Origin of the sequence: Mycolicibacter algericus DSM 45454, assembly GCF_002086455.1 — a bacterium.
Lineage (GTDB): Bacteria > Actinomycetota > Actinomycetes > Mycobacteriales > Mycobacteriaceae > Mycobacterium > Mycobacterium algericum.
In genome coordinates this window covers 1-56,030 of sequence record NZ_MVHC01000009.1, presented here as the reverse complement: position 1 = coordinate 56,030, position 56,030 = coordinate 1, and the positions used below count along the sequence as shown (strand labels likewise).

Annotated in this window: 57 protein-coding genes and 1 pseudogene (1 of these 58 running past the window's edge); 16 read left to right on the top strand and 42 right to left on the bottom strand. The window is 67.2% G+C overall.

The window, feature by feature from the left end; genetic code table 11:
• Positions 1–1,283 carry the 5' portion of an aldehyde dehydrogenase family protein gene (locus tag BST10_RS11165; protein WP_083037831.1) on the bottom strand. 271 nt of this gene lie to the left of the window's left edge, so only the first 1,283 of its 1,554 coding nucleotides appear in the window; its start codon is at positions 1,281–1,283; the stop codon falls past the left edge of the window.
• Between the two features lie 58 nt (positions 1,284–1,341).
• On the opposite strand from BST10_RS11165, the gene BST10_RS11160 reads away from it, so the two are divergent.
• The gene (locus tag BST10_RS11160) at positions 1,342–2,556 is read left to right on the top strand and encodes a CaiB/BaiF CoA transferase family protein (protein ID WP_041320171.1); all 1,215 of its coding nucleotides are present in this window, start codon (positions 1,342–1,344) and stop codon (positions 2,554–2,556) included.
• Here the strand turns inward: BST10_RS11160 and BST10_RS11155 are convergent.
• Both BST10_RS11155 and BST10_RS11150 read right to left on the bottom strand, forming a co-directional pair.
• Positions 2,553–3,350 (bottom strand): thioesterase family protein, encoded by a 798-nt coding sequence (locus BST10_RS11155; RefSeq protein ID WP_083037830.1) that lies wholly within the window; start codon positions 3,348–3,350, stop codon positions 2,553–2,555. The genes BST10_RS11160 and BST10_RS11155 overlap by 4 nt on opposite strands.
• Positions 3,347–4,363, bottom strand: a complete 1,017-nt coding sequence (locus tag BST10_RS11150; RefSeq protein WP_083037829.1) for an NAD-dependent epimerase/dehydratase family protein — start codon at positions 4,361–4,363, stop codon at positions 3,347–3,349. Before BST10_RS11150 ends, BST10_RS11155 begins: the two co-directional genes overlap by 4 nt.
• Before the next feature lie 83 nt (positions 4,364–4,446).
• Here BST10_RS11150 and BST10_RS11145 point away from each other — a divergent pair, with 83 nt between their 5' ends.
• The 3 genes from BST10_RS11145 (at position 4,447) to BST10_RS11135 (ending at position 7,328) form a co-directional block, all read left to right on the top strand.
• The gene (locus BST10_RS11145; RefSeq protein ID WP_083037828.1) at positions 4,447–4,872 is read left to right on the top strand and encodes a Zn-ribbon domain-containing OB-fold protein; all 426 of its coding nucleotides are present in this window, start codon (positions 4,447–4,449) and stop codon (positions 4,870–4,872) included.
• The gene (locus tag BST10_RS11140) at positions 4,869–6,014 is read left to right on the top strand and encodes a thiolase family protein (RefSeq protein WP_083037827.1); all 1,146 of its coding nucleotides are present in this window, start codon (positions 4,869–4,871) and stop codon (positions 6,012–6,014) included. Before BST10_RS11145 ends, BST10_RS11140 begins: the two co-directional genes overlap by 4 nt.
• 84 nt (positions 6,015–6,098) lie before the next feature.
• Positions 6,099–7,328 (top strand): amidohydrolase family protein, encoded by a 1,230-nt coding sequence (locus tag BST10_RS11135; protein WP_083037878.1) that lies wholly within the window; start codon positions 6,099–6,101, stop codon positions 7,326–7,328.
• A gap of 73 nt (positions 7,329–7,401) precedes the next feature.
• Here BST10_RS11135 and BST10_RS11130 read toward each other — a convergent pair whose 3' ends face one another.
• The 14 genes from BST10_RS11130 to BST10_RS11065 form a co-directional block, all read right to left on the bottom strand.
• On the bottom strand, positions 7,402–8,175 hold the full coding sequence (locus BST10_RS11130) for an SDR family NAD(P)-dependent oxidoreductase (protein ID WP_083037826.1): 774 nt from the start codon (positions 8,173–8,175) through the stop codon (positions 7,402–7,404).
• 88 nt (positions 8,176–8,263) lie between these two features.
• Entirely contained in the window at positions 8,264–8,752 is a 489-nt protein-coding gene (locus BST10_RS11125) for a nuclear transport factor 2 family protein (protein WP_083037825.1), read from the bottom strand.
• The gene (locus tag BST10_RS11120; protein ID WP_083037824.1) at positions 8,745–9,167 is read right to left on the bottom strand and encodes a Zn-ribbon domain-containing OB-fold protein; all 423 of its coding nucleotides are present in this window, start codon (positions 9,165–9,167) and stop codon (positions 8,745–8,747) included. The genes BST10_RS11125 and BST10_RS11120 overlap by 8 nt, the downstream gene beginning before the upstream one ends.
• 6 nt (positions 9,168–9,173) lie before the next feature.
• Positions 9,174–10,382: a thiolase family protein gene (locus BST10_RS11115; RefSeq protein ID WP_083037823.1), complete on the bottom strand. Its 1,209-nt coding sequence runs from the start codon at positions 10,380–10,382 to the stop codon at positions 9,174–9,176.
• 24 nt (positions 10,383–10,406) lie between these two features.
• Positions 10,407–12,632 (bottom strand): acyl-CoA dehydrogenase family protein, encoded by a 2,226-nt coding sequence (locus BST10_RS11110; RefSeq protein ID WP_083037822.1) that lies wholly within the window; start codon positions 12,630–12,632, stop codon positions 10,407–10,409.
• On the bottom strand, positions 12,629–13,639 hold the full coding sequence (locus BST10_RS11105; protein WP_083037821.1) for an NAD-dependent epimerase/dehydratase family protein: 1,011 nt from the start codon (positions 13,637–13,639) through the stop codon (positions 12,629–12,631). Before BST10_RS11105 ends, BST10_RS11110 begins: the two co-directional genes overlap by 4 nt.
• A gap of 7 nt (positions 13,640–13,646) precedes the next feature.
• The gene (locus BST10_RS11100) at positions 13,647–14,687 is read right to left on the bottom strand and encodes a zinc-binding dehydrogenase (protein ID WP_205277421.1); all 1,041 of its coding nucleotides are present in this window, start codon (positions 14,685–14,687) and stop codon (positions 13,647–13,649) included.
• 22 nt (positions 14,688–14,709) lie between these two features.
• Complete coding sequence (locus BST10_RS11095; RefSeq protein WP_083037820.1) at positions 14,710–15,150, bottom strand: nuclear transport factor 2 family protein; 441 nt, start codon at positions 15,148–15,150, stop codon at positions 14,710–14,712.
• Positions 15,147–16,043: an IclR family transcriptional regulator gene (locus BST10_RS11090; protein WP_083037819.1), complete on the bottom strand. Its 897-nt coding sequence runs from the start codon at positions 16,041–16,043 to the stop codon at positions 15,147–15,149. Before BST10_RS11090 ends, BST10_RS11095 begins: the two co-directional genes overlap by 4 nt.
• A 1-nt stretch (position 16,044) precedes the next feature.
• Positions 16,045–16,878 (bottom strand): SDR family oxidoreductase, encoded by an 834-nt coding sequence (locus BST10_RS11085; protein WP_083037818.1) that lies wholly within the window; start codon positions 16,876–16,878, stop codon positions 16,045–16,047.
• Between the two features lie 7 nt (positions 16,879–16,885).
• Positions 16,886–17,695 carry an SDR family NAD(P)-dependent oxidoreductase gene (locus BST10_RS11080; protein ID WP_083037876.1) on the bottom strand — a complete coding sequence of 270 codons (810 nt, stop codon included), beginning with the start codon at positions 17,693–17,695 and terminating at the stop codon, positions 16,886–16,888.
• 45 nt (positions 17,696–17,740) lie between these two features.
• The gene (locus BST10_RS11075; RefSeq protein WP_163762367.1) at positions 17,741–18,064 is read right to left on the bottom strand and encodes a type II toxin-antitoxin system PemK/MazF family toxin; all 324 of its coding nucleotides are present in this window, start codon (positions 18,062–18,064) and stop codon (positions 17,741–17,743) included.
• Positions 18,061–18,279 (bottom strand): type II toxin-antitoxin system CcdA family antitoxin, encoded by a 219-nt coding sequence (locus BST10_RS11070; RefSeq protein ID WP_133054429.1) that lies wholly within the window; start codon positions 18,277–18,279, stop codon positions 18,061–18,063. The genes BST10_RS11075 and BST10_RS11070 overlap by 4 nt, the downstream gene beginning before the upstream one ends.
• Before the next feature lie 56 nt (positions 18,280–18,335).
• Entirely contained in the window at positions 18,336–19,598 is a 1,263-nt protein-coding gene (locus tag BST10_RS11065) for an amidohydrolase family protein (protein ID WP_083037815.1), read from the bottom strand.
• A 25-nt stretch (positions 19,599–19,623) separates the two neighbouring features.
• Here BST10_RS11065 and BST10_RS11060 point away from each other — a divergent pair, with 25 nt between their 5' ends.
• Both BST10_RS11060 and BST10_RS11055 read left to right on the top strand, forming a co-directional pair.
• Positions 19,624–20,442, top strand: a complete 819-nt coding sequence (locus tag BST10_RS11060; protein ID WP_083037814.1) for an AraC family transcriptional regulator — start codon at positions 19,624–19,626, stop codon at positions 20,440–20,442.
• 209 nt (positions 20,443–20,651) lie between these two features.
• On the top strand, positions 20,652–21,047 hold the full coding sequence (locus tag BST10_RS11055; protein ID WP_165757193.1) for a carboxymuconolactone decarboxylase family protein: 396 nt from the start codon (positions 20,652–20,654) through the stop codon (positions 21,045–21,047).
• Here BST10_RS11055 and BST10_RS11050 read toward each other — a convergent pair.
• The 8 genes and pseudogenes from BST10_RS11050 to BST10_RS11015 all read right to left on the bottom strand — a co-directional run bounded on the left by BST10_RS11050 (position 21,040) and on the right by BST10_RS11015 (position 29,575).
• The gene (locus BST10_RS11050; protein ID WP_083037813.1) at positions 21,040–22,212 is read right to left on the bottom strand and encodes an acyl-CoA dehydrogenase family protein; all 1,173 of its coding nucleotides are present in this window, start codon (positions 22,210–22,212) and stop codon (positions 21,040–21,042) included. The genes BST10_RS11055 and BST10_RS11050 overlap by 8 nt on opposite strands.
• A gap of 13 nt (positions 22,213–22,225) precedes the next feature.
• Positions 22,226–23,296, bottom strand: coding sequence for an acyl-CoA dehydrogenase family protein (locus BST10_RS11045; RefSeq protein WP_083037812.1), 1,071 nt, complete (start codon positions 23,294–23,296; stop codon positions 22,226–22,228).
• A 1-nt stretch (position 23,297) separates the two neighbouring features.
• Positions 23,298–24,137, bottom strand: a complete 840-nt coding sequence (locus BST10_RS11040) for an amidohydrolase family protein (RefSeq protein WP_083037811.1) — start codon at positions 24,135–24,137, stop codon at positions 23,298–23,300.
• Positions 24,138–24,147: 10 nt separating this feature from the next.
• Positions 24,148–25,764: an acyl-CoA synthetase gene (locus BST10_RS11035; protein WP_083037810.1), complete on the bottom strand. Its 1,617-nt coding sequence runs from the start codon at positions 25,762–25,764 to the stop codon at positions 24,148–24,150.
• Between the two features lie 2 nt (positions 25,765–25,766).
• Entirely contained in the window at positions 25,767–27,017 is a 1,251-nt protein-coding gene (locus tag BST10_RS11030) for an amidohydrolase family protein (protein ID WP_083037809.1), read from the bottom strand.
• 4 nt (positions 27,018–27,021) lie between these two features.
• Positions 27,022–27,861, bottom strand: a complete 840-nt coding sequence (locus tag BST10_RS11025; RefSeq protein WP_083037808.1) for an enoyl-CoA hydratase — start codon at positions 27,859–27,861, stop codon at positions 27,022–27,024.
• 139 nt (positions 27,862–28,000) lie between these two features.
• Positions 28,001–28,798, bottom strand: a pseudogene (locus BST10_RS11020) (SDR family NAD(P)-dependent oxidoreductase).
• A 15-nt stretch (positions 28,799–28,813) separates the two neighbouring features.
• On the bottom strand, positions 28,814–29,575 hold the full coding sequence (locus tag BST10_RS11015) for a crotonase/enoyl-CoA hydratase family protein (RefSeq protein ID WP_041318687.1): 762 nt from the start codon (positions 29,573–29,575) through the stop codon (positions 28,814–28,816).
• 167 nt (positions 29,576–29,742) lie between these two features.
• Here BST10_RS11015 and BST10_RS11010 point away from each other — a divergent pair, with 167 nt between their 5' ends.
• Complete coding sequence (locus BST10_RS11010) at positions 29,743–30,495, top strand: TetR/AcrR family transcriptional regulator (protein WP_013830320.1); 753 nt, start codon at positions 29,743–29,745, stop codon at positions 30,493–30,495.
• Positions 30,496–30,501: 6 nt separating this feature from the next.
• Here the strand turns inward: BST10_RS11010 and BST10_RS11005 are convergent, their stop codons facing one another.
• The 3 genes from BST10_RS11005 to BST10_RS10995 form a co-directional block, all read right to left on the bottom strand.
• Complete coding sequence (locus tag BST10_RS11005; RefSeq protein WP_083037807.1) at positions 30,502–31,677, bottom strand: thiolase family protein; 1,176 nt, start codon at positions 31,675–31,677, stop codon at positions 30,502–30,504.
• 74 nt (positions 31,678–31,751) lie between these two features.
• On the bottom strand, positions 31,752–32,627 hold the full coding sequence (locus tag BST10_RS11000; RefSeq protein ID WP_013830322.1) for an enoyl-CoA hydratase/isomerase family protein: 876 nt from the start codon (positions 32,625–32,627) through the stop codon (positions 31,752–31,754).
• On the bottom strand, positions 32,624–33,310 hold the full coding sequence (locus BST10_RS10995) for a hotdog family protein (RefSeq protein WP_083037806.1): 687 nt from the start codon (positions 33,308–33,310) through the stop codon (positions 32,624–32,626). Before BST10_RS10995 ends, BST10_RS11000 begins: the two co-directional genes overlap by 4 nt.
• A gap of 92 nt (positions 33,311–33,402) precedes the next feature.
• Between BST10_RS10995 and BST10_RS10990 the strand changes: the two genes are divergently transcribed.
• From BST10_RS10990 to BST10_RS10965, 6 genes are read left to right on the top strand one after another with little or no spacing between them, the layout of a single operon-like run.
• Entirely contained in the window at positions 33,403–34,239 is an 837-nt protein-coding gene (locus BST10_RS10990) for an enoyl-CoA hydratase/isomerase family protein (RefSeq protein ID WP_165757192.1), read from the top strand.
• 16 nt (positions 34,240–34,255) lie between these two features.
• Positions 34,256–35,062 (top strand): enoyl-CoA hydratase/isomerase family protein, encoded by an 807-nt coding sequence (locus BST10_RS10985; RefSeq protein ID WP_013830325.1) that lies wholly within the window; start codon positions 34,256–34,258, stop codon positions 35,060–35,062.
• On the top strand, positions 35,059–35,850 hold the full coding sequence (locus tag BST10_RS10980) for an enoyl-CoA hydratase/isomerase family protein (RefSeq protein ID WP_083037804.1): 792 nt from the start codon (positions 35,059–35,061) through the stop codon (positions 35,848–35,850). Before BST10_RS10985 ends, BST10_RS10980 begins: the two co-directional genes overlap by 4 nt.
• Entirely contained in the window at positions 35,850–37,316 is a 1,467-nt protein-coding gene (locus BST10_RS10975; RefSeq protein ID WP_083037803.1) for an AMP-binding protein, read from the top strand. The genes BST10_RS10980 and BST10_RS10975 overlap by 1 nt, the downstream gene beginning before the upstream one ends.
• Positions 37,306–38,808: a class I adenylate-forming enzyme family protein gene (locus tag BST10_RS10970; protein ID WP_083037802.1), complete on the top strand. Its 1,503-nt coding sequence runs from the start codon at positions 37,306–37,308 to the stop codon at positions 38,806–38,808. Before BST10_RS10975 ends, BST10_RS10970 begins: the two co-directional genes overlap by 11 nt.
• Positions 38,801–40,333: a class I adenylate-forming enzyme family protein gene (locus BST10_RS10965; RefSeq protein ID WP_083037801.1), complete on the top strand. Its 1,533-nt coding sequence runs from the start codon at positions 38,801–38,803 to the stop codon at positions 40,331–40,333. The genes BST10_RS10970 and BST10_RS10965 overlap by 8 nt, the downstream gene beginning before the upstream one ends.
• A gap of 18 nt (positions 40,334–40,351) precedes the next feature.
• Here BST10_RS10965 and BST10_RS10960 read toward each other — a convergent pair whose 3' ends face one another.
• From BST10_RS10960 to fabG, 4 genes are read right to left on the bottom strand one after another with little or no spacing between them, the layout of a single operon-like run.
• Positions 40,352–41,059, bottom strand: coding sequence for a GntR family transcriptional regulator (locus BST10_RS10960; protein ID WP_083037800.1), 708 nt, complete (start codon positions 41,057–41,059; stop codon positions 40,352–40,354).
• A gap of 3 nt (positions 41,060–41,062) precedes the next feature.
• Positions 41,063–42,256, bottom strand: coding sequence for an acyl-CoA dehydrogenase family protein (locus tag BST10_RS10955; protein ID WP_083037799.1), 1,194 nt, complete (start codon positions 42,254–42,256; stop codon positions 41,063–41,065).
• Entirely contained in the window at positions 42,253–43,491 is a 1,239-nt protein-coding gene (locus BST10_RS10950) for an acetyl-CoA C-acetyltransferase (protein ID WP_083037798.1), read from the bottom strand. Before BST10_RS10950 ends, BST10_RS10955 begins: the two co-directional genes overlap by 4 nt.
• Positions 43,492–43,532: 41 nt before the next feature.
• Entirely contained in the window at positions 43,533–44,273 is a 741-nt protein-coding gene (gene fabG, locus BST10_RS10945) for a 3-oxoacyl-ACP reductase FabG (RefSeq protein ID WP_235673640.1), read from the bottom strand.
• A gap of 105 nt (positions 44,274–44,378) precedes the next feature.
• Here fabG and BST10_RS10940 point away from each other — a divergent pair, with 105 nt between their 5' ends.
• The 3 genes from BST10_RS10940 to BST10_RS10930 are packed head-to-tail and all read left to right on the top strand — an operon-like array spanning position 44,379 to position 47,872.
• Positions 44,379–45,542 carry an acyl-CoA dehydrogenase family protein gene (locus BST10_RS10940; protein WP_083037796.1) on the top strand — a complete coding sequence of 388 codons (1,164 nt, stop codon included), beginning with the start codon at positions 44,379–44,381 and terminating at the stop codon, positions 45,540–45,542.
• Between the two features lie 22 nt (positions 45,543–45,564).
• Entirely contained in the window at positions 45,565–46,386 is an 822-nt protein-coding gene (locus BST10_RS10935; protein ID WP_083037795.1) for a mycofactocin-coupled SDR family oxidoreductase, read from the top strand.
• Between the two features lie 7 nt (positions 46,387–46,393).
• Positions 46,394–47,872: a class I adenylate-forming enzyme family protein gene (locus BST10_RS10930; protein ID WP_083037794.1), complete on the top strand. Its 1,479-nt coding sequence runs from the start codon at positions 46,394–46,396 to the stop codon at positions 47,870–47,872.
• On the opposite strand, the gene BST10_RS10925 is transcribed toward BST10_RS10930, so the two are convergent.
• The 10 genes from BST10_RS10925 to BST10_RS10885 all read right to left on the bottom strand — a co-directional run bounded on the left by BST10_RS10925 (position 47,867) and on the right by BST10_RS10885 (position 56,017).
• Positions 47,867–49,045: a cytochrome P450 gene (locus BST10_RS10925; RefSeq protein ID WP_083037793.1), complete on the bottom strand. Its 1,179-nt coding sequence runs from the start codon at positions 49,043–49,045 to the stop codon at positions 47,867–47,869. The two genes, BST10_RS10930 and BST10_RS10925, sit on opposite strands and share 6 nt — an antisense overlap.
• Positions 49,046–49,051: 6 nt before the next feature.
• Positions 49,052–49,456 carry a hypothetical protein gene (locus tag BST10_RS10920; RefSeq protein ID WP_083037792.1) on the bottom strand — a complete coding sequence of 135 codons (405 nt, stop codon included), beginning with the start codon at positions 49,454–49,456 and terminating at the stop codon, positions 49,052–49,054.
• A 13-nt stretch (positions 49,457–49,469) separates the two neighbouring features.
• Positions 49,470–50,156 carry a hypothetical protein gene (locus tag BST10_RS10915; protein WP_083037791.1) on the bottom strand — a complete coding sequence of 229 codons (687 nt, stop codon included), beginning with the start codon at positions 50,154–50,156 and terminating at the stop codon, positions 49,470–49,472.
• Entirely contained in the window at positions 50,153–50,284 is a 132-nt protein-coding gene (locus BST10_RS24165; protein ID WP_264079500.1) for a hypothetical protein, read from the bottom strand. The genes BST10_RS10915 and BST10_RS24165 overlap by 4 nt, the downstream gene beginning before the upstream one ends.
• A gap of 14 nt (positions 50,285–50,298) precedes the next feature.
• The gene (locus BST10_RS10910) at positions 50,299–51,090 is read right to left on the bottom strand and encodes a CbbQ/NirQ/NorQ/GpvN family protein (protein ID WP_083037790.1); all 792 of its coding nucleotides are present in this window, start codon (positions 51,088–51,090) and stop codon (positions 50,299–50,301) included.
• Positions 51,091–51,103: 13 nt separating this feature from the next.
• Positions 51,104–52,636, bottom strand: a complete 1,533-nt coding sequence (locus BST10_RS10905) for a nitric oxide reductase activation protein NorD (RefSeq protein ID WP_083037789.1) — start codon at positions 52,634–52,636, stop codon at positions 51,104–51,106.
• Between the two features lie 349 nt (positions 52,637–52,985).
• Positions 52,986–53,663 carry a hypothetical protein gene (locus BST10_RS10900; RefSeq protein ID WP_083037788.1) on the bottom strand — a complete coding sequence of 226 codons (678 nt, stop codon included), beginning with the start codon at positions 53,661–53,663 and terminating at the stop codon, positions 52,986–52,988.
• 45 nt (positions 53,664–53,708) lie between these two features.
• Positions 53,709–54,320, bottom strand: coding sequence for a TetR/AcrR family transcriptional regulator (locus BST10_RS10895; protein ID WP_083037787.1), 612 nt, complete (start codon positions 54,318–54,320; stop codon positions 53,709–53,711).
• 83 nt (positions 54,321–54,403) lie between these two features.
• Entirely contained in the window at positions 54,404–54,586 is a 183-nt protein-coding gene (locus BST10_RS10890; RefSeq protein WP_013830348.1) for a (2Fe-2S)-binding protein, read from the bottom strand.
• Positions 54,587–54,592: 6 nt separating this feature from the next.
• Entirely contained in the window at positions 54,593–56,017 is a 1,425-nt protein-coding gene (locus tag BST10_RS10885) for a FadD3 family acyl-CoA ligase (protein ID WP_083037786.1), read from the bottom strand.
• Positions 56,018–56,030 lie beyond the last annotated feature (13 nt).

Sequence of the window (56,030 nt, the reverse complement as noted above, 5' to 3'; positions counted from 1 at the left end):
AACGGCAGGATCACCAGCACCGGACCGAACACCTCCTGTTGGGCGATGGCCGCGCTGTTGTCGACGCCGACGATCACCGTCGGCTGCACGTAGTACCCACCCCCCAGTTCACCCGGCAGATCCGCGACGTCCCCACCGGTGGCGATCTCGGCGCCGTCGCGGCGGGCTTGTGCAATCGCATCGAGCACCCGCTGCTGCTGCGCGGCGCTGATCAGCGGTCCCACCAGGGTCTGCGGCAGCGCCGGGTCACCGACCGTCACCGCCGCGAACGCCGCGGTGACCGCGGCGACCACCTCGTCGTAGAGCGAGGTGTGCACCAGCATCCGGGTGGTTGCCGCGCAGGCCTGTCCGGCGTGCACGCACACTCCGACCGCACCCGGGATCACCTTGGCCGGGTCGGCGTCGTCGAGCACGATCAGCGCCGACTTCCCGCCCAGTTCAAGGAAAGTGCGCTTCATGGTGTCGGCGCTCTGGCGTACCAGCAGCTTGCCCACGGCAGTGGATCCGGTGAACGAGATCATGTCGACGCGGGGATCGGTTCCGAGCAAACCGGCCACCTCGTTGGATCCGGTGGGCACCACGTTGAGCACACCTGCGGGAGTCTCGGTGTGCTCGGCGACCAACCGCCCCAGCCGGGTGGCGTTCCACGGCGTGTTCGGGTCGGGCTTGAGCACGACGGTGTTGCCGGCCGCCAGTGCCGGCCCCAGCTTGTTGAGGATCACCTCGATCGGGAAGTTGGACGGGGTGATGGCCGCCACCACTCCGACCGGCTCCTTGACCACGGTGCGCATATTGCGCTCGCCGAACAGCCCGCCACCCTGCAGCGGCCGCTCCCACTCGAACTCATCGATCAGCCGCGCGGGATAGCGCAATGCGTCGGCCAGCGGCCAATCCAACTGTGCCAGTTGGGTCGTCATCACCGGACAGCCCACTTCGGCGATCAGCTCGGTGCGCAACTCCTCCTGTTCCGACTCCAGTGCGGACTGCAGCTGCTGCAGGCATCGCTTGCGCAGTTCCCTGTTGGTCGACCAGTCGGTGTCGTCGAACGCTCGGCGGGCCGCGCCGACGGCCCTGTCCATGTCGGCGGCATCGGCGGCCGCGGTGGTGCCCAGCACCCGCCCGGTGGCGGGGCTGATGTTGTCGAACTCCGCGCCTGAGGCCGCCCCGACCAGCTCACCGTCAATGAGCATCCGCGACTCGGCGGCTGTCGCGGCGCGTTTGCCGATCTCGACACTCGTGGCCCGGACCACGCCGGCGTCTTTCGGATGCCCAACCGTAACCATTACAGTAGAATACTCCAATTGGTTCGGATGTCAGGAGCGTGCCGAGTTGATCAAGGTCATGGACGGCTTCCGGGTACTGGAGGTCGCGCAGTTCACGTTCGTCCCGGCAGCCGGGGCGATCCTGGCCGACTGGGGCGCCGACGTCATCAAGGTCGAGCACCCGGTGCGCGGCGACACTCAGCGCGGATTCATCCGGATGGGCGGTTTCGAACTCGACCCCGACCGGCATCCGCTGATCGAGCATCCCAACCGCGGCAAGCGCAGCGTCGGCATCGATGTCTCGACCCCCGACGGGCAGCAGGTGCTCTACGAACTGGCCGCGACCGCAGACGTCTTCCTGACCAACTACCTTCCCCGGGCGCGGCAGAAGAACCGGTTCGACGTCGAGCACATTCGTGCCGCGAACCCGAACATCATCTACGCGCGCGGCAGCGCGTACGGCGACAAGGGCCCGGAGCGTGACATCGGCGGCTTCGACGGCACCGCATTCTGGACCCGCAGCGGAGTGGGCCACGCGCTGAGCCCAGAAGAACTGGGGGCACCGCTGTCCCAGGGGATTCCCGCGTTCGGCGACTCGGTCGGCGGCATGAACATCGCCGGCGGTATCGCCGCCGCGCTGCTGCATCGGGAACGCACCGGGGAAGCTCTCGAGGTCGACGTCTCGCTGCTGTCCACCGCGTGGTGGGCGGCCGGCGCCAGCGTGACCCAGGGAATGGAGACGGGCGAAGCCATGCGTTCGCTGATGCCGCAATCCGGTGGCTCCCCGGCGAATCCGTTCCTGGGCAACTACACCACCTCCGACGGCGGCACCATCAACCTGTGCATCGTCAGCCCGACCGGATACATTCGGGACACCTTCGAGCACCTCGGCATTCCCGAAGCCGCCGACGACCCCCGTTTCTCCGACGTGCTGCCGTTGATGGAGAACGCCGATGCGGCCAGTGAGTTGATCGTTGCCGCGATCGGCGCGAAGCCTTTCGAATACTGGCGTCAGCACCTCAAGACCATGAAGGGCCAGTGGGCGCCATTCCAGAGCCTGGTGGACCTGGGCTCCGACGAGCAGGCGATCGCCAACGACATGATCGTCGAGGTCGACGCGGGCGATGGCGGGCCGGCGTTCAAAGTCGTCCGTGGCCCGGTGCAGTTCAACCACGAGCCGCTGGAGACCACTCGCGCCCCGCAGGCATCCGAGCACACCGAGACGGTGCTGATGGAACTCGGGATCGACTGGGACCGCATCGAAAAGCTGAAGGAGTCCGGCGCTATCGCCTAGCCTGCCGCGGGGCTCTCCCGGCTCGGATCGAAGTTGAAGTTCGCGACGGCGGTCGATACACCGTTGCCGATCGGGCCGCAGCTGTCCAACAGGGCGGCGCTTCCGGTCGCCACGCCCGCATCGCTGTAGTGGGTCAGCGCCGCCAGCCCGATGTAGGGGCCGACCGGCAACCTGCTCAGGCTCAGGGTGTAGTCGGCGTTGATGAACGCCAACCCCGTGGTGCTGAAGTTCGTCAGCGACGCGGTGACGTCAACGGCCATCGCCGCCCGCACGAACGGGGTCAGTTCTTCGCCGTCGACGAGATCTCGGATCTCGCGTATCCAGGCGTACCGCGGTCCCGAATGCTGCCAAGGGAAGCGGCCGCCGTCGTTGTTGCCGTATGTCTGGATGAACATCGGCACGGATTCGTCGAAGCGCGCCGGCTCCTCGGGCACCGAGGGCATCGTGACCTCGGTGGTGTAGAACTCGCCGCCGGGCTGGGTGCCGCGCCGCAGATACAGAGCCGATGCGCGGGCGACCAGCTCGCCGTCCTGCGTCATGGCGGCGTCTACCGCGCGCATCCGCGACCCGGCGCGGACCACCGACGCGGTGACCCGCAGTGGTTCGCATGCCACCCGGCGCAGGATCTCGACGGTCAGCCGCGCCGGCTGCAGGTCGTCGTCGGAGACGTGTTGCTCCACAGCGCGGGCCAGCAGCCCGCCGACCACCTGACCGCCCAGCGTCGGCCCCCACCCGCCGTGCGCGATGGCGTTGGGCACGAAACCGTCGTCACGCCGGACCACGAACGGGATCATGTCTTGCTCCGCTCCACGTAGAACCGTGCGGCACTGCGAATCGCACGCTCGGTCGGCTCGGGGTGCCAGCCCAGTTCGCGGGTGGCCTTGCTGTGATCGGCGGGCGACGTCAACGCCATGAGCCGGGCACCCGTTGCGGTGAACGCGAAGTCGCGGCGCAACAGCGCGCCCAGTGCCCCGACGACGTGCCCCGCGATATGCAACACCGCCATCGGTATGCCGAAGCGGGGCGGCGTTGCCCCGACCTCGTGAGCGGCGATGGTGAGCATCTCGCGCTGACTCATGTACCGCTCGGAGATGATGTAGCGCTGGCCGATCCGCCCCCGTTCCGCGGCCAGGATCAGGCCTCTGGCGGCATCGTCGATGCCGACCACCTCCGATCCCACCCCCCGCGCGTAGGCCGGCATCTTGCCCAGCGCCGCGAGCTGGACGAGCATGCCCTGGCGCGGCTGCCAGTCGGGCGGGCCGTAGGGGTTGGACACGTTCGTGACGACGGCCGGCAGACCGCGGTCGGCGGCGTAGGACAGCACCAGCCGCTCGGCCTCGCGGCGGGAGGCGATGTAGGCGCCGCCGTGGTCGGCCCAGTTGAACGGTGTCTCCTCGTCGACCGTTTCGCCGTTGCGCCCCACCGCGATGGTGCCGATGGTGCTCAGGAAGACGAACTTGTCGAGGTCGGCATTCGCAGCCACCTCCAGCACGTTGCGCAGCCCCTCGACGTTGGTGCGAAACAGCGGTGCCGGGTCACGGAGTTCCGCGCGGGTGTCGACAACGCAGTAATACACCACCTCGCGGTCTGCCATGGCGGCGGCGACGGCCTCAGTGTCGAAGATGTCACCGTAATGTCGCTGCACGTCGAGCCCGTCGATGCCCTTGGTGGAACTCGAACGACGCAGCAGCACCCGCACATCGTCGCCACGGGCGACCAGGTGCCGGGTGACGCAGGCGCCGACATTGCCGCTGGCACCCATGACGAGAACGCGACGCCGCTTCGCCGATTCGTTGTTCGCCGTCATCGCCTCAAACCCCGCTGTTCAACTCGCGCTAGCGTACATTACTGTAAGCGTTACAGTTAATAAACCCGTTGCGCGGAGGTTCCATGCAGAAGGCGCTAGCTCCCGATATCTCGACCTGGCCGGACGCGAGCCCGCAGCTGATCGGCAGCCGCTGCGCGGACTGCGAGGCCACGGTGTTTCCGGCGCAGCCGCGCTGCCCGAGCTGCAGCGGTGACCAGATGACACAGCAGCTGCTCCCCCGAAACGGAACCCTGGTGGCCTGGACCACCCAGGGCTTCCCGCCCGGCCCACCGTATCTAGGCCCGACGGGGAAGGACTTCGTCCCGTTCGGAGTCGGCCTGGTGCAGCTCGGGGATGCCGTGCGGGTGGAAGGCCGGCTCACCGAGAACGACCCCGAGAAGCTGGAGTTCGACATGCCGGTGGAGCTGACCATGGTGCCGTTCGCCACCGACGCCGACGGCGACGAGATCATCACGTTCGCCTTCCGGCCGATGGAGCAGGGCGCATGAACGACGTCGCGATCATCGGGGTGGGGCTGCACCCGTTCGGCCGCTTCGAAGGCAAGTCCGCGATGCAGATGGGGGTGGATGCCATCTTCGCCGCGGTCGCCGACGCGGGCGTGGCATGGTCGGACATCGGCGCCGCGACCGGCGGCAGCTGGACGGTGGCCAACCCGGATGCGATCGTCGGCATGGTCGGGCTGTCGGGCATCCCGTTCACCAACGTGTTCAACGCCTGCGCCACGGCGGCCAGCGCCGCCAAGGTCTGCGCGGACGGTATCCGGCTGGGCGACTACGACATCGGTATCGCCGTCGGCCTGGACAAGCATCCCCGCGGGGCGTTCACCGAGGACCCAGCGCTGGTCGGGATGCCACGCTGGTACGCCGAGAACGGCCAGTACCTGACCACCCAGTTCTTCGGCATGAAAGCCAACCGGTATCTGCATGATCACGGTATCTCCCAACAGACATTGGCCAAGGTCGCCGCCAAGAACTTCCGCAACGGGGCGCTGAACCCGAATGCGTTCCGCCGCAAGCCGATCTCTGAGGAGGAGATCCTGGGCTCGACGATGCTGAACTACCCACTGACGCAGTACATGTTCTGCGCACCGGATGAGGGTGCGGCGGCGGTGGTGATGTGCCGCGCGGACATCGCGCACCGCTACACCGACAAGCCGGTCTACCTACGCGCGGTGGAGGTGCGCACCCGCCGCTACGGCGCCTACGAGGTCAACACCACCTTCGCCCCGGTCATCGAGGATGTGGCGCCCACGGTGTACGCCGCTCGCGCCGCGTTCGAGAAGGCCGGGGTGTCGCCCCAGGACGTCGACGTCATCCAGTTGCAGGACACCGACGCCGGCGCCGAGGTCATCCACATGGCCGAATGCGGTTTCTGCGCCGACGGCGACCAGGAGAAGCTACTCGCCGACGGTGCCACCGAGATCGGCGGCTCGCTGCCGGTCAACACCGACGGCGGGCTGATCGCCAACGGCGAGCCGATCGGCGCCTCCGGGCTGCGCCAGCTCCACGAGCTGGTGCGCCAACTGCGTGGCGAGGCCGGTGACCGCCAGGTGCCGGGCGAGCCCAAGGTGGGGTTCGCCCAGCTCTACGGAGCGCCGGGCACCGCCGCGGCCACCATCCTGACGACGTAATTACCGCGAGCAGACATGAAAGCCCCCAAAACACGCTGATTTTAGGGGCTTTCGCGACTGCTCGCGGTGGGAAAGGAGCCCGTCATGACCCAATTCCGCGACGCACCGATCTTCGATGCCGACCAGCACATGTACGAAACCCCCGAGGCACTGACCAAGTACCTGCCGGAGAAATACTCCCGCGCAGTTCAATTCGCACAGATCGGCCGCCAGACCCGGATCATCATCAACAACCGCGTCAGCGACTTCATCCCCAATCCGACGTTCGAACGGGTCGCCGCCCCCGGCGCCCACGAGAAGTTCTTCGCCGGCGAGAACACCGAGGGACTGACCCTGCGCGAGATGCAGGGAGCCGCCATCGAGGCGCCGGCGGCCACCCGCAACCCCGCCGACCGGGTCGCCGAACTCGACCGCCAGGGTGTGGTGGAGGCGCTCAACTATCCGACGCTGGCCAGCCTGGTGGAGCACTCCAGTGCTGATGACCCGCAGCTCACGCTGGCCATCATTCACGCGCTGAATCAGTGGATGGCCGAGCACTGGACCTACAACTACGACGGCCGGGTCTTCTCCACGCCGATCATCAACCTCTCCGAGGTCGACGGCGCCCAGCGCGAACTGGAGTACATCCTCGATCACGGCGCCGCGGTGGCGCTCATCAAACCCGGTCCGGTCAACGGCGTCCACGGCTGGCGATCGCCGGCACTGCCGGAGTTCAACCCCTTCTGGCGTGATGTGGAGGCAGCCGGCCTGCCCATCGTGCTGCACGCCAGCTTCCCGCCGCTTGACGATTACGTCGGCAAGTGGGAGCCGCCCTATACCCAGAATTTCATGGCGCAAAGCGCATTCCGCTGGATGGTGCTGGGCCATCGGGAGATCGCCGACATGATCACCGCGCTGATCTGTCACGGCACCCTGACCCGCTTCCCCAAGCTGCGTATCGCCAGCGTCGAGAACGGCAGCTCGTGGATCGCCCCGTTGTTCCACGACTTCGCCGACCTGTACAAGAAGATGCCGCAGAACTTCCCCGAGCATCCGCACGAGGTGTTCCGGCGCAACATCTGGGTGAGCCCGTTCTGGGAGGGCGCCGTCTCCGACGTGGTGGACACGGTTGGCTGGGACAAGGTGCTGTTCGGGTCGGACTATCCCCACCCCGAAGGCCTGGCCGAGCCGAAAGGCTTCTGGAAATACGCCGAGGGCATGGATGTGCGGCGCACCTATGACTTCATGGGCGACAACGCCCGGCGATTCATGGGCCTGCCGATCGCCAACCCGGACCCGGCGGCCGCCAAGCCGCCAGCGCTGGCCGGTGCCTGACCGGCCTGGACTTTGCAGTCAGGGCTGCGGCACAACGTGATTCAGCAACCCTGACCGCAAAATCAACGCAACGTCACTTCGGCGCGAAGCGCTGGCCGCCGTCCAGCCGGATGCACTGGCCGTTGAGCATCGGGTTCTCCACGATCGCCGCTGCCAGCTTGGCGTACTCCTCCGGGCGGCCCAGCCGTTTGGGGAACGCCGCATCCTTGGTCAGCACCGCGGCGAACTCATCCGGGATCCCCTGGGTCAGGCCCGTGGCGAACAGGCTCGGAGCGATCGCCAGCACCCGGATGCCCACGCCACCGAGATCGCGGGCCATCGTCAGGCACATCCCCGCGATGGCGGCCTTGGATGCGGTGTAGGCGATCTGGCCAATCTGGCCCTCGAACGCCGCGATCGAGGACGTATTGATGATCACGCCGCGTTCGTCGTCCTCCGGCTCATTGGTGCTCATGTGCCAGGCGGCGAGTCGACTCACGTTGAACGTGCCGACGACGTTGAGATCTTGGGTGCTGCGGAACGTCTCCAGATCGTGCGGCCCGTCGCGTTTGATCGTGCGTTCACCGATACCGCCGCCCGCGGTGGTCCCGCCGGCGGTGGTGACGACGATGTGCACGCCGCCCAGGGTCTTGACCGCCTCGTTCAGCACCTGCTCGATCCCGGCGAAATCTGTGACGTCGGCGTCGAAGAAGTGGCCGTCGATCGAGTCGGCGACCTCCTTGCCCTTGGACTGCGGCCGGTCCAGAATCGCCACCTTGGCCCCGCGCTTGGCCAGCAGCTCTGCTGTCGCCTTGCCGAAGCCCGATGCTCCGCCGACGATGATCGCGCCTTTGCCTTCGATCTCCACGAACGTTCCCCTTTTCGGATACGACAACCCGGGACCCGGCCCGGCGCATATACTATAGGCCTTCCCGTAATGCATTCGGGACACCGGGTCAGCGCATCACACGCCCGGCGAGTGCGCCCAGCACCGCGCGCATGCGCGGCGAGAGGTAGACAGCGAACAACCCGTTGAATATGTCCTCGCGCAGTCGGGTCAGCGTCGAGGTCTTGATCCGCCACTGGCCGTCGGCCTTCTCGTAGGTCTCGGTGTAGTGGCCGTAACCGCGCAAGTTGACTCCCGGACCGAGCCGGACCACGTCTTCCAGCGCCCATACCCCGCCGGCGGTGGTCGGCGAGATCAACTCGATGTCGGGTGCATGAACCTGGTGGACAGTGGGTTGATCGCGCAGACTTTTGCGGGTGAAGGCGACGAATTCGTCGGCGCCGCTGATGAGTTTGCCGCCGGCGCGGGAGGTGTCGCTGACGAAGTCGTCGGTGAACAGGGCACGCCAGGCCGCCCAGTCCTTGGTGTCCAGGTAACGACAGTAGCGCGACTTCAGGCGTTTGATCGCCTCGATCTCGGTGGCCGCGTCGTCAGTCATGGTTCGCCGCCGGTTCGTAGCGCAGCATCGTGACGTCATGCTCCGGGTAGTCGCAGAACACCGGCCGCACCCGCATACCGACGACCAGGTCCGCGGGGTCGACGTTGACCAGCTCGGTGGAGAACCGTGGCCCTTCATCCCATTCGACGATCGCGAGCAATTGCGGCACGGCGTCAGCGAAGTGGATGCCGACCGGCCGGCGGGCAACCGTAAAGGAGTACAGCGTGCCCATCCCGGAGATCTCGCGCCATTCCAGGTCGTCGGCCAGGGTGCGCGGCGCCCGGACCCGCGGGTAGAACACATAGCTGTCGGTCGACGGCGAATACTGGATGACGATGCGGTGCTGCGCCAGCGCGTCCCAGAACGGTGCGCTGGTGGGCGTCTTCACCGGCATCGGGCGTTCGAAGGTGGTCATCGGTGCTCATTCCCCTTCCAGGATGAGAGCGGTCTGTTCGCTCAGAATGCCGCCGTTGCCCGAGACGAAGGCCCGGTTGCAGTCGGCCACCTGGGCGGCACCGGCCCGGCCCATGATCTGGCGCGTGGCGTCACAGACGTGGTGCATGCCACCGGCCAGGCCGGCCTGCCCGAATCCGAGTTGGCCGCCGGCGGTGTTGAGCGGGAAATCGCCGCGGAAGGTCAGGTCGTGGTCGGTGATGAACTGCATGCCTTTGCCCTTCTCACAGAAGCCGGCGTCCTCCAGCGACAGCAGCACGGTGATCGTGTAGCAGTCGTAGATGGAGACCATGTCCATGTCCGCGCGGGTCAGGTCGGTCATCGCAAAGGCGGTGTCGGCGGCCTCGGCGATCGGAGTGGCCAGCAGGTCCGCTGCGTAGGTCGGGGTCTTGAACGGCACGTGCTCACCGAACCCCTTGACCCACACCGGACGGTTGCGGCCTCGCCGGGCGACCTCGGCGCTCGCGATCACCACGGCGGCACCGCCGACGCAGGGCATCACGATCTCCAGCATGTGCAGGGGATCGGCGATGATCGGGCTGGCCAATACGTCCTCGACGGTCAGCGGCGTGTCACGCCAGATGGCGCCTTCGGTGTGGTTGGCGTTGACCCGCTGGTCGACGACGAGCTTGGCCATGGCCCGCTCGTCGTAGCCGTAGACCGCTCCGTAGCGGGTGGCCACCTGCCCATAGGGGCCGTTCTGGCCGAGGTTGCCGTAGGGGATCTCGAACTCCGCCTGGGGAGAACCGTATTGGTTGCTCGACGAGCCGAAGAACATCGCGTCGACCAGTGGCTTAGGTTTACGCTCCGACATCGGGGTGATGTAGCGGGCCGGCAACGCGCACAGCACAACATCGCAGATTCCCAGCTCGATCGCGGCCGCGGCCCGCCACACCATGGCGGCCGCACTGGCACCACCCAGGTCGACGATCTCGGCGAAGCGGGCCGGCACGCCCAGGTATTCGGCGATGGTGGAGGGGACGAAGATCTCCGACTCGCCCAGGTGCGAGGTGACGATGCCGTTGACTCGTTCGCCCGATATGCCCGCATCGGCAAGCGCATCCGCACTCAACTCGGCCCATTGCTCGAGTGTGAACGGGGCCGGGGCGGCTTTGTTCATCCGCTCGGGCGGCAGCTCGACGTAGCCGACGATCGCGGCCTCTCCACGTAATCCCATGTGTTGTCCTCTATCTGAGTGCGGTCACTTGCGGGGCAGGCCGAGGATCATCTGGGCGATGACGTTCAGCTGGATCTCGTTGGTGCCGCCGCCGATCAGCTCGGCCGGCGACAGCAGGTACGGTTCGACGACGGCCGGGTCGGAGTCGGTTGTCATCGCCAGCCGCCCGGCGATGGCCAGGGTGGCCCGGAAGGTGCGGCGCAGCAGGACGTTCATCGCCACTTTGGCGATGCTTGATGCCGCCCCCAGACCCTGCCCGTCCAGCAGCCTGATGGTCTCGCGTACACCGAGCGCTTTGATGGCATTGGTGTAGGCGTCGAGCTCGCCCAGCGCCCGGGCCGCGTCGTCGCGCTGCTCGCCCGGGGCGGCTGCCAGCCGCCGCAATGCGACAGCCCGGTCGTACTGGACGTATCCGCTGATGGCGGAACGTTCCTCGGCCATGGTGGCAAGCGCCAGCTGCCAGCCCCCGGTGGGCTCGCCGAGCAGCATGTCGTCGGGGACGAAGACGTCGGTGAGGAAGACCTCGTTGAACTCGGAGTCGCCGGTGGCCTGCACGATCGGCTGGATCTCGATGCCCTCCGAGCGCATGTCCACGATGAAGTAGCCGATGCCGCGGTGTTTGGCCGCGTCGGGATCAGTACGGGCCAGCAGTGCGCCGTAGTCGGCGCGTTGCGCACACGACGTCCAGATCTTGTGTCCGTTGACGCGCCAGCCGCCGTCGACCTTGACCGCCCGCGTGGTCAGGGACGCCAGGTCTGAACCGGCCGCGGGTTCGCTGAAGAGCTGGCACCAGGCCAGCTCACCGCGCTGCGTAGGTGGAATCAGCTGCTGCTGCAGGGCTTCCGGCGCTGCCCGCAGCAGCGACGGCAGGATCCATTCGGCGATGCCCAGCGACGGCCGCACCAGCGCAGGGCGGTTGGCGAATTCCTCGATGATGATGAGCTGCTGCAACGGGGTAGCGTCGATACCCCACGGCACCGGCCAGTGCGGCGCGATGAGTCCGGCTTCGGCGAGCAGGGTTCGCTGCGGACCTGTCTCGAAGTGCGGATAGTCGCCTTGGCGTCCGGGTCCGTCGTTACGCAGCAAACTCGCGGCATCGAGCGTCGCGGCGATCTCCGCCCGGAACTCGGCTTCGGCGCCGCCGAGATCGACGGTGAAATCCCGCTGCTGCGTGGTGGTGAGCTCGCCGAGGCGCCGTGCCCAACCGGTGACGGCGCCGATCGATGCGGCGATGCTGGTGGCCCGGCGCCAGTACAGGTGCAGGTCGTGTTCCCAGGTGAAGCCGATGGCGCCGAACATCGTCAGCGTGTCCAGCACGGCATCCGGGCACGGCGCGATGGCAATCAACGCGGCAGCGGCGGCCGCCATCTCATGCTGGTCGGGATCGTCGGAGGCCCCGCGAACAGCGTCCCAGGCGGCGGCGCTGGCCAGCTCACTGTTCACCAACAGCATGGCCGCTCGGTGTTGCAGCGCCTGGAATGTCCCGATCGGCTTGCCGAACTGTTCGCGGATGCGCAGATGTTGGGTGGCCGCCTCGACGCACCAACCGGCGATACCTGCAGATACCGCCGCGGCGAGCCCGACGGTGAGCCATTGGGCACGGCCGGGGTCGATACCGGTCATGACGTCTGCCGCCGCCGCGGGGTAGCCGGTAAACGTGATCGTTCCCACGTCGGTGAGCAGATCGGTGCCCGCGGCCGGCCGGACCGCCACTTCCGGCCGGGACATGTCCACGGCCAGCCAGATCGCCGCACCGTCGGTGAGCTCGGCACAGACCAGCGCGAGCCGCGCCGAGCAGACAGCCGAGATCAGTTCGGCGGCACCGTCGATGAGCCATCCATCGCCGATCGGAAGTGCGGTGAGCTTCGCGTGTTGCGGCAGGAGCACGGTCGCCGGCGCACCCGATGACAAGGCGCCCAGAAACGCCTCGCGCGCGGGTGTCGCATCGGCGAGCAGCCCGACCGCTCCCGCGGTGACCGTCGCCAGCAGCGGCCCCGGCAGGGACGCTTTTGCCGCGGCCTCCAGTACACCGGCGGCGTCCAGCAGGCCTCCGCCCTGCCCGCCGCACGATTCGGGCAGGTGGATCGCGTGAAAGCCGTTGGCCACCAGCTCCGGCCACCATCCCGGCAGCTCCCCTGCCGCCAGCGCGTCGAAAGCCTTGCGGGCGTCGGCGATCGGCGCGTGCCGGGCGGCGAAGCGGCGCAGTGATTCGCCGAGTTCCCGCTGCTCGACGGTGAGTGCCACGCTCACGAGCCCTCCTGATTCTTGGTGCGCCGCCTGCTGCGGAAGAAGCCGGCGGCTTCGGCCAATGCCTCAGTGGCCGGCGCGGGCGCCCAGCCGAGTTCCCGGACAGCCTTGTCGTGACTCATCGGCGACATGATGTGCATCAGTCGTATCGACAGCGGGGTGAGTGCGGTGTCGCGCCGCCGCAGCCGCGCCGCGACCCGGGCGAAATGTCCCAGTGCCGACATCACCGCGACCGGCACGCCCCATCTGGGTGGCTCGACATCGACCGCGGCACATGCCGTCCGGTAGATCTCGCGAGCGCTCATGAACCGTTCGGAGACGATGTAGCGTTGGCCCGGCCTACCACGTTGCCCGGCCAAAATCAGGGCGCGCGCCGCATCATCGACGCCGACGACCTCGGCTTGCGCACCGCAGATGTAGAAGGGCAGCTTCCCGCGGACGGCAGCGGCGACCAGCCCGCCGTGCGGGGTGGGCTGCCAATCGCCGGAGCCGTAGGTGTTGGCGACACACATCGCCACCGCCGGCAGGCCCTTCTCCCGGTGGTAATCCAGCACCAGGTTCTCCGCCTGCACCCGGCTGCGGATGTAGTCCCCACCGGAGTCGAGCCAGTTGTGCGCGGTGCGCTCATCGGCCAGACCGTGATCGACCCGCCCGATGGTTCCGATCGAACTGGTGAACACGAACCGGTCCAGTTCCGCACCGGCCGCAACATCGAGGACATGGCGCAGTCCTTCGACGTTGGTGCGGTACAACGGTTCCGGATCGCTCAGCCACGCCCGCGCATCGACGACGCAGTAGTAGACGACATCGCATCCGCTCATCGCCGAGCGCACGGCGTCCTGGTCGAAGATGTCGCCACGCCGGATCTCGACGTCGAGGCCGTCGATCGCGCGTGTCGAGCTGGTGGCACGGATCAGGACCCGAACGTCTTCGCCGGCGTCGACGAGTTGTCGGGCGACGTGGGAGCCGAGAAACCCGCTTGCCCCGATCACCAATTTCTTTTTCACCATGTTGTCGCTACCCTCGGCTCCTGCCCGGGTGCACCATGATGCGCGGCGGCCCCTGGGCCGTGCGTGCCAGCTCGAGGGCCTCGGCAACATTGTCGAGGCCGATCGTCATTCCGATACACGGCGTCGGGTCAAACTCTTTGCGGCACACCGCGTCCAAAACGCCATACCAGTCCGGGGCTTCCGGGGCGCCACCAAACTGCAGCCGAATACCTTTGCGTGTCGCGGTTGCGATCCCGACGGCGTCCTGGGTGTAGTGGCCGCCCGCACACGAGACGAACGAGCCATGCGGGCACTCGGCGACGATCCGGTTCACGATCCCCGGCCCACCGACGCATTCGTAGATGAAGCACGTCGCATCCGCGCCGCCGTTGGGTGCATTCTTGCGCCACACCGCATAGGGCGACTCGGCAACGGGGTCTACGACAATGTGCGCTCCGAACTGCTCGGCCAATCGCCGACGGTCGGCATTGAAGTCGGCGACGATGATCGGTGAGATACCGCGCCGGGACAGCGCCGCCACTGCGGAAAGCCCGATCGCGCCGGCACCGACCACAACTGGCACATCACCGTCCCGGATGCCCGACAGCCGAACGTATCCCTCGCCGACGGCGAAGGCATCGACCAGCGCGACCGCGTCGTCGGACACATCGTCGGGGACCGTCCGTGCCATCACCTGACTGACCAGCATCTGTTCACCGAAGCCGCCGGGGGCGTCCTGATGCTGGCCGATGATGTAGCCACCGCCCTGAGCAAACAGGAACGGGATGCTGGTGACCCGGCTGCCGAGCGGAAACTGTTCGGCGTCGGTGTTCGGTCCGTGACCGATCACTTCGCCGACGAACTCGTGGCCCATCACGATGTCGGCGTGTCGGTCGTAACCGGCGAAGAGCGGATCATCGCCATCGGTCTCGGGGTGGTCCATGAAGTGGATGTCCGAGGCGCAGATGGCACAGGACAGCGTCCGCAGCAGCAGGTGCCCTTCGCCGGGCACCGGGTCGGCGGTCTCGCGGACGGTCAGTCCGCCCTCGTTGAGCACCACAGCGCGCATCGTCATTCTCCTGTGTCGACGGTCAACTCGATTGCGCAGCCGCTATATCGAAGCTGGTGAGCATGCGCGTCAAGGTGAAACGACGGCGCGCGATCCGCCAGCCCTCGCTGGTCGACACCAGGTCGTCGCGGTATTGGCCGACCGCATCCACCCACTGCTTGGGATCGGCGGCGAGCGCCTGCACGGTGTGCACATAGGTCACGGCGGTGGCGTGGTGGTCGTCGACGAGGTCGATGACCATGTTGTGCAGCATGTGCTTGGTGTCGCTCATCGGCTCGTGTGTCACCGCCATGAACTCGGTGAGGGACGTCGCGTCGGACCACTGGCCGATCTCGCCGTAGTCGGCGTCGGCGTCGTCGGTGAAGCAGGTCCGAAACAGCTCCCAATCCTTGGTGTCGATCGCGGTCGCATACCGCAGCAGGACATCGGTGATGTCGGCTTTCGCAGCCTCTTGGTCAGTCATGCTGGATCCTTCCTTGTCGCCCACAGTGATTCGATGCGTGCCGCGGTCTCCCGCACAGCGGCACCGAGGTCACAGACCTCGGCTGGCGTCATCGTCGCGAATGGGGACGCCCCCACCGACATGGTGACCGTGCCATCCGCGTCGTGGATCGGTGCGGCCACGTTGGCGACCCGGTGCTCAGTGCTGTCGAGCTCGCCGGGCAGGTAGTCGACCACCGTCAGGTCGGCGAAGGCGCTGGCCAGCCGGGCGGTGATCTCGTCGGGCTCACCCTCGGCGGCCAGCGCCTGCAGCGCCGAATAGACCCGGACATATTCGCGGCTCATCCGCTCGATCGCATACCCGCGGCTGCGCACTTCGTCGAGCACCGCGCTCAGCCGCCGGCGCAGGCGCGGTGAGGGGGCGCCCAATCCGCCCAGCCACTCTCGCTTGACCTGGTCGCCGGCCTCGGCGACGAACTCCCGGCAGAACGGAGCCACTATCGGCATCCGGAACCCGACACTGACCAGCGGTGCCGCCAGTGATTCGCCGACGGTGTCGGTCACCACCACGGTCGGCCCCTGCCGGGCGCCCAGCACGACCTGCATGCCGACAGTGTCGGAGAGCCGCTGCAGTTCCGGGCGAAACGCCGCCTTGTTGACCGGCCGGGTCAGCGCGGCCAGCGCGGGCCCCCATGAGTAACCGCCGGAGTGCCGGTCACGCACGATCCACTGCCGAGCCGCCAACGTGGTGACGATCGCGTGGCAGGTCCCGTGACTGATATGGAGAATCCGGGCGATCTCCGACAGCGAGAAGCCGCGTTCGGGATCCGAGGCCAACAGTTCCAGAATCCTGATCACCCGCTCGGTCGGCGGCGACGACACCGGCCGGCCGGGCTCGCCGACATTCGCGGTCATATCAGGCGTTTTCGGCGGCTATACGCGCGCGCTCGCGCACCGAGGCGACCACTCCACCGTCGTTGAGGATATCGGTGCCGGTGAGGTAACCCGCCTGGGCGCTGGCGCAGAACGCCAGCAGTTCCGCCATCTCTTCGGGCTTGCCCCAGCGCGGGACCGCGGCGTCGGCGACCAGCGCACCCGCGCCGGCCTGTTCCTCCAACCGGCCCATCTCGGTGTCGATCGAACCCGGCGAGACGGAGACGATGCGTAGTCCGCGGCCGTTGAACCGTTCCGCCTGCGCACTGCTGTACCAGCGCACGAACGCCTTGCTCACGGCATATGCGATACCCGAGCGCACCTCCGCCGGCATCGGCTCGCAGACCGCCGCCATATCGGCGAGGAAGGAGTCGGCTTCGCGCAGCGCCGCCGGGAATTTGCCGACCGGGATCAGTTCCTCCGGCAACAGGTGCGCGGCCATCGACGCCACGTTGACGATCGCAGCCCCTTCGGGCGCAACGCCGTAGAACGCCTCGTTGATGTTCAGCGTGCCGATCGCGTTGGTCCGCATGACGTAATCGGCCTCACCCATGCTCGGGCTGACCCCGGCAGCGTGGATCACCGAAGCGATCGGCCCGACGGCGGCTGCGGTGTCGAAGAGCCGTGCGACGGCGTCGGGGTCGGTGACGTCACCGTTGATGACCGTGACATCAAGGTCTTTCAGCGCGGCGGCCGCGACGTCCAGCCTGTCCTGCCGGACATCGCAGAGCACCACCGCATGATCGCGCCCGACGACCTTCGCGGTGGCCACACCCATGCCTCCTGCACCGCCGGTGATCACCGATACCTTCGACATGACTCCCTCACTTCCCCATGGCGGCGCTGATCGCCTGGGCCATGAACGCGACCGACTCGTTGCGGCCCATCGAAGCAAATAACTGTGCCGCGCCGGTGATCTCGTCGCCGACGTACACTGTGGGCCCGTTGCTGAGGTTGTTCAGCGCCGTGGCCACCGCCCGCTCGACGGGCGCGGCGCCGGGCGGCACCTGTTCTGTCGACCCGATCTGGCCGCGTTCGTGCTCGAGCCGCCGCAGCGCCGGGGTATCGGTCTTGCCCAGGATCAGGCCGATCACGTCGACACCGGTGTTGCGCAACTCGCACCAGAGTGCCTCGGCGAACACCATGTCGAAGGCTTTGGACGCACCGTAGGCCACCATGTTGGGGCCGCCGACGAAGCCGGCACCCGAGCCCAGGATTACGATGGCGCCCGCGCCACGCTGCACCATCGGCGGAGCCAGCGCATGGCAGAGCTGCATCGGCACGACGCAGTTGCGCTGCACCATCGACTCCGCCGCCGAAATGGTATTGGCTAGAAACGGTTTGAAGTCGGGATCGGCGCCGGCGCAGTACACCAGAAAACCGATGCCCAAGCCCTCGGTCGCGTCGATCAGCGTGCGTGCCGCGCCGGCCTCGGTGAGATCGACTGCCAGCGTTCGGGTTTGGACACCATGACGTTCCGTGATGCCGGCGGCGACCTCATCGAGCAGCTGCCGTCGGCGTGCCACGAGCATGACGTTGAGCCCACCTTCGGCCAGCGCCTCGGCGAAAGCCGCTCCGACGCCGTCAGAGGCGCCGACGATCAGCGCCCACGGCCCGTACTTGCCGAAATCCACCGTCACATTTTCGAACGATACGTCGAATAATCGACGTAGACAAGATCAGCAGCCCGTGGCGAACCGGTAGGCGCGGCAGACTTCGGTGAGCCGCTCGTCCTGGAGTCGGGTGATCCGGCTGGTGAACCTGGCCCGGCCCAACGTGAATACGTTGTCGAAATTGGCTGCGCATGGACGCGGCAATCCGTCGTCGCGATCAAGGGCAACCTCGGTTGGGATGCCTCGGACCGTTGTCGTCACCGGCGCCACCAACAGCGAGGTGAGACGGGAGGTGAAGCGCTGACGGGTCAAGACGAGGACGGGCCGAACCTTGTCCCCGGGGACGTCGGCCCACCACACCTCACCCCGATTGATGACCGGCCCGCTCACTCCTCCCACGGGACCGAACTCAGGTCGACCCGGACCTCGCCGGGGAGGTCATCGTCGTGGTTCGCATCCAGCCATCGCTTCTCAAGCTCGCGCTCGATGAGCGCACCGAGCGCGTCCTCGAGCAACTGCGAGACATTCGACGTACCGGTAATCGCCTGGGCCTCCCGCAAAAGCTCGGGTCGCAGCGTCGCTGAGACCTTAGCCTTCGGAGTCATGATAAATATCCTACCGCTGATCCTACTAATGTGCGGACACCCGGCAGGCGTCCCCATCACGCCTTCGCGAGCTGCTTCTGGGCATATCGCGCCGCCCACTCGGCACGCGGCCGGATCGAGACGTCGACATCGGTGGCCTTCGCGCGCAGCGCACCCACCGTCGCCTGCTCGCGCGGGGTATGGGCGAACGGGTCCCAGCTGAAGAACCGCGCGGAGTTCTGCCAGGTGATCTTGTTGATGTCGGAGTCGTCGGCACCGGCGGCCTCCAACTCGGCGAGCACCTGCTCGGGGGCGTCCGGCCAGAAGCAGTCCGAGTGCGGGTAGTCGCACTCCCAGGCGATGATGTCGATACCGATCTCGTGGCGCAGCTTCAGCGAGGTCTTGTCGGTGACGTAGCAGGCCAGCGAGTGCTCCCGGAACACCTCCGAGGGCAGCTTGTCGCCGAAGTCACGGCGCAGCCACTTCTGGTTGGTGTAGTGCCGGTCGCTGCGGTCCAGGTAGAACGGGATCCAGCCGATGCCGCCCTCGGAGAACGCGAACTTCAGATTCGGGTAGTTGCGCATCGCCGGGCCCCACAGCAGGTCCTGGGCGCACATCGCCGAGATCTGGGTGGCCAGGATGATCATGTTGTCGATCGGGGCGTTGGGGGCCATGCTGATCGCCCCGAAGCCGGTGCCGATGTGCAGGCACATCACCACGTCTTCCTCCGACAGCGTGCGGAACACCGGCCCCCAGTAGGCCTCGTCGTGATAGCTGGGCAGGCCCTCCAGGTGCGGCAGTTCGGGCATGGTGACCGCCCGGCAGCCCTTGGCCGCCACCCGGCGGATCTCCGCGCACATCGCTTCGGGATTCCAGGTCGGCAGGATCGCGATCGGGATGAACCGGCCCGGCGCTGAGCCCGCCCACTCGTCGATGTGCCAGTCGTTGTAGGCCGACACCATCACCAGCGTGACGTTCTCGCGGGTCATGTTGAGGTGGCGCGCGGAGAACCCGGTGAAGGTCGGGAAGCACATCGAGGCGAGGATGCCGTTGCGGTTCATGTCGCGGACGCGCTCGTGCACGTCGTAGACGCCGGGGCGCATCTCGGCGAACCCGGCGGGGTCTCGGCCCCACTCCTCGGCCGGCCACGACACCACCGCGTTGAGCCCGCTGACCCCTTGCGGGCGGCCCTGGTACATCCACTGGTCGACGCCCTTGTCGTCGGTGACGACGATGGGTGCCTCGTCCTTGTACTTGGCGGGCACGTGGCGCAGGAACATGTCCGGCGGCTCCACCACGTGATCGTCGATGCTGACCAGGATCAAGTCGTCGATGTTCATACCTCTACTAGTACCCTGGAAAATCGTGACCGTCTCCGCGCGTTCGGCCATAGACTTTGCAGAACCGGCCAACATCGATCTACGTCGGGGCGGTCGTGCGCGCGCCGGCAGCTACCTCTACGAGGGGCAGCATCTGGTCACCGGGTGGCACTCCCATGAGATGCACCAGATCGAGTACGCCGTCGGCGGGGTGGTGGAGGTCGAGACCGCCGCGGCGCACTACCTGTTGCCGCCGCAGCAGGCGGCCTGGATTCCGGCCGGGCTGGAGCATCAGGCCGTCATGCGCCCGGAGGTGCGCACCGTGGCGGCGATGTTTGACCCGGAACTGGTCGCGCACGCCGGTGATCGCGCCCGCATCCTGACCGTCTCGCCGCTGATCCGGGAGATGATGCTGTACTCGCTGCGCTGGCCGATCGAGCGATCCGACGGCGACACGGTCTCCGACGACTTCTTCCGCACGCTGGGTCATCTGGTCTCGGCCGCGCTGGACCACGAGGCCCCGCTGAGCCTACCGGTGTCCGATCACCCGATCGTGGGACCGGCAATGGTCTACACCAAGGCGCATCTCGCCTCGGCGACCGCGGCCGAGGTGAGCCGCGCTGTCGCGGTCTCCGAGCGCACGCTGCGCCGGCAGTTCGAAGCGGTGACCGGGATGTCGTGGCGGACGTATCTGCTGCACGCCCGGATGCTGCAGGCGATGGCGCTGCTGGCGGCACCCGATCAGGGGGTGCAGCAGACGGCCACGGCCGTCGGATTCGACAGCCTGTCCGCGTTTACTCGGGCGTTCACCAGGTTCGCCGGCGAAGCGCCGTCGCGCTACCACCGCCGGATCACGGCGGTTTAGCGAGGCTCGACGCAGGAGAGCCGAAGCTGGAACCGCCGCATGAGCACGGCGGTTTAGCGAGGCTCGACGCAGGAGAGCCGAAGCTGGAACCGCCGCATGAGCACGGCGCTTTGACGACACGGCGAATAGGCCGCCCGAGTGACCAGGCCTACTGAATCACCGTATCCTGCAATCAAACTGATCCACACCTAGCCCAAAGGGATGAGCGTATGACGGACTGGCGTGCCGAAGGTCTTCGAGTCTTCCGGGAGATGCTGCCGGGGGTGCTGCCCGATGGCGACGTCGACTTCCACCACGGGTTCGCGCCGGAACTCATGGATATCGGCGTCGAAGGCGTCTTCGGCCGGCTGTGGTCGCGCGAAGGCCTGGCACGCCGGGACCGCAGTCTGCTCACGCTGGGCATGCTGATCGCACTGGGCGCCGAAGAGGAACTCGAGTCGCACTTCCGGATCGCCGAGCAGAATGGCCTGACCCGCGACGAACTGGCCGAAGTGGTCTATCACACCACCGGTTACGTCGGCTTCCCCGCGGCCAACGCGGCGAAGAAGGCGGCCCTACGGGCCTTCGCCAAGCGGGCCGACAACGGCGAAACCACCGTCACTTGACCAGCGGCGGCGAATAATTCGGCTTGCCCAGCCCGAGCACGTACTGGGCGATCATGTTCCGGAACACCTCCAGGGTGCCGCCGTAGATGCCGACCAGCGGAGCGAACCGGTAGACGTAGTCCGACGCACCGTCGTCGACGGCGCCGTCGGTGCCGATCGGCAGCGCCGACGCGCTGCCGAGCAGGTCCATCAGATCCGGCGACACGTCGCGCATCGTCTGCGCGAGCGCGACCCGGCCGAAGATGGACGGGGCCGACAGGGACGCCTCCACCCGGGCGGCGGCCCGACCGAGTCGGTAGGCCACCGAACGATCGTCGATGCGTCCCGACCGCCCGACGACCGCGCCGGCTCTGTCGACGGCCTCGGCCATGAAGCCGGCCTGGTGCATCATGATCGACACATCCTGTAGCCCGTCGGGATCGGCGTCCACAGCACCGTGTTCGACGTTGAGCGGTTCGCGCAGCACCGTCCAGCCGCCGTTGACCTCCCCCAGCCGGTATTTGTCGTCGACGCGGACATCGCTGTAGTAGACGATGTTGGTCCGGTCGCCGTCGACGGTGCGCAGGCCCTGGATCTCGATTCCCGGGGAATTCAGTGGCACCAGGAACATCGTGAGGCTCTTGTGCTTTCGCGCTTCCGGGTCGGTGTTGGTGATCAGGAAGACGTACTGGCAGTTGTGGGCGCCGGTGGTGAACATCTTGGAACCATTGATAATCCAGCTTGACCCATCCCGGACAGCCCGGGTTTTGCAGGTGGCAACGTCGGAGCCGCCTTCGGGTTCGGTGTAACCCAGGCAGAGCCGGATGTTGCCGCTGAAGACGCCGGGCAGGATCTCCTCGCACAGCTCCGGCGAACCGAACGACGCCACCGAGCGGGCCACCATCGCGGTGGTCCCCCAGGTCACCCAGGGCACGTGCGCGCGGCGCTTCTCCAGCTCCCAGATGCGTCGCCGCACCCGGGAGAAGCCGCCGTCGGCCTCGGTCTTCCATTCCTTTTCCAGGTAGCCGGCGGCGCCCAGCGCCAGGTGCACACCTTCGTTGAAATTGTCACCGGTCTCGCGGTCACGGCGCTTGACGTCCTCGGTGACGTGGGTGGCGAGGAAGGTGCGTGCCTCTTCGCGGAAAGCCAGGTCGTCGTCTGTCAGTTGCGGTCGGGAGAAGTCCATGATGTTCGGTGTCCTATTCGGCTGCGCGGTCGGCGGTTTCGCGGGCGGCTGTTTCACGGGCGGCGACGATCTCGGCGATGCGGCATGCGCTGGAACCGGGGTCGCCGCCGGCCAATGGCCAGCCGCGGGCCCGCACCAGATACGCCGTGGCCGCGGCCTCCGCCGAGACCCCGAGACCACCTTGGATGTGCACCGCCATGGTGGCGGCCTTGGCGGCTTCCTCTGCCATGAACACGAACGCCGAGGCGGCCAGCTCCGGCCGCTCATCGGGCTCGTTGTCCATGAACCAGCCGGCGCGGTAGGCCAGATTGCGACCGCTGGCAACGGTGATGGCCATGTTGGCCAGCGGGTGCGAGATCGCCTGCAGGGTCCCGATCGGAACCCCGAGGGTGTAGCGGGTCTTGGCGAACTCCGCGGCAATCGTCATGGTCTGCTCCACCATCCCGACCAGCGCGGCGGCGGTCAGCAGCCGCCATTCGTCCAGCGCCCGCTGGTATTCGGCGACGGCGTCGGCACCTTCGGCCAGCACGGTCCGGGCGTCGACGGTGTCGGGGTCGATCCAGGCCATCGGCAGCCGGCCGATGTTGTCGACGGTCGCCGGCCGGGTATCGAAGAGCAGGCGGACGATCTGGTCACCGTCGCGGACGATGATCTCGTCGGCGATCGAACCGGTGGGCAACAGCCGCGGGCCCACCGCGCTGTCCTGATGCGGGTCGAACGCGACCAGGCGTGTCCCGGTGACGATGTCGCCGTTCGACAGTGCGCCGAGCCGTTCCAGTAGCCGTGCGGCGCAGACGTGGTCGATCCAGGGCACCGGTGCCAGCGCCCGGCCGATCTCCTCGGCGACCAGGGTGAGGTCCACCAGGGTGGCGCCGTCGCCGCCGGCCGACTCCGGCAGCGCCATTGTGGTGGCGCCCATCGCGCACAGCCGCTCCCACAGATTCTTGTCGAAGCCGGATTCCTCGGCGGCACGTACGGTTTCGATATCGCAGTGGGTGGTGAAGAACTGCTTGTAGGCGGCCTGCAGCGCCTGGTGATCCTCGGTCAGGCTGTAGTCCAGCCTGCGCAACTCGAAACGGTCCATATCAGCTCTCCTGTTCGGGGACGCGCGGGTCGGTGAAGAAGAAGTCGTTGGCGTTGCGGTACAGGTACTTGTCCATCACCTCGTCAGGCAGGTCCAGCGCGCACGCTTCGGGCACCACGCGGTTCATCCGCAGCACCGGCCAGTCGGAGGCGAAGATGATCTTGTCGGCGCCGCGGGTGCGCATGTAGTGCAGCAGCGCCCCCGGCAACCGCTTCGGCGACCATGCCGACGTCATCAGTCGCAGGTTGCGATATTTGATCAGCATGCGGATGGCAACGTCCCACCAGGGGTCGGCGCCGTGGATCATGCACAGCCGCAGTTCCGGGAAGCGCACGCAGACCCGATCCAGGTGAATCGGATGCTGCACTTCGCCGGGGATCGGCGGGCCGGGAATGCCGGTGTTGACGCATAGCGGCAGATCCAGTTCTGCGCACTTGGCGTACAGCGGATAGTAGACAGCGTCACTGGGCGGGTATTGGCCATCACCCCAGAAGCTGGGCCCCACCACGGCGTAGGCGACCGGCAGATCCTTGACCACGGCACTGAGTTCGCGCAGCGAGGGTACCGGCCGCAACAGGTTCGTCCCGCCCATCGCCAGGGCGAAACGATCCGGCCTGTCCGCCACAAACTTTCGCGCGGTCACCGATGGCTTGGTGAGGTTGTCCATCAAGATGGCCTTGGCCACACCGTTGGCGTCCATCTCGTCGAGCAGCGCCGACATGTCGACCGGATCGAACATCGACGCCGGCCCCTTGAAGTACTCGTCGCGCGTCTTGCGCATCCAGGCCGGCTGTTCGCTTTCGCCGAAGTGCACATTGACCAGGCAGTCGATTGCTCTCATGTTGGCTCTCTCATGACGGGGTGGACGCCTCCTGATTCACCTGGCGTTTCGCCCAGCGGTAGTCGGCCTTGCCGTTACCCAGTCGGCGCACCTGTGCGACGACGATGAACTCCTTGGGCACCTTGAATCCGGCCAGCACCGATCTGCACTCTGCGGCCAGCAGGTCAATATCGGCGTCCGACTGCAGTGCCACCAGCGCAACGAGTTCTTCGCCCCACCGGTCGCTGGGACGTCCCACCACCAGCGCGTCGGCGACCCCGGGGTGGGCGCGCAGCACTTCTTCGACCTCCTCGACGAATACCTTCTCCCCGCCGGTGTTGACCACCAGTGCATCGCGACCGAGGAAACGCAGGGTTCCGTCTTCCTCGATCGAGGCCCGGTCTCCGGAGATCACCACCCGTTGACCGTCGACCTCGCAGAAGGTGCGTCGGGTCGCGTCGGCGTCGTCGAAGTAGCCGAGCGGGATCCGGCCGGTCCGCACCACCCAGCCGACCTCGGGATCACCTGGCTGCAGGAACCGGGTACGGTCCTGCGAAACCACCGATCCCCCGGTCCGCAACTCGAAGGTGTCGCGCCGCGCGTCACGCTGACTGCGCCCGAAGCCCATGTTCCCGGTCTCCGATGACCCGTACCCATTGATCAGGGTGATCTGCGGAAGGTATTCCAGCAGCGCCACCTGATATTTCGGATTCGTTGCCGCGCCGCCGGTTCCGATCGAGTGCAGCGACGATAGGTCGTAATCCGAGCGGCCCAGTTCGGCGACAAGTGGCGCGGCGTAGGCGTCGCCGACCATGGTCATCAAGCCGACCTTCTCCCGCTCGACGGTTTCCAATACCGCACGGGGGTCGAACTTGGTGCGGGTGTCGTTGAGGATCACCGTCTGCCCGCTCAAAATCGCCGAGAACGCCGTCCACAGACCCGCGGCGTGCATCAGCGGCGACAGCGCGAACCACGGCGGGCCGGCGTACTGCACTTTCTGGTGGATTTCCGCGGCCGACGCATGGTCGTCGCCGACCATCGACGAGACGTAGATGTCGCTTTGGCGCCACAGCACACCTTTCGGGCTGCCGGTGGTCCCCCCGGTGCAGATCATCAGCACGTCGTCCGGGGACGGCGCGATCTGCTGATCGGTATCGCCTTGCGCCAGCGCATCATCCAGCGATGTCGCGTCCAGGATCGGCGCGTCGGCCGCGCCGTCGTCGATGCGGATCAGCAGGTCGGCCCCGCAATCCCGCAGCGTGTCGGCGAATTTCGCCTCCAGGCTCGCATGGAAGATGACCGCACGGGGCCGCAAGTAGTCCAGCAGCTCGCCCGCTTCGACCGGGGTGTAGTAGTGATTGACGTTGACCGGAACGGTCCGCGCCTTGAGGCAGCCGACCACCATGTCGGGGTACAGGTCGTTGTGCATGAGCAGCGCGACCCGGTCCTGGCCGCACTCCCAGTTCGCCAGCTCCGCACGCTCTCGCCGGACGCCCAGCCCGCGGCCGGCCAAGAAGTTGGCCAGCCGGCGGGTGCGCTCGGCACTCTGCGCAAACGTGCTACGCCGGGTGCCGCATACCGTCATCTCACGATCGGGCACGACCTCCGCGATCGCGTCAACGACGCCGCCGATCGTCCATTCGCCCACCGTCAGACCGAAGCTGCCAGGTGGGCGGCGCCTGGTGCAGTACGATTCGGATCACCCAGCAGGGCCAATGCGTTGTCCCGCATCACCATTCGGGTATCTTCCACGCTGAACTCAGGGAACTGCGGGATGTCGGCGGTGAAGGTGGTCGGGTCGGCCAGGCCCTCACCGTGCGGCCAGTCGGAACCGAACAGGATCTTGTCGACGCCGATGGTGTCGGCTAGCAGCTTCACGTCATCCTCGTAGTAGGGGGCAATCCAGACGTTGTTGCGCAGCTGCTCGATCGGATCTTCCTTGTAGTGGTACGGCGCATTGTTGGCCGACTTCTTCAACCGCTTGATCAGCCGGTAAACGAAGTACGAGCCGTTCTCGATGCTGGCCACCTTGAGCTTGGGGTGACGGGTGAACACCTGGTGCACGATCATCGAGGCGATGGTGTCGTGGATCGCGCGATCGTCCATGATCACCATGTCCAGCGGGTCGCGCTTGCCGAATCCCTTGAACACACCGCTGCCGCCCCACAACGCAGGGATCGCCATGTAACCGGAGTCGGACAGGTGGAAGACGACTGCGACGCCCGCCTCGGCAAGGCGCGCCCACACCGGGTCGTGCACCGGGTCACCGAGGGACCGGGCCCGAACCTCGCCGGGCACCGGCGCCGGACGCACACACACCAGCTTGGCACCGCGGCTGATCACGAATTCGACTTCGTCGACGGCCTTCTCGGGGTCGGCCAGCGAGATGATCGGTGCGGATATCAGACGGCCGTCGGGACGGTCGAAGCCCCAGTCCTCGTCGAGCCAAAGGTTGAACGCGTGTACCGACGCCATGGTGGCGGGGATATCGTGCTTGAGTCCCTCCTCCACACCACAGGCGAAGGTCGGCAGCATGAACACCGTCTCCAGCCACTGCCGGTCGAGCACCTGCACGCGGGCGTCGCGGTTCTGGTATTCGGGATGCTCGGAGAGCCGGTCGAGCTTCATCAACGACGCCGGGTCCACACCTTCGGGGATCTCGCCGCGGAACAGCAGATCGAGGCAGCCGGGTTCGATGATCGGGTCGAAGCTCGGGTTCGGGATGAAGTGGTTGACGACCCCGCCGAACACCGCCAGGGTGCGATTGCCGTCCTGCACCATCTGGACACCGCGGCTGCGGAATTCCTTGGGCAGGTGCCGAGTGAAGGCGTCCAGCGGCTCGTAGTAGTGGTTGTCGACGTCAACGGCCAAGTACGGGAGCCGTTCAGGTGTGGCAGTCATGTACTCAACCTTTCTGCATGAGAGGCGGGAAGTTCGGCGGGCGTTTCTCGAAGAAACTCGTGATGCCCTCGATGAGGTCGGGCCGCTGCAGCGACTCGTACATCAGCGTCTCGGCGCGCGCGCTCACCGCCGCGACGTCGTCGAGCGCATCGCGGTAGGCCTGTGCTTTGATCACCGCCAGCGATGCCGGTGAGCAGTTCGCGGCGATGTCTCGCGCGTAGTCCATGGCGCGTTCCAGCAGCCGGTCGCCCGCGACGACGTGGTTGACCAGGCCGAGTTCGCGGGCCTCCTCGGCGAGAAATGTCCGACCGCTCAGCAGCAGATCCATCGCCGCCCCCCAGCCGGCCAGTCGAGGCAGGATCCAGGTGATGCCGTGTTCGGCGATCAGGCCGCGTCGGGTGAACGCAGTGGCGAACTTGGCTCCGGCAGCGGCGAATCGGACATCACACATCAGCGCGTGGGTGAGCCCGATACCGACGCAGGCGCCGTTGATCGCCGCGATGACCGGCTTGCGCAGTTCGGTCAGGAAGTAAGCCGGCCGGTCCCCGACCAGTTGGGCGACATCGGTCTTTGAGCTGTCGCCCCCACCCTCTTCGAGGCTCGTGGTGGGACCCAGGCTCGCGCCGGCACAGAACCCGCGGCCGGTGCCGGTCAGCACGATCGCCCGCACGTCGGGGTCCGCCTCGGCGCGGTCGATCGCCGCGTACAGGCCCGCTGCGGTGTCCGCGCCCCAGGAGTTGAGCCGCTGCGGCCGGTTGAAGGTGAGCACCGCGACGCCGTCTCGCGCCTCGTAGCGAACCGCGGCGCCTGCGTCAACGAGCGTGCCGTCGTCGGCAGCGGCCATCGATCCCGCACCTCCGCACCTTGGGAATCCTTCGGAATGATTCTTACTGTATACCTTTCGGTAGCGCATTCCGCAACCCACGTCGATCCTGGCGCGAACTGTCATGTCAGCAGGTCAGGGCTGGATTCGGGCGCTCCGATCAGAGGAAATCCGAGCCGCCGTCGACGTTGACGTTGGCCCCGGTCATGTACGAGTTGCGGCGCGAGGCCAGAAAGGCCGCCACCGCGCCCACTTCGTCCGGCAGGCCGGCCCGTGGCAGGTGCGCCGGATGACCGAAATGCTCGGTGATGGCGCCCATCAGCCGGTAGGGGTCATCACCGTCCACCCCGATCGAGCGGGCCCAGCCGGTCAGCGCCTCGGAGGCGACACTGCCCGGGGAGACCACGTTGACCAGGATCTCATCGGGGGCCAGCAGCAGCGACAGGTTCTTCGAGACACTGTTGACCATTGCCTTAGCCGCGGTGTAGGCGGCCAGCACGGTGCTTTGGCGCTGTGTGGATTGTGCCGAGAAGTTCACGATCCGGGCCCATTGCGCGTTGCGCAGCAACGGCAATGCCGCCCGCACGGCGTGAACCATCCCCATCGCGCCCTGGTCGATGGCCCGGCGTCACTGCTCGTCGGTGAGCTCGGCGAAGCTGCCCTGCACATCGGGTCCGGCGGTGTTGATCAGGATGTTGAGTTCGCCGCCCCAACGCTCACCGAGCTCGGCGAAGACCTGCTCAATGCGCTGTTCGTCGCAGGCGTCGGCGACCAACCCGAGCGCGTCCGGGCTGCCGCGCCGGGCCAGGTCGTCGGTCGCGCGGTCAAGGTCGGCGGCCGTGCGCGCCACGACAGCGACGCGCGCGCCGTCATCGGCCAAGCAGCGGGCGGTGGCCAACCCCATGCCGCGGCCGCCGCCGACGACGACGGCGCGCGCGTCGCGCAAGCCCAGATCCACGACTACCCGCCGGGATCAGGCGCCGGTCCAGTTGGGGGCGCGCTTCTCGGCGAACGCGATGGCGCCTTCTTTGGCGTCCTTGGAGGCGAACACCGGCGCGATCAGCTCGCCCTGCTTGGCCCACATCTCGTCCTGGGACCAGCCGGCGGCCTTCACCATGATCTCCTTGGTTACCGCCACCGCGAGCGGACCGTTCGCGGTGATCCGCTCGGCCAACTCGATCGCCCCGTTCAGCGCCTCGCCCGGCTCGGTCAGCACGTTGACGAAACCCCATTGGGCGCCCTCGTCGGCGGTAAAACTCTCCCCGGTCAAAGCCAACTCCAGCGCCTTCTGGTAAGGGATGCGGTGCGGCAACCGCAGCAGACCGCCACCGGCGGCCACCAGACCTCTTTTGACTTCCGGGATACCGAATTTCGCCCCCTTGGCGGCCACCACCAGGTCGGTGGCCAGCACCAGCTCGGTGCCACCGGCCACCGCGTGACCCTCGACCGCGGAGATGATCGGCTTGCGGGGCGGGCGTTCGGTGAAGCCCAGACCCCGGCCCGGTACATACGCCAGTTCGCCGGCTGCAAACGCCTTGAGGTCCATACCCGCGCAGAAGTTGCCGCCGGCGCCGGTCAGCACCGCCACCGATAGTTCCGGGGTGCCGTCGAGTTCGTCGCAGGCGGCGGCCAGGCCTTCGGCGACCGCCTTGTTGGCCGCATTGCGGGCCTCCGGACGATTGATGGTGATGATGAGGGTTCGTCCACGACGTTCGCTGAGCACTGCTTCTGACACCGGCCACCCCTACACGCGTTGCGACAATTTATATCAAAATGCTTACCATATGCTCTTACGGTAAGAGAAGCTCGATGCCCGGTGACGACGAGGGCACAGGTAGGTCTGACGACTAGGTTTGACGGCGAAGAATCCGGCCTTGTCGACCAGAACTGGAGGTACCCGCAGTGGCCAAGCAGCCAGTCGCCGAGAAGCGGCAGCGGCGCGAACGCGGATCCATCAATCCCGACGACATCATCGACGGCGCGTTCGAGCTCGCCGAACAGATCGGGGTCGACAACCTGAGCATGCCGTTGCTCGGCAAGCATCTCGGCGTCGGGGTGACCAGCATCTACTGGTACTTCCGCAAAAAGGACGATCTGCTCAACGCGATGACCAGTCGGGCGCTGCGCCAGTACGTGTTCGCCACCCCGTACGTGCAGGCCAAGGATTGGCGTCAGACGTTGCGCAACCACGCCCACACCATGCGGACGACGTTCCTGGGCAACCCGATTCTGTGCGACCTCATCCTGATCCGGGCAGCGTTGAGCCCCAGAGCCGCGCAGCTCGGCGTCCAGGAGGTGGAGCGGGCGATCGCCGGGCTGGTGGAAGCCGGGCTGTCACCGCAGGACGCCTTCGACATCTACTCGGCGATCTCGCTGCACATCCGCGGATCGGTCGTGCTGCGGCGCCTCTACGAGAAGAACCGGGCATCGGATGCCGAAGGCCCATCCGACTTCGAGGAGGCGATGGTCATCGACCCCGAGGCCACCCCGTTGCTGGCGCAGACCACCCGGCAAGGGCACCGGATCGGCGCGGCCGATGACGCCAACTTCGACTACGGGCTCGACTGCATCCTTGACCAGGCCGAGCGATTGATCGAGCAGAACAGCAAGCCGGCGCGGCGTCGCACCGCGCCGGCTTCGGCTAAAGCCCGCTAGCGGCCGTCAGACCTCGATGACCACGGCGCCGCCCTGACCGCCGCCGGCACACATCGCCGCCACGCCGATACCGCCGCCGCGCCGGCGCAGCTCGTAGGCCAGGGTGGTCACCATCCGTGCGCCGGAGGCCGCGATCGGGTGACCGAGGCTGCAGCCACTGCCGGAGAAGTTCACCAGTTCCTCGTCGAGGCCGTACTCGCGGCACGCCGCGATCGGCACCGAGGCGAACGCCTCGTTGATCTCCCACAGCGCGACATCGCCGGGCCGCAGGCCCGCCCGCTGCAGCACCTTGCCGATCACCTTCACCGCGCCGAGTCCGGTGTCGCGCGGGGCCACACCGGCGGACGCCCACGCCTTCACCGTGCCCATGACGTCCAGGCCCTGGGCTTGCGCATAGCCGTCGTCGACGAGCGCCACCGCGGCCGCGGCATCGTTGGTGCCGCTGCTGTTACCGGCGGTGATCGAGAATCCCTCGATCTCGGGGTGCAGCACCTTCAGGCCGGCCAGCTTCTCCGCCGTGGTGTCGCGGCGGGGGTGCTCGTCCACGGTGAACTCGGTTACGGAGCCGTCGGGCAGTTGCACCTTCAGCGGCACGATCTCGTCGGCGAACTTGCCGGCGTCGATCGCGGCGATCGCCCGCTGGTGTGAGCGGGCCGCCCACGCGTCCATCTCCTCGCGGCTGATGCCGACGGCTTGGGCGGTGTTCCAGCCCACCGTGATGGACATGTCGCGGGTGGGCGCATCCACGGTCTCCGGGTGGGTCGGCGGCATCCACGGCTCGGCGAAGCTGAGCTCCGGGCCGGGGATGCGCATCTTCATCACCGGCAGCATCGACAGGGTCTGCACGCCCCCGGCGATCAGCACCCGCTCCATCCCGGATCCGATCTGTGCGGCGGCGTTGCCGATGGCGGTCAGGCTGCCCGCGCAGTGCCGGTTGACGGCCTGGCCGGGCACCGACTCCATCCCGCAGGCGGCGGCCGCGAAGCGCGCCATATCGCCACCGCCGTAGTGGGACTCGGCGAAGATCATGTCGTCGATATCCGCGACCGGGATACCGGCCCGGCGGATCACCTCGGGCACCACCGTGGTGATCAGCGTCTCCGCGGAGGTGTTGGCCAGTGTTCCCTTGAATGAGCGTCCGATGGCTGTGCGAACGGCGCCGACGATGACAGGTGTGGACATTCTTCGAACCTTACATTGTTGATTGTTTCTGTAAAGCTACCGGTTTGCGGCGGCAGGCGCCGCCCGGGGCCGGATCACGGTTCCGGCACGTGGAAATGCTCATCACGCAGCCGGAACGCCTCCTTGGTGCCGTGCTGCGCCCGGGTCTTGACGAAGTTGAACTCGCCCGGTGCGAACTGCAGGTTGGTGCCGTAGGCGTGGAACAGGTAGCTAGCCACCTCTTCGCCCTGGTAGGCCTGGCTCTGCTCGACCAGCCGGAAGGCCTCCTTCGCGATCACCACCCCGTCGGCGGGCATCTTGGCCGCCTTGCTCGCCCAATAGCGTGCTCGCGCCGAAACCGCCGAGGGGTCACAGGTCTCGGTGAAGACGCCGAGGTGTTCGACCGCGCCCGCCTCGATGATGTCCCCGGTCAACAACAGTCGCCGTGCCAGCACCGGACCCAGCCGATGGAAGAACATGTGCAGGCTGCCCAGCGCCGGACCGAGGAAGCGGGTGGCGGGCATGCCGATCTTGGTGTCGCGCGCGATCACCGAGATATCGGTCATCAGCGCCATCTCGAAACCGCCCCCCAGCGCGTAGCCGCTGATCTCGCCCACAGTGACCTTCGGAAAGCCCATCAGGTTGTGGTAGAAGCCGAACGAGCGGCGGTCGACGGCGAGGCGGCGACGCTGGCTGGGCCGGCTCTTGGCCGGCGGCTGCTCGCCCCGCTCGCCGTACCAGCCGTAGGCGTTGTTCATGTCGGCTCCGGTACTGAACACGCCGTCGGCACCTCGGAGCAGCACCACCACGACGTCATCGTCGTCGGCGACCCGGTCCAGGAAGCGGGCGATCGCATCCCGCATCGCGGCATCGTAGGAATTGCGCCGGCCGGGGTTGTTCAACGTGATAGTGGCGATCCGCCCGTCGGGGTCGACGTCGAAGAGCACCCGGTCGTCGCTGCCATCGCTCATCGCTGCGTCTCCTTGCCCGGCCGCCGGCGGCCGAATCGATTGGCGCTCACCTTCTCCGGCGGCATCGCCGCGGTGGAGACCTCGCCGGTGCACAGCAGCTCGCCGCCAAGGGTCAGTCGCGCGGTGGACGTGATCCCACGCCCGGTCTCGGTTCGCGCGATGTCGAACTCCAACTCGGTGAGGATGGGCGTCGGGCGGCGGTAGGTGACCAGCAGCGACCGGGTGCGGCCGGCCAACCCCGCCGCGCAGCTCTGGTGCTGGGTGACGCAATCGAAGAACACCCCCAGAAACCCGCCGTGCACCAGCCCCGGAGGCCCTTCGTAGACCAGCGGGAACGTGACTCGTCCCGACGCCGTGTCGGTGTCGAGCAGGTCGAACCGGTACTCCGGAAAGCACGGGTTGAACGCCCCGACGTCAAAGGCGTGGTTGAGGTAGACCCGGCCGCGGTCGTCGGATTCGAGGCGGGGCGTCGCGTCCGCCCCGACGACCCCACCCAGTTGTCGCTCCCAGTCGGCGAATCGCGCCAGCATGTCGTCGACCACCGGGTGCGGATGCTCCAGCGCCAGCAGCAACCCGGTCATCCGCCGCAGGGCGCCGGCCGCCGCCACGGTCTGCTGCAGCGGCTGTTCGCCGAAACGGCTGCTACCGGCCGAAACCGCTGAGCTGCCCGAGCCGTCCGTCATGGGGCCCTTCCCGGTCGAATCCGCGGCGAAACACGCTAATCGTATAGCATACTGTAGCTCTCACGATATGGCGCTGAAAGGTGGGCAGCACAGTGGCCGACTCCCCCGTTTCCGGGTCCGGGGCCGCGGACTCTCCGGTTGATGGTTCGGTGACGGTGCTGCGCGACGGCGCACTGCTGCGACTGACGCTGGTCCGCCCCGATCGCCGGAACGCGCTGAGTCCAGCGATGACCGAAGCGCTGATCAGCGCCCTGACCGAGGCGGCGAGCGACGACACGCTGCGAGCCGTTCACATCCGGGGTTCCGGCGACGATTTCTGCGCAGGCGCCGACTGGGTCGCCACCAATGCGGCCGACCGGCGGCCCCGCACCGGCGATCTGGTCCGGCGCATCCCGCATGCCGCGCACCGGATCATCGAACTGGTGCACACCATCCAGCTGCCGGTGGTGTGCAGTGTGCAGGGCTGGGCGGTCGGCTTGGGCTGCAATCTGGCGCTGGCCGCCGACTTCACCATCGCCGCCGCCGACGCCGTCTTCTGGGAGCCATTCCTGGCCCGCGGCTTCAGCCCCGACTCTGGAGCCACCTGGTTGCTGCCGCGACTGGTCGGGCTGGCCCGGGCCCGCCGCATGCTGCTGCTCGGCGAGCAGGTCAGTGGAACCGCCGCCGAACAATGGGGGCTGATCCATCAGTCGGTGGCACCAACCGACGTCGACGCGACCGCGGACGAGCTGTTGGCCAGGTTGGCCGACGGACCCACCGTCGCCATCGGCCTGACCAAGCAGGCGCTGCACTACGGGCAGCACGCAACGTTGCCCCAATCCATGACCCAGGAGCTGTTCAATCTTGAACTGGCCTGCCGCACCATGGATTTCAAAGAAGGACTGGCCGCGTTTTCGCAGCGGCGCCCGCCGGGATTCACCGGACGCTGAGAAGAAGGGACCGGCCATGCCGACATTCGACACCATCACCTACGAACTGGACGGCCATACCGCGACGATCACCCTGAATCGTCCCGAGGCACTCAATGCACTGAGCCCGCACATGGTCACCGAACTGCGGGCCGCCTACGCCGAGGCCGAGAACGACGAGAAGGTGTGGTTGCTGATCGTGACCGGAACCGGGCGGGCGTTCTGCACCGGCGCCGACGTGAAGGCGATCCCCGGCGACGGGAAGGTGATCAACGAACGGCCCTACCTGTCGACCTACGAGCAGTGGGAGGCCCCGCAGGAGGGGACCCCGCCGTTCCGGACGATGGCCAAACCGGTCCTGGCCGCGATCAACGGAATCTGTTGCGGCGCGGGCCTTGACTGGGTGACCACCGGAGACATCGTCATCGCCTCGGAGCGTGCCACCTTCTTCGACCCGCACGTCTCGATCGGCCTGGTCGCCGGCCGTGAAGTGGTGCGGCTGGCACGCGTGCTGCCCCGCTCGGTCGCCCTGCGCATGGCGATGATGGGCCGCCACGAACGCATGGACGCCCAGCGGGCCTACGACCTCGGCATGATCAGCGAGGTGGTGGAGCACGACCGGTTGCTGGAACGCGCGCATGAGATCGCCGGCATCCTCAACTCCAACGCGCCGCTGGCGGTGCGCGGGACCCGGCTGGCGATCCTCAAAGGCCTCGACCTGCCGCTCCACGAAGCCGAAATGCTCGCCGAGGCCTTCCGGGAGCGCAACCTGCACACTGAGGATTCACTGGAGGGCCCCAAGGCCTTCGTGGAGAAGCGGGCACCGGAATGGCAGTGCCGATGACGCCGGACAGCTTCGAGACCATCCTGCTCGATGTCGACCGCGACGACCGGGTCGCCACCATCACGCTGAACCGGCCGGATCGGCTCAACGCCTTCAACCGCACCATGTGCGAGGAGATGGCCGCGGCGTGGCGCATCGTCAAACTCGACGAGGACGTCAACGCCGTCGTGCTGCGAGCCGCCGGCGACCGGGCTTTCAGCGCCGGACTGGACATCAAGGCCTCCTACGGACAACCCGACAACGTCTGGAATCACGAGGATCCCGGCGAGGCGCTCAGCCCCAAGTGGCAGAAGATGTTCAAACCGGTGATCTGCGCGGTGCAGGGGATGTGCACCGCCGGCGCGTTCTACTTCGTCAACGAAGCCGACGTGGTGATCTGTTCGGCCGACGCGACGTTCTTCGACTCGCACGTGTCGGCCGGACTGGTCTGCGCACTGGAACCGATCGGACTGATGCGCCGGATCGGTCTGGGCGAAACGTTGCGGATCGCGTTGATGGGCAACGACGAACGAGTCGGCGCCGACACCGCGCTGCGCATCGGCCTGGTGTCAGAGATCGTGGCACCCGAACAACTCTGGGCGCGGGCACACGAGATCGCGGCCGCCATCGCGGCCAAGCCGCCGTCGGCGACCCAGGGCACGGTGAAGGCTATCTGGGAATCGCTGGACAAGCCCTACCGAGCCGCCCTGGAACAGGGACTGATCTACACCCGGCTGGGAAACCCGCTCGGCAAAGCCGAGCTCGACGCCCAACCACCCCACCCTGCCGCCCCGCCGCGGATCCGCTGATGGCGCATCCGCTCACCGAACGTATCGCCGCGGTCCTCGACCTGCAGCCCGACGCGCGCGCGTTCGAATACGCCGGCCAATGGCACTCCTGGTCTCAGGTCGCCGTCATGGCCCGGCGCATCGCGGCACTGACCGCCGGCCGAAGAGTCGGAATCCTGCTGCGCAACCGTCCCCCGCAGCTGGCCGCGCTGCTCGGCGTGCTGCTCGGTGGCGGCTGCGTGGTGGTGATCAACCCGTCCCGCGGCGACGAACGCACCCGCGCGGACATCGCCGCGCTCGAACTGCCGGTACTCATCGGCGAACCCGAGGATCTCACCGCCCTGGTCGCGCCGACACCGCGCACCACGACGGTGTCGGTCTCCGACCTCACCGGTGAGCCACAGGTCACCGCGGCCACCGAGGCCGGTTCGGATGCGGGCCGTCCCGGCGTGGCGGTGTGGATGCTGACCAGCGGGACGACCGGCCCCCCGAAACGCATCGACCTGACCTACGACATGCTGGCGCACAGCGTGATCGGCCCCGATCCCGCCCGGGCACCGGCACCGACCCAGTTGCGCGGCGGTGTGGCGATCGTCAATTCACCGCTGGTACACATCGGCGGCGTGTTCCGGGTACTGCAGTGTGTCGCCGAGGCACGGCCATTCGTGCTGCTGGACCGCTTCGAGCTGACGGGCTGGGCCGAGGCGGTGCGCAAGTATCGGCCGCGCGCGGTGTCGCTGGTCCCGACCGCGCTGCGGATGGTGCTGCACTCGGACCTGACCCGTGAGGACTTATCCAGTATCCGTGCTGTCACCTCGGGCACGGCTCCGCTGTCGGCCGACGACTCCGACGCCTTCACCGCCAAATTCGGCATCCCGGTGCTCACCTCCTATGCGGCAACCGAATTCGGTGGCGGAGTAGCCGGCTGGACCCTGGGCGACTACCAGCGGTTCTGGCAGGACAAGCGCGGCAGCGTCGGACGGGCAACTCAGGGAGCACAACTGCGGGTGGTCGGTGACGACGGCGTCCCAGTCGGCCCCGACAAGCCCGGCTTGTTGGAGGTCAAGCCGGGCCAACTCGGCCCAGACGCGGACTGGATGCGCACCACCGACCTGGCCCGCATCGACGTCGACGGATTCTTGTGGATCCTCGGCCGGGCGGATCAGGCCATCATCCGCGGTGGTTTCAAGGTGATGCCCGACGATGTGCGGGTCGCCCTGGAGGCCCACCCGGCGGTGAAGGGCGCCGCCGTGGTGGGACGCAGCGACGATCGCCTCGGTCAGACACCGGTGGCCGCGGTCGAGCTGCACTCCGGAGCCGTCACCGATGCCGAGACACTGGCCAATTTCCTGAGCACCCGGCTGGCCCGCTACGAGATCCCCACCGACATCACGATCGTCGACGCCCTGCCGCGGACCCCGTCGGGCAAGGCCGACCTCAATGCGGTGCGGGAGCTGATCGGCGCACAGGGACGGCATGTCCACTGATGTACTGCCGGAAATCCTGCGCGCACAAGCTCGTTCGCGCGGGGCTCATCCGCTGCTGATCTGCGACACCGAACGCATCAGTTACACCGAGGCGGAGCGGCGATCCGCCCAGCTGGCGGGCCGGCTGCTCGAGCTCGGGGCCGGCCGCGGCAGTCACGTCGGACTGCTGCACCCCAACGGCGTGCCTTTCCTGGTGAGCATGCTGGCCGCCGCTCGTATCGGAGCGGTGGTGGTCCCCTTCCCCACCTTCGCCACCGCCCCGGAGCTGCGCCGCCAACTGGCCCACAGCGATGTGCAGATCCTGCTGGCCGGCGAGTCCTACCGGTCTCATGACTACCGGCAGCGGCTCACCGAGGCGCTGGAGGTCGACCTCGACTTTGGTGAGTCCGTATTCAGCGTCCATGCCCCGCAGCTGCGCCGGGTGGTCTTCGATGCCGATGCCGGTGGCGAGGCTCCGGACATCCTCGAAGCCCTGGAGACCGATGTCGACGGCAGCGATCCGCTGTGCATCATCTACACCTCGGGGTCCTCCGGGATGCCCAAAGGCGTGATCCATACCCACGCCGGCCTATTGGGACACCAGCGCAATCTGAACGACATCCGGCGACTGACCGCCGCCGACATCCTGTTCTGCAACTCGCCGTTCTTCTGGATCGGGGGATTCGCGTTCGCGCTGCCGGCCAGCCTGCTGGCAGGATCGACACTACTGTGCTCCAACGCCACCGACCCGGGCGCCACGCTGGACCTGATCGAGGCCGAAAAGCCCACGATGACCAATGGTTTCGTCAGCGGGATAACGGCCCTGGCGCGCCACCCGAGCCTGCCCCGCCGTGACCTGTCCACGCTGCGCCGGGGCAACCTGTATCCGCTCATGGCCCCCGACGCGCGACCCGCGGATCCCCAGTTGCGACACCAGATGTTGGGTATGACCGAGACCGGCGGCCCGGTGTTGCTCAGCGAAGACGACAGCGATCAGCCCGAGCATCGGCGCGGCAGTTTCGGCCGGCCCGCGCCCGGGTTCGAGTGCCGAGTCCGCGACGGTGAGCTGATGGTGCGCGGACGCCACCTGATGCAGCGCTATCACAAGCGCAGCCGCGAGGAATGTTTCGACGCCGACGGCTGGTTCGCCACCGGGGACCTGGTGCGCACCGACGCCGACGGCTTCTACTACTACCAGGGCCGACGTGACGCGGTCATCAAGACCGCCGGCGTCACCGTGTCACCGATCGAGGTGGAACGCGCCATCGCCAAGGTGACCGGCGGGGCCGTCGCCCACGTGATCGGCATTCCCGATCCCGATCGCGGACAGCTGGTGGCGGCGGTCGTCGTGCAGCAGGACCTGGATCTGGGATCGCTGCCGGAGCTTCTCAAGCCGGAACTGTCGGCCTACAAGATCCCGCGCCGCTTTGCCACGGTCCCGGCCGCCGAGCTCCCACTGCTGACCAGTGGCAAAGTCGACCGGCACCGGCTGGCCGAGGTCTTCGATGTCTGACTCCGCCACCGTCAACGCCCTGGTCTGCTCCCGTGCCGGCTCGCAGCCCGACAAGCCCGCCGTGATCGATCCGAGCACCCGGCTCAGCTACGCCGAACTCGAAACATCGTCTCGTGAGCTGGCAGCGGTCTTCGTCCAGGCCGGTGTCGGGAAGGGCACCCGAGTGGGGCTGATCATGCCCAACGGCGTCGAGTGGGTGCGCACGGCGATAGCCCTGACCCGCATCGGCGCGGTGCTGGTGCCGCTGAGCACACTGTTGACCCCGCCGGAGCTGGTCGCCCAGCTTCGCGTCGCGGCGGTGCAATTTTTGGTGAGCGTCGACGAATTCCGTGGCCGACGTTACCTCGACGGATTGGAAGTGAATACTTCGACTCTCCCTGCTCTGCAACAGATTTGGGATGGCGAACAGTTGGCTTCCGTCACCGCGGGTGCCGCACCCGCCCGGATCGTCGACGCACTCGCCGCGGCCGTCACGCCCTCCGACCCGCTGGTGATCATGTTCACCTCCGGCAGCAGCGGCCCGCCGAAAGGGGTGCTGCACTCGCACGGCAACGCACTGGGTGCCGTTCGGGCCGGTCTGGCCGCCCGCTGCATCCACGCCGGCACCCGGCTGTACCTGCCGATGCCGTTCTTCTGGGTCGGTGGCTTCGGCGGCGGCGTGTTGTCGGCGCTGCTGGCGGGTGCGACGTTGGTCACCGAGCAGATCCCGACACCGGAGACGACCCTGAAACTGCTGGAATCCGAACGGGTCACGTTGTTTCGCGGCTGGCCCGACCAAGCCGAGACGCTGGCACGCCATCGCGGCGACGCCGACCTGTCGGCGCTGCAACCCGGCAGCCTGGAAGCACTGCTGCCGCCGCAGCTGCGCGCCCAGCCAGGCGCACGCGCCAATCTGTTCGGGATGACCGAATCGTTCGGACCGTACTGCGGCTATCCCGCCGACACCGACATGCCCCGGTCCGCCTGGGGCAGCTGCGGTAAACCGTTCGAGGGCATGGAGGTTCGGATCGTCGACCCCGACACCGGCGTCCCGGTACCGGCCGAGACGGTGGGCATGATCCAGCTGCGCGGGCCGCACATGCTGCGCGGCATCTGCCGCCGCAGCCGCGAGCAGACCTTCACCGCCGACGGCTTCTACCCCACCGGTGACCTGGGGCGCCTCGACGACGACGGGTTCCTGTTCTACCACGGCCGATCCGACGACATGTTCAAGGTCAGCGGCGCCACCGTGTATCCCAGCGAGGTCGAGAAGGCGCTGCGCGCCATCGACGGCGTCGAGGCCGCCTTCGTCACGAATGTGTTCGATGACGGCCGGGATCGGGTCGGTGCGGCGGTGGCCGGTGCTGCCCTGACGGTCGAGCGACTGCGCGAGGATGCCCGCGAGCGGTTGAGCCCCTTCAAGGTGCCGACGGTGTGGCTGCTGTTTTCCAGTCCCGACGCCGTTCCGCGCGGACCGACCGGCAAGGTCGACAAGCGGCGACTCCGCGAACAACTGACCGAGACCATCGAAGCAAATCGGCTTTGAGCCAGCTGACGGCGGCCCTCAGCTTGGTTGCCGCCGACGCCGACCCGCTCCGCTGGCCGACTCCACCACACCGTGCTCGACGAGGTGATCGATCAGTGGGGCCGCACCGGCAGCCAGATGCTCGGCCATCGCCGCGCGGGCCAGTTCTTCGTCGCGCTTGGCCAGCGCCGCCAGCACGGCGCGGTGGTGCCTGGTCGATTTGGCCGGCCAGCCCGACACGGTGGGAAACACCGATTCCGGTGCGTACCGGGTGATCTGGTACATCAGCTGGGCGAGCTTGGGCGAGTCGGCGGCGACATTGATGGCACGGTGGAACTCGTGGTTGAGCCGCACCGCCCGTTCTTCGTCATCGGCGGTGTAGGCGCCTTCGAGCTGATCCTGGATCTCGTCGAGTTCGCGTAGCTGGTCGTCGGTGATGTTGGCCGCCGCCCGCGCGGCGAGCTCGCCACCGATGTGCGCCTGGACGTCGGAGACGTCGGTGATGTCGCGCCGCGTCACCGGGAGCACGACGAATCCGCGATGCGGCTGCTGATCGAGCAGGCCCTCGGCGCGCAGGCCGAACAATGCCTCGCGCACCGGGGTCACGCTGACACCCAGCTCGGCCGCCAGCTGGTCCAGCCGCACATACTGCCCGGCGAGATAGTCCCCGTTGAAGATTCGCTTGCGCACGAAGCGGGCCACATCGTCGGAGAGCTGTGACCGCACCGGGAAATCGGGGGCGCCCACTTCTCAGACCCGGTAGTCGGCGAGCAGTCGCTTGCTGATGATCTGTTTCTGGATCTCGCTGGTGCCCTCGCCGATCAGCAGGAACGGCGCGTCGCGCATCAGCCGTTCGATCTCGTACTCCTTGGAGTAGCCGTAGCCGCCGTGAATCCGGAAGCTCTGCTGGGTGACCTCCGAGCAGAACTCGCTGGCCAGGTATTTGGCCATCCCAGCGGCCACGTCGTTACGTTCGCCGGAGTCCTTGAGCCGGGCGGCGTTGACCATCATCAGGTGCGCCGCTTCGACTTTGGTCGCCATCTCGGCGAGCTCGAAGGCGATCGCCTGGTGCTCGGCGATGGGTTTCCCGAAGGTCTCGCGCTGCTGGGCGTAGCGCACCGCGAGCTCGAACGCCCGGATACCGACCCCGCAGGCCCGCGCAGAGACGTTGACCCGGCCCACCTCGATGCCGTCCATCATCTGGAAGAAACCCTGACCCGGCGCTCCGCCCAGCACGTCGTCGGCGGCGGCGGCGTACCCGTCGAAGATCAGCTCGGTGGTGTCGATGCCCTTGTAGCCGAGCTTATCGAGCTTGCCCGGAATCGTCAGCCCGGGAAGGACTTCGCCGAAGCCGACCGGCTTCTCCACCAGAAAAGCGGTCAGGTTGCGATGCGGCTTGTCGGCGCCCTCGTCGGTGCGCACCAGTACGGCGATCAACGTGGAGCTACCGCCGTTGGTCAGCCACATCTTCTGCCCGTCGATGACGTACCCGCCGTCCGGCTGCCGGGTGGCGCGGGTGCGGATCGCAGCGACATCGGACCCCAGTTCGGGCTCGGACATGGAGAACGCACCGCGGGTCTCGCCGGTGGCCATCCGCGGCAGGAAACGCTGCTTCTGCTCGTGGGTGCCGTGTTGGCGCAACATGTAGGCGACGATGAAATGGGTGTTCAGCACACCGGAGACGCTCATCCAGCCGCGGGCCAACTCCTCGACGCACAGCGCGTAGGTGAGCAGGGATTCGCCGAGGCCGCCGTATTCCTCGGGGATCATCAGGCCGAACAAGCCCATCTCCCGCATCGAGTCCACGATGGCCTGCGGATAGGTGTCGGTGCGCTCCAGCTCGCCGGCCGCCGGGATGACTTCCTTGTCCACGAATCGGCGCACGGTGTCGAGGATCTCGGTCTGGAACTCGGTGAGCCCCAAGGTTTGTGCGAGTTTGGTCACGGCCCGACCCTTTCGAAGACGGCGGCGAGCCCTTGGCCGCCGCCGATGCACATGGTCTCCAGTCCATAGCGGGCGCCGCGCCGGTTGAGCTCGCGGGCCAGCGTGGCCAGCATTCGCCCACCGGTCGCGCCGACCGGATGCCCCAGCGAGATTCCCGAACCGTGCACGTTGGTTCGTTCCCGGTCGGCGGCGCCGAACTCCCATGCGGCCATCACCGCGAGTGCCTGCGCTGCGAACGCCTCATTGAGCTCGATGAGGTCGATGTCGGACAACCGCAGCCCGGCCTTGCCCAACGCGACGTCGGTGGCGGGCACCGGCCCGATCCCCATGACATTGGGCGCGACTCCCGCGACACCCCACGACACCAGGCGCACCAACGGGGTCAGGCCCAGCTGCTCGGCCTTTTCGCGGGTGGTCACCACGCACATCGACGCCGCGTCGTTCTGGCCGCTGGAGTTGCCGGCGGTGACAGTGGCGTCCGGATCACTCTTGCCCAGCACCGGCTTCAGCTTGGCCAGCGACTCCATCGAGGTCTCGGACCGGGGATGCTCGTCGGTGTCGATGAACTCCTCGCCCGCGCGGGAGCGCACGGTGACGCCGATGATCTCCTCGGCCAGCACGCCGGACCGCTGGGCCGCCACCGCGCGCCGGTGCGAGGACACCGCCAGCTCGTCCTGCTCGGCGCGGGAGATGCCGTACTCCCGGCGCAGGTTCTCGGCGGTCTCCAGCATGCCGCCGGGCACCGGGTAGTCCCGGCCGCCGGCGGTGGTGCGGCCACGTGCCAGGCCGTCGTGTATCCGGACCCCGCCGCGGGCCCCGCCCCAGCGCATGTCGGTGGAGTAGAACGCCACGTTGCTCATGCTCTCCGCGCCGCCGGCGATCACCACGTCGCAGTCGCCGCTGCTCACCTGCAGGCAGGCCTGCAGCACCGCCTGCAGCCCGGAGCCGCAGCGGCGGTCGACCTGCATGCCCGGAACCGTCACCGGCAGACCGGAATCCAGCGCGACCACCCGTCCGATGGCCGGTGCCTCACTATTGGGATAGCAGTGGCCGAGCACCACGTCATCGATCGCGTCGGCGGGCAGCCCGGTGCGGTCCAGCAGGCCTTTGAGCGCGGCGACACCGAGCTCGACGGCGGTCAGCGAGGCGAACATCCCGCCGTAGCGGCCGATCGGGGTACGGACCGGTTCGCAGATCACCGCCTCCCTCGGCCGACCAGACGTAAAAGCCCCCATTTTCGGCCCGATTTGGGGGCTTTCACGTCTGCTCGCGCCACTCACAGGTGCCTGCCGCCGGTCACCTCGAGCACCGTGCCGGTCATGTAGGACGACATCCCGGAGGCCAGGAACAGCGCGACGTTGGCCACCTCATCGGGCTCCCCAGCCCGGCCCAGTGGCACCTCGGCCACCTTGGAGTCCCAGATGCGCTGCGGCATCGCCTCGGTCATCGCCGATCGGATCAGCCCCGGCTGGATCGCGTTCACCCGCACCCCCAGGTAGGCCAGCTCCTTGCTGGCCGCCTTGGTCATGCCGACGATGCCGGCCTTGGCAGCCGAGTAATTCGTCTGTCCGACCATGCCGACCTTGCCCGAGATCGAGGACATGTTGACAATGGCGCCGCGCTTCTGCTCCCGCATGATCGCAGCGGCCGCCCGCAGTCCGTTCCAGGTGCCCTTGAGGTGCACCGAGATCACCTGGTCGAACTGCTCCTCGGTCATCTTGCGCATGGTGGCGTCGCGGGTGATGCCGGCGTTGTTCACCATGATGTCCAGCCCGCCGAACATCTCCACCGCGGCGGCGACCAACGCGTCGACCTCGGCGGAACTGGTGACATCGCAACGCACCGCTCGCGCTACCTCGAATCCCCCCAACTGCGCAGCGGCCTCCTCGGTGGCCGCCAGATTCACGTCGCCGAGCACCACCCGGGCGCCTTCGGCGATGAATCGCTCCGCAATCGCGTAGCCCAGCCCCTGGGCGCCGCCGGTGACGACCGCTGTTTGACCGGTCAGCAAGGACACTCGATCACCCGCCTTCTGTGAGATGTTTGCAGCATCATATTTCATATATGATCGTCGTCGGTAACGGGTCGTTCAAAGTGTCGGACGTGAGGAGAAGCGGCGTCGATGAGTGAAGTCAGCGACGAGGATTTCGCCGAGATTCTGGCCCAGACCCGCCATTTCGTTCGTAGCTCGGTGGTTCCGCGCGAGGCCGAGATCCTCGCCGAGGACCGCGTTCCCGACGATCTGCGCGAACAGGCCAAGGCGATGGGCCTGTTCGGCTACGCCATCCCGCAGCAGTGGGGCGGGCTGGGCCTGGACCTCACCCAGGACGTCGAGTTGGCCATGGAGTTGGGCTACACGTCGCTGGCGGTGCGCTCGATGTTCGGCACCAACAACGGCATCGCCGGTCAGGTGCTGGTCGGGTTCGGCACGCAGGAACAGAAGAGCCGCTGGCTGGCCCCCATTGCCACCGGTGACGTCGTGGCCTCCTTCGCGCTCACCGAACCGGGTGCGGGCTCCAACCCGGCCGGACTGCTGACCAAGGCGGTCCGCGACGGTTCGGACTGGCTGATCTCCGGCCAGAAGCGGTTCATCACCAACGCGCCCACGGCCGAGTTGTTCATCGTCTTCGCCCGCACCCGCCCGGCCGACGAGCAGGGCGCCGGTATCGCGGTCTTCCTGGTGCCCGCCGGCGCCGACGGGGTCGAGGTCGGCGTCAAGGACGCCAAGATGGGCCAAGAAGGGGCATGGACGGCCGACGTGAGCTTCACCGGCGTACGCGTCTCCGATGCGGCGCTGGTCGGCGGCAGCGAGGATCTCGGCTACCGGGCTGCATTGACCTCGCTGGCGCGCGGCCGGGTGCACATCGCCGCGCTGGCGGTCGGCGCCGCCCAGCGCGCTCTCGACGAGTCGGTCGGTTATGCGGCCACCGCCACCCAGGGCGGCACCCCGATCGGCAGCTTTCAACTGGTGCAGGCGATGCTGGCCGACCAGCAGACCGGCGTTTTGGCCGGCCGCGCCATGGTTCGTGACGCCGCGCGCAAGTGGGTCACCGAGGAAGACCGCCGAATCGCGCCGTCGGCGGCGAAGCTGTTCTGCACCGAGATGGCCGGCAAGGTCGCCGATCTCGCGGTACAGGTCCACGGCGGCACCGGTTACATGCGCGGAGTACCGGTCGAACGCATTTACCGCGATGTCCGGCTGCTGCGCCTGTATGAGGGCACCAGCGAGATCCAACGGCTGATCATCGGCTCGGGTCTGGTCAAAGCCGCTCAGCGGCAGACATGAATCGACAAGGGAGGGATCAGGCATGACGGGACGATTGACCGACCGGGTCGCGTTCATCACCGGAGCCGCACGCGGGCAGGGGCGCGCGCACGCGGTGCGCATGGCCAGCGAGGGCGCCGACATCATCGCAATCGACGTGGCGGGCAAACTCCCGGACTGCGTACCCTACGACCCGGCAAGCCCGGAGGATCTGGCCGAAACGGTACGACTGGTGGAAGCCACCGGTCGGCGCATCGTGTCCTCGGTGGTCGACACCCGCGACTACGACGGGCTGCGGGAGGTGGTCGTCGCCGGGGTGTCCGCGCTGGGAAGGCTGGACATCATCGTCGCCAATGCCGGTGTCGCAGCCCCGCAGGCCTGGGATGCCATCACCCCGGAGAACTTTCGCGATGTGCTGGATATCAATGTGACCGGCACCTGGAACACCGTGATGGCCGGTGCGCAACACATCATCGACGGAGGTCGCGGCGGCTCGGTCATCTTGATCAGCTCGGCGGCCGGCATCAAGATGCAGCCGTTCATGGTGCACTACACCGCCAGCAAGCACGCCGTCACCGGCATGGCCCGCGCGTTCGCCGCCGAACTGGGCAAGCACGGGATCCGGGTCAACAGCGTGCACCCCGGCCCGGTCAACACCGACATGGGTACCGGCGACATGGTCAGCGCACTGGGGCAGGCGATGGAGACTAATCCGCAACTCTCGCAGATGCTCACGCCTTTCCTGCCCACTTGGGTGGCCGAGCCGGAAGACATCGCCGGCACGGTGTGCTGGCTGGCCAGCGGTGACTCCCACCTGGTCACCGCCGCCGCGATTCCGGTGGATCAGGGCTGCACCCAGTACTGAGGCGGCCATGGACCGGTTCTGCGCAACGCTGTCCGCGGGCCTGCACGGCTACGGCGCGGCACCATGCATCGAGTTCGAACGGAAGTGGTACTCCGGCAACGACATCACCGGCTACATCGCAGCTGTCGACGACCAGCTGGACCGGGCGGGTGTCGCACCCGGCGATCCGGTGGGCGTGGTGGTGCGCAACCGGGTCCCGCACGCCGCGGTCATCCTGGGCTTCATCGCCGCCGGTCGTCCGGTCGCGATGATCTACTCCTACCAATCACCGGACTCCATTGCCCGCGATATCGGCGCGCTGCGGCTGCCGGCGATCCTGGCCGATCAGCAGGACTGGACCGGACCGGTGCGCAACGCCGTCACGCATGTCGGATCGGCCGGGATCGGGCTCATTCCCGAGCCGATCGGTGTCGAAACCATCGCTGCGCGACGGCAAGTCGGCGATGCAGCGCCCGGCGGCAGGCTCGCACCCGGACTGCACATCTTGACCAGCGGCACTACCGGGGCGCCCAAACGGGTGCCGGTATCGACGTCGGCACTGCAGCACACGGTGCTGACCATGACCGTGGGGCAGCACCCCGCCCCCGACGATCCGCCCGAACTGGTGTACTGGCCGTTCGGCAGCATCGGTGTGTGCCAACTGCTGGTCGGCCCCTACACCGGCAAGCGGATGGTGCTGCTGGAGAAGTTCGCCGTCGCCGAGTGGGTGCGGGCAGTCAAGACCTACCGGATTAAACGGACCGGTGTGCAGCCGGCGATACTGCGCATGCTGCTCGACGCCGACGTCGCCAAGGCGGATCTGGCCTCACTGGAGTACCTGCCCGGCGGGTCCGGCCCGCTGACGCCGCGGTTGCGCGAGGAGTTCGAGAGCCGCTACGGCATACCGCTGCTGTGGGCGTACGGCGCAACGGAATTCGCCGGCTCGGTTTGTGCCTGGACCCCGGAGGACTACCAGCGCTACCGCGACACCAAGCCGGACAGCTCGGGCAGGCCACTGCCGGGCGTGCAGGTTCGCCTCGTGGATGCGGACACCGGCACGGTACTGCCGACCGGTAGGCACGGCCTTCTCGAAGCCCGAGTGCAGGTGATCGGACCGGAGTGGATCCGCACCACCGATCTCGCCTCGGTGGATGCTGACGGTTTCGTCACGATTCACGGGCGGGCGGATGGCGCGATCAACCGCGGCGGTTTCAAGGTCCTGCCGGAAACGGTGCGCGCGGTGTTGGTGTCACATCCGGCGGTGCGGGACGCCTGTGTGATCGGGCTCCCTGATACACGCCTGGGTCAAGTCCCGGTAGCGGCCGTCGAGCTGCGGCACAGTGGCGGGAAGCCGTCGGAGGACGACCTGAAGACCTTGGTGCGCGACGCGCTTCCCAGCCATCATGTGCCGGTGGCGATCGTCGTCGTCGAACAACTGCCGCGCAATGCCGCGCTCAAAGTGCGGCCCGCCGATGTCGCGGCGCTGTTCGAGACGCGGCGGTCATGAGTCCGGCCCGAGCCTGAGTGGCAGCGCCGGCAGCGAGCACGTCGCCGACGGCCAGGTGATCTCGGGCACGAAACCCGGCGCGACCCCGAAATCGGGAATGCGGGCCAACCATTCCGAAACCACGAGTTTGAGCTCCATCCGAGCGAGGTGTGAGCCCAGACAGCGGTGTGGTCCGCCGCCGAATCCCCAGTGTTTGTGCACCTTTCCGTCGAGGACGAGCTTGCCCCCGGAAAACTCGTCGCTGCCGTCTCGATTGATCGCACCGAGGCAGAGGCGGACCTGGGCGCCCGCGGGAATCTCAATGCCGGCGACGGTGACCGGGCGGGTGGTCGCTCGCCCGACGACGGGTGCCGCAGGTTCGAGGCGGATCATCTCCTCGACGAAGACCGCGACACCGTCGGGGTCGGCGCGCAATTCCGCACGCAACCCGGGCCGGCGGGCCAGTTCCAGCATCGTCATGCCGATCATGGCGGTGACGGTGTCCAGCCCGGCCAGCACGAACACCAGGGACAGTCCGGTGGCCTCGTCGTCGTCGAGCGGGTCTGCGCCGTGCAAGACTTCCGAGAGAATGCCGGGCCGTGGTTCCTTGCGTTGGCGGGCAACCGCTTCGGTGAGGTAGCCGAACAGCTCCACTGTCGGGGTCAGGTCCACGCTGGCGGGGTCGTCGGTCAGACTCAACGCGATAATCGCGTTCTTCCAGGCGACCAGGCGGTCCCGATCCTCCAGGGGCAGACCGAACAGCGTGAGGAACACCTGCGATGGGTAGGGAGTGGCCAATTCGGCCATCACCTCACACCAGTCGTGCTCGGCGATCCCGGCGATGAGCTCGGCGGCCTGCGACTGCAACGATGGCAGCAGAGCCATCAGGGTCTGGGGGCTGAAGTAGCGATGTAGCAGCTGCCGGTACCGGGTGTGGTCGGGCGGGTCGAACCCCAATGGCACCAGCGGAACCGGGCTGATCATGTCGCCGTAGGGGATCCTCGAGGAGAAGACCTCCCAGTCACGCAGCGCGGCAAGCACATCATCGCGACGGGTGAGGTAGTAGGCGCCCTCGCCGTACACCACGGGCCCGAGATCGCGCAGCGCCGCCCACCCTTCACCACGATCGCGGGCCATCGGCAGGTCAGTGTAAGCGAAGTGCGGCACCGCCGGTGCCACGTGCACGTCGGTCATGACCGCTCAGCCACCCTGCTGTTGTGCGGCTTGCTGTCTGGCCCGCCGGGCCTCGTACCGCTCGACCAGCTCCCGGAAGCCGAGCCGGTCATATTGCGGAACGGGCTGAATCCCCCAGATGTCCTTGGCGGTGTCCTTACCCTCGGCGCCCTCGGGCGGCCCGAGCGGCGGGTAGGGGTACTTGCACTCGAGAGTGTCGTCGGAGTAGCGCACCTTGAGCAGCTCGCTGCAGATCTGGGTGAGACTCAGCGTCGGGTAACCGTAGTAGATCGCCATGAACGGCAAGGTGAAAGCGCCTTCGATGACCAGTGCGACCAGGCACACCAATGTAGCGCGCTTGATCCAGGTGTGCATGCGCGCGTAGTACGGCGTGGTGCCCGGCGGGAGATCTTCGGCGGCAGTGGTTTCCATCGTTGTGCTCCTTTTAGTCGGTGAAGATTTCGCGGTTCACCGTGTGCAGATACGGGATGGCGAGGAAGGGGGTGATGTAGAAGATGTCGTAGAGCCACCAGCCGATGACCGGAAAGATCACCCCGGCGAACCGCACGTCGGCGAACATCGTCATGTTGAACACGTACAACACCCAGATCAACACGCCCATCCAGCAGGTGACGATCATCCACTGGTGGCCCCAGCGCTTCATCTGAAGAAAGCCGATCGCGGCGGCGCAGCGCATCGCGAACACCGTGAGGATCATGCCGAAGACCATGGATTTCTCCCCGGGCCCGGCGGCACCGCCGACCCAGAGTTCGTTGTAGTGCCAGAAATAGCCGGCGTCGAACATGTGGCCCCAGCCGATCATCAGCACCCGGTTGATCAGCGTGTGGTTGGCAACCAGGTCCAGCGACCAGCCCAGGCTGTTGAGCATGCCGTCGATCAGCACCAGATAACCGATCAGGGTGACGATCATGGGCCGCACCGACAGGCCCGCCCGCTGAGCCTCGCGCTGCAACCACACCCCGCGCATGAAGATCGGGAAGCCGATCAAACCGGGTGCCCACATGCCCATCAGCGCAGCCCCGACGATCATCCATTTGTCGGCCTGCCACTGGGCGAGGCGGGACTGCTCCTGGTGGTCTTCCAGACCGACCGGTGGCCCGGTGACGGTCACAGGTACCACCAGCCCCGTTCGAACGACATGTACAGCTGGATCAGGAACATCGTGAGCAGGTAGCCGTAGATGACGATCTGGAAGACGATCAGGGCCCTCTTGCGTTTCTGCTCTTGCTGGTCGGCCATTTCGGATTTCCCTTCTAGAGTTTGTCGGCGTCGAGCAGAACTGCGGCCGCGATCTCGCGCAGTCCTTCACTGATGGCACCATCGGTGCTCAGCGGCGCGAGAATGCACGCTTCGGCCGCTTCCAGTTCGCCGGCACCGGCCGCGATGAGCTGTGCTGCGGTGACCAGCACCCGGGTCGACGGCGGCTCGAAGTGGAACGCCTCGTCGGCGGTGCGGATGGCGATGGCGCAGTGCACGAGTCGCTGCGCGGCGGCAAGTTCTATGCCGGTCTCCGCGACGACGGCCTGCGCCTCGCGTTCGGGGGGAAGGTAGGTCATCGGCAAGGTGGCGAAGCGCTGCCGGAACGACGGTTTGAGCTCCTTTAACGAACTCCGGTACGCCGGGTTGTAGGAGCACACCAGCATGAAATCGTCCGGCGCCCGGACCACTTCGTCGGCTCTGTCCAGATACAGGCTGCGGCGATGATCGGTGAGCGAGTGCAGAATCGCCAGTGAGTCGTGACGCGCCTCCACCACCTCGTCGAGGTAGCAGATGGCACCGGTTTTGACCGCCCGGGTCAGTGGTCCGTCGGTCCAGGTGACATCACCGCCGGTCACCATGAAGCGTCCGACGAGATCTGAACTGGTCAGGTCATCATGGCAGCTGATGGTGATGACGGGCCGACCCAGCAGTGATCCCATATGTTCGACGAACCGGGTCTTACCGCAACCGGTCGGCCCGGTCAGCATCACCGGGATCCTCCGAGTGAAGGCCTGCTCGAAGAGTCGGACCTCGTTTCCGTTCGAGTAATACATGTCGCTGCTCATGTGGCTCCCTCCCTTACGTACTGATCAGTTCGCGGTGCACGCGTGCCAGTACCCGCGGCAGTTCTTCCACCCGGCTGATCCGTTGTGAGCGTTTGGGTCCGAAAACCTCGGGCAACGGGTCGACGCGTGTCGGGCCGACGCCCACGTAGTAGACCGACACACCGGCCTCGTTGGCCTCCTCCACCGCGTGTGCGGCGTCCGACCAGGCGTACCTACCCTCGTAGCCTTCGTCGGAGATCATCCCGTCGCCGATGATGATGAGTAGTCGGCGCTCCGAGGGCTGGTCGAGCAGTCGGCTGGTCAGATGCCGGATCGAGGCACCGAGGCGGGTGTAACCACTAGCGGACAACCCCATACCGCTCGGCGGGACGAAGCGGGCTTCCGGAAAGTCCTTCAGGCAACGGACTTCCACCCGATGCCTGGTGTTGCCGGTGAACACGAAGATCCCGTGCCGCTCACGCGCGTGGGTCATGGCGCGGGACAACGCATCCGCGCAGGCCAGCTCGAGCCGGAACACCCGTCCCCCGTGTACCCCCAGCGAAGAGCTGCCGTCGAGCAGCAGCGCGGTGTTGACATCGCGGTCACACGGCAACAGGTCGCGGAACAGCCGGGGCTCGCCGGCCTCCCCGGTGCGCAGGTCGACGTAATGGCGGACGTACTGGTCGATATCGAGATCCGACCCGTCTTCGAGCCGGCTGACCATCGCGCGGTGGGTGTCCTCCTGAAACCACTTGCGCAGGTCAGCCGAGGTCGTGGTGGGGGCACCGACTCGTCGGTCACGCGCGAGCTCCACAACGGCCACGTGGTCGGGCATCAGGCGTTCGGTCCAGGAGTTCCACTCCGGATACGGGATTCCCGGACGGTGCTCAGGGGTGACATCGGTGTCGTTGTCCTGCGGCCGGCTCGGGGGAGGCAGGTTCGGATTGCGAACCCCACCGTCACCGCCGACGGGCACCGAGTACGGTCGCGGCATCCGTTTTTGCGTCGTGGTCCAGGGCATCCTGCCGAACTGCCGCCGCAGTCTGTCGGTCAGCCCGGTGGGCGCGGTGTAGATCGCCGGCAGCCGGCCCAGCAGCGGGTCGAGCTCCGCCTGATCCGGTCCGCGGGCCGCCTCGATGGCCCGACCGATCATGTCCCGCGCCTCGAGCTGCGGGTCTGCCGGTACGAGTTCGGGTAGCAGACGGGCGAACTCGGGCATCAGGCCCGGCCACCGCGACGCGATCCAGCCCAGGGCGACGCCGGCCTCCACGACGGTCAGCGCCCCCAGTTCGCGTGCCGACAGTTCGTTGATCCGGTACTGGCCCAGCCGGTCCTTCGACGATGCGCATTGCAGGGCGATCCCGCAGGTCAACGATCGCCGGGTCCAGTCGGTCCGCAATGCCGGGTAGGGCACGTGCACGTGACTGCGCGACACGCTGAGGCCGAATCCGCGGTGGTCGCCGGTGACCAGTCGCACGCCGGCGCGGTTCTCCTCGCTCAGCGCGACCGCGGTGACCGAGCAGCTGCGTTCCAACGCCATGGCGGCCGTCTGGTCGAGGTCAGTCATGAACCGCCCCTCCCGGGCAGGCGTGCGCCGGGCTCAGAACGTGCCGATGTTGGAGAACATCCAATACCAGAACCAGATGACCAGACCGGTACCGCCCCATGCCGCGACGTAACGCAGAATTTCCCAGACGTAGTCCATGGTCGGACCTCCTTGTTGACGGGTTCAGGCCACGCGCCGCGGCGCAGGACACCTTGTTGCGCATGATGTTTCGTTCGCCACCGCGAAGCCTCCCGAAGACCACGCCGGCCCGTGTCTGGCGTCGGCGGGTGTCGTGCCGGACCTGGCGCAGCTGTGGGGTCATGGTGCACTGTTTCTAACCCATTGACTGACTTCAGTCAATAGAACTCGTTCAATCGGTGAAGATCTCGCGGTTCACCGTGTGCAGATACGGGATCGCGAGGAACGGGGTGATGTAGAAGATGTCGTAGAGCCACCAGCCCACGACCGGGAAGATTACGCCGGCGAACCGCACGTCGGCGAACATCGTCATGTTGAAGACGTACAACACCCAGATCACCACGCCCATCCAGCAGGTGACGACCATCCATTGGTGGCCCCAGCGCTTCATCTGCAGGAACCCGATCCCGGCCGCGATCCGCATGGTGAACACGGTGAGAATCATGCCCGCTTCCATGGCCTTTTCGCCTGGGCCGGCAGCGCCGCCGACCCAGAGTTCGTTGAAATGCCAGAAGTATCCGGCGTCGAACATGTAGCCCCAGCCGCTGAGCAGCACACGCGCCAGCAAGGTGTGACTACCGATCAGGTCGAGCGCCCACCCCACGGTGTTGATCGCCGCGTCGACGATAACCAGGTATCCCAGCAGGGTCACCAGCATCGGCCGCACCGACATTCCGTTCCGCTGCGCCTGCCGGAGCAGCCACACTCCCCGCAGGAACAACGGCAGGCCGAAAATGCCCAGTGCCGCAGTTCCTATCAGGATGCTTCCGCTGATCAGCCATTTGTCCGCCTGACGCTGGGCCAGGCGCGACGCTTCCATATGCTCTTCAACCGACAGTGCACCGGGCATGTCGACTGACTCTAGTCATTCAATGTCGCGGACGACAAGGATTGATCAGGCGATCACGGCCACGCTGTGCAGGGTGCGCTTCACCAAATCTTCGAGCAACTCGTGACGCATAGGATCGTTGGTGGTGATCGCCAGCGCGTAGAGACCGAGCAAGAAGAACACTGCACTGTTGATCGGCCGGACCTCCGGGTCCACCTCCCCCTCGGCCTGGGCCTGCTCGATGCGCTTGCCCAACAGCAGGACCAGTGAGTGATCACTACCGTCCTCGGCGGCCGGGCGGGTCTGGGAGAAGTGCAACGCCAGGAAATCCTTGAACAACAGCTCACCGAGGCGGCGCTCCAGCCCCAACACCAGTCGCACCGCTTCGGTCAAGGCGGATTTCAGGTCATGCCCCTTGGCCAGGTACCGGCCGAACTGCTTTGCCATCCGGTCCTCTTCACGCTTCTCGAGCTCTAACAGCACATGTTCCTTGGTGGGGAAGTGGAAGAAGAACGTGCCGTGCGCGACGCCGGCGGCGGCGACGATGGCGCCGACGTCGGCCTGCGCCATCCCGGTCCGCTTGAACTCGGCCGTCGCCGCACCCAGCAGGCGCTCGCGCGTCTGCAGGCGCTTGGCTTCACGCGCCGTCATCTTGTCTGACTTGTCCACCACGGCCATGCCCGGATCCCTCTGCCTACTGCGTTGTGACCATTCGCCGGTCACGACAGTACCGCCTCGGCACTCCTCCGCCGGAAGATGACTTACGTCAGTGACTGCGTTCCGGTTGGAGCTGCCGCTATCAGGGCGCGGATGTTGTTCTTGCAGCGCCCGCATACCGTGCCCGCCCCGGTGAGTTCACCGACCTGTTTGGTGTTCGACGCACCGGCGGCTACGGCATCGATCACCTGCTGACTGGTCACCCCCGCGCACAGGCAAACGTACATGGGGTCTCACGCCCCGGCCTGAGTCTCCAGTTGTCCCTTGTCCACCTTGCCGGTGGCGTTCAGCGGCAACCGGTCTACGAAGCGAACCGAACGCGGAACCTTGAAACCCGCCATCCGGTCACGGCTCCACGCGATCAGCTCCGATTCCGAGAGCCGCGGATCCCGTTTCACCACAAAGGCCTTGCCCACCTGGCCGAGCCGCTCGTCGGGGACACCGATCACCGCGGCCTGCGCGACGGCCGGATGCTCCAGCAGGAAGCCCTCGATCTCGGCCGGGTAGGCGTTGAAGCCGCCGACGATGAACATGTCCTTCTTGCGTCCCACGATCCGCAGCCGACCCGCGTCGTCGATCGTCCCGATGTCTCCGGTGTGCAGCCAGCCCTGCGGGTCGATCGCCTCGGCGGTCGCTTCCGGGTCGTCGAGGTAGCCGGCCATCACGTTGTAGCCGCGTACCAGGACCTCGCCGGCTTCGGCGTCGCCGGCTATGCGGATCTCGATGTCCGCACAGGCCTGGCCCGCCGTGGTGGCGATGTCCTCGAATGAGTCGCCGCGGCGTGAGGCGGTCACCGTACCGGCCTCGGTCAGCCCGTAGCCGGTCATGATCGACTGGAACGGCAATTCGCTGCGGATCCGGCGGATCAGGTCCACCGGGATGTCGGCGGCGCCGGTGACCGCGGCGCGCAGCGATGACAGGTCACGCCCGGACACAGCGTCCAACAGCGACTGATACAGCGTCGGCGGACCCGGCAGCATCGTGATGCGTTCGGTCTCAATGAGTTCGGCCACCACGTCGACATCGAAAACCCGAACCGGGACCATGGTCGCCCCTCGGATGCAGGCGGCGATGCAGCCCGCCTTGTAACCGAAGGTGTGGAAGAACGGGTTGACCATCAGATAGCGGTCACCCTCGCGCAGATCGGCCAGGTCGCACCACTCGGCGTAGAGCCGCAGATTCTGCTGATGGCTCATCATCACGCCTTTGGGCCGGCCGGTAGTGCCCGAGGTGAAGATGATGTCGGCGATGTCGCCACCGTCGACCGCGCGGTGCAGCGGCGCACCTGACGCCAGGAAGTCTGATTTCAGGTCGATCACCGGGATGCCGGGCGGGGCGGTGAAATCCAGCCCCAGGAAACCCTTTTCGACCAAGACCAGCTTGGCGCCGCTGCGACGGATGATGTCGTCGGCCTCAGCCGCCTTGAACCGGGTGCTGACCGGAACGAGCACTCCGCCGGCGGTCAGCAGCCCGAATGCGGCGATGATCCATTCCGCGGAGTTGGGCGCCCAGATGGCCACCCGATCACCCTTGGCGACCCCCGCCGCGGCGAACGCTCCCGCCGCACAGCGGACCCGGTCGGCCAACTGGGAAAAACTCAGCCGCACCGGGCCGTGGGGGGGGGGGGGGGGGGGCCCCCCCCCCGAGGCCGCCCCCAAACACCAACAGGGG

What these genes read in the sequence shown, in the direction of transcription:
- BST10_RS11160 (WP_041320171.1), top strand. Translation starts at nt 1,342, where the DNA reads ATGGACGGCTTCCGGGTACTGGAGGTCGCGCAGTTCACGTTCGTCCCG.
- BST10_RS11155 (WP_083037830.1), bottom strand. Translation starts at nt 3,350, where the DNA reads ATGATCCCGTTCGTGGTCCGGCGTGACGACGGTTTCGTGCCCAACGCC.
- BST10_RS11150 (WP_083037829.1), bottom strand. Translation starts at nt 4,363, where the DNA reads ATGACGGCGAACAACGAATCGGCGAAGCGGCGTCGCGTTCTCGTCATG.
- BST10_RS11145 (WP_083037828.1), top strand. Translation starts at nt 4,447, where the DNA reads ATGCAGAAGGCGCTAGCTCCCGATATCTCGACCTGGCCGGACGCGAGC.
- BST10_RS11140 (WP_083037827.1), top strand. Translation starts at nt 4,869, where the DNA reads ATGAACGACGTCGCGATCATCGGGGTGGGGCTGCACCCGTTCGGCCGC.
- BST10_RS11135 (WP_083037878.1), top strand. Translation starts at nt 6,099, where the DNA reads ATGACCCAATTCCGCGACGCACCGATCTTCGATGCCGACCAGCACATG.
- BST10_RS11125 (WP_083037825.1), bottom strand. Translation starts at nt 8,752, where the DNA reads ATGACTGACGACGCGGCCACCGAGATCGAGGCGATCAAACGCCTGAAG.
- BST10_RS11120 (WP_083037824.1), bottom strand. Translation starts at nt 9,167, where the DNA reads ATGACCACCTTCGAACGCCCGATGCCGGTGAAGACGCCCACCAGCGCA.
- BST10_RS11115 (WP_083037823.1), bottom strand. Translation starts at nt 10,382, where the DNA reads ATGGGATTACGTGGAGAGGCCGCGATCGTCGGCTACGTCGAGCTGCCG.
- BST10_RS11105 (WP_083037821.1), bottom strand. Translation starts at nt 13,639, where the DNA reads ATGGTGAAAAAGAAATTGGTGATCGGGGCAAGCGGGTTTCTCGGCTCC.
- BST10_RS11100 (WP_205277421.1), bottom strand. Translation starts at nt 14,687, where the DNA reads ATGCGCGCTGTGGTGCTCAACGAGGGCGGACTGACCGTCCGCGAGACC.
- BST10_RS11095 (WP_083037820.1), bottom strand. Translation starts at nt 15,150, where the DNA reads ATGACTGACCAAGAGGCTGCGAAAGCCGACATCACCGATGTCCTGCTG.
- BST10_RS11090 (WP_083037819.1), bottom strand. Translation starts at nt 16,043, where the DNA reads ATGACCGCGAATGTCGGCGAGCCCGGCCGGCCGGTGTCGTCGCCGCCG.
- BST10_RS11085 (WP_083037818.1), bottom strand. Translation starts at nt 16,878, where the DNA reads ATGTCGAAGGTATCGGTGATCACCGGCGGTGCAGGAGGCATGGGTGTG.
- BST10_RS11070 (WP_133054429.1), bottom strand. Translation starts at nt 18,279, where the DNA reads ATGACTCCGAAGGCTAAGGTCTCAGCGACGCTGCGACCCGAGCTTTTG.
- BST10_RS11065 (WP_083037815.1), bottom strand. Translation starts at nt 19,598, where the DNA reads ATGAACATCGACGACTTGATCCTGGTCAGCATCGACGATCACGTGGTG.
- BST10_RS11055 (WP_165757193.1), top strand. Translation starts at nt 20,652, where the DNA reads ATGACGGACTGGCGTGCCGAAGGTCTTCGAGTCTTCCGGGAGATGCTG.
- BST10_RS11050 (WP_083037813.1), bottom strand. Translation starts at nt 22,212, where the DNA reads ATGGACTTCTCCCGACCGCAACTGACAGACGACGACCTGGCTTTCCGC.
- BST10_RS11045 (WP_083037812.1), bottom strand. Translation starts at nt 23,296, where the DNA reads ATGGACCGTTTCGAGTTGCGCAGGCTGGACTACAGCCTGACCGAGGAT.
- BST10_RS11040 (WP_083037811.1), bottom strand. Translation starts at nt 24,137, where the DNA reads ATGAGAGCAATCGACTGCCTGGTCAATGTGCACTTCGGCGAAAGCGAA.
- BST10_RS11030 (WP_083037809.1), bottom strand. Translation starts at nt 27,017, where the DNA reads ATGACTGCCACACCTGAACGGCTCCCGTACTTGGCCGTTGACGTCGAC.
- BST10_RS11025 (WP_083037808.1), bottom strand. Translation starts at nt 27,861, where the DNA reads ATGGCCGCTGCCGACGACGGCACGCTCGTTGACGCAGGCGCCGCGGTT.
- BST10_RS11005 (WP_083037807.1), bottom strand. Translation starts at nt 31,677, where the DNA reads ATGTCCACACCTGTCATCGTCGGCGCCGTTCGCACAGCCATCGGACGC.
- BST10_RS11000 (WP_013830322.1), bottom strand. Translation starts at nt 32,627, where the DNA reads ATGAGCGATGGCAGCGACGACCGGGTGCTCTTCGACGTCGACCCCGAC.
- BST10_RS10995 (WP_083037806.1), bottom strand. Translation starts at nt 33,310, where the DNA reads ATGACGGACGGCTCGGGCAGCTCAGCGGTTTCGGCCGGTAGCAGCCGT.
- BST10_RS10985 (WP_013830325.1), top strand. Translation starts at nt 34,256, where the DNA reads ATGCCGACATTCGACACCATCACCTACGAACTGGACGGCCATACCGCG.
- BST10_RS10980 (WP_083037804.1), top strand. Translation starts at nt 35,059, where the DNA reads ATGACGCCGGACAGCTTCGAGACCATCCTGCTCGATGTCGACCGCGAC.
- BST10_RS10975 (WP_083037803.1), top strand. Translation starts at nt 35,850, where the DNA reads ATGGCGCATCCGCTCACCGAACGTATCGCCGCGGTCCTCGACCTGCAG.
- BST10_RS10970 (WP_083037802.1), top strand. Translation starts at nt 37,306, where the DNA reads ATGTCCACTGATGTACTGCCGGAAATCCTGCGCGCACAAGCTCGTTCG.
- BST10_RS10965 (WP_083037801.1), top strand. Translation starts at nt 38,801, where the DNA reads ATGTCTGACTCCGCCACCGTCAACGCCCTGGTCTGCTCCCGTGCCGGC.
- BST10_RS10950 (WP_083037798.1), bottom strand. Translation starts at nt 43,491, where the DNA reads ATGGGGGCTTTTACGTCTGGTCGGCCGAGGGAGGCGGTGATCTGCGAA.
- BST10_RS10940 (WP_083037796.1), top strand. Translation starts at nt 44,379, where the DNA reads ATGAGTGAAGTCAGCGACGAGGATTTCGCCGAGATTCTGGCCCAGACC.
- BST10_RS10935 (WP_083037795.1), top strand. Translation starts at nt 45,565, where the DNA reads ATGACGGGACGATTGACCGACCGGGTCGCGTTCATCACCGGAGCCGCA.
- BST10_RS10930 (WP_083037794.1), top strand. Translation starts at nt 46,394, where the DNA reads ATGGACCGGTTCTGCGCAACGCTGTCCGCGGGCCTGCACGGCTACGGC.
- BST10_RS10925 (WP_083037793.1), bottom strand. Translation starts at nt 49,045, where the DNA reads ATGACCGACGTGCACGTGGCACCGGCGGTGCCGCACTTCGCTTACACT.
- BST10_RS10920 (WP_083037792.1), bottom strand. Translation starts at nt 49,456, where the DNA reads ATGGAAACCACTGCCGCCGAAGATCTCCCGCCGGGCACCACGCCGTAC.
- BST10_RS24165 (WP_264079500.1), bottom strand. Translation starts at nt 50,284, where the DNA reads ATGGCCGACCAGCAAGAGCAGAAACGCAAGAGGGCCCTGATCGTCTTC.
- BST10_RS10910 (WP_083037790.1), bottom strand. Translation starts at nt 51,090, where the DNA reads ATGAGCAGCGACATGTATTACTCGAACGGAAACGAGGTCCGACTCTTC.
- BST10_RS10905 (WP_083037789.1), bottom strand. Translation starts at nt 52,636, where the DNA reads ATGACTGACCTCGACCAGACGGCCGCCATGGCGTTGGAACGCAGCTGC.
- BST10_RS10900 (WP_083037788.1), bottom strand. Translation starts at nt 53,663, where the DNA reads ATGCCCGGTGCACTGTCGGTTGAAGAGCATATGGAAGCGTCGCGCCTG.
- BST10_RS10895 (WP_083037787.1), bottom strand. Translation starts at nt 54,320, where the DNA reads ATGGCCGTGGTGGACAAGTCAGACAAGATGACGGCGCGTGAAGCCAAG.
- BST10_RS10890 (WP_013830348.1), bottom strand. Translation starts at nt 54,586, where the DNA reads ATGTACGTTTGCCTGTGCGCGGGGGTGACCAGTCAGCAGGTGATCGAT.